A 57,671-nucleotide genomic window follows, 5' to 3' on the forward strand; every position below is an offset into this window, starting at 1 on the left:
TATACCAAAACCAGACGGTTTCATGCTATTTTTATGCCAGTTATTATTGAATTTTCAAGGTGCATAGGCACTTATTCAAGTGCGAAGTTTGAGTATATAATTTAAATAACTTAGTGATTTTGGCATTTTTTATTAAGATGAAAAATATGTAACAATAGGTTTCATCTACTGAAAAACTCACACATAGTGTGAGTTTTTTGGTGTGTACTCTTTCCATTTGCGAAGCACGGTAAGGTTTCTTATGCCCCCTTGCCGCTATAAAAACACTTGACATTAATTCCAACCTCGCATATGATTATACTAGTGTTTTATTACATTAATCATACGATAAAATGTGAGGATGGAGAGGATTAGATAAGAAATCCTATCAGAGAGAACCGCTCATTGGCTGAAATGCGGTTCAAGGAGAACTTATTGAAGGTAGCTCCGGAGCAGCAGCTTTGAAACCTTTTGTATGCGGGTCATATGGGAAGGGTGCGTAGGAGATGCCGGGAAGTCCCGTTACAGACACATGAGTTGATATTGCCGGCAGATGGGAGCTAAAGCTGGCGTTATCATGAATAAAGGTGGTACCACGGTTCTTCGTCCTTTTTGGCGGGGAACCTTTTTGTTTTGCGGACAGGGCAGACCTGGCGGATAACGCCGGCTGTTACTGGTGCGAGAGATACGAATATAATGAAAAACAGAGAGGACGATTAGAGAAATGGAACAAGAAACAGCAAAGAGCGTTACATTGTCAACAACCTATGATCCAAAGGCCATTGAGGAAAGGCTCTATCATAATTGGGAGGAGAAGAAATACTTCCATGCCGAAGTTGATAGAAGCAGGAAGCCTTTTACCATTGTAATTCCGCCGCCGAATATCACGGGACAGCTTCATATGGGTCATGCATTGGATAATACGATGCAGGATATTTTGATTCGTTTTAAGAGAATGCAGGGATATAATGCCCTCTGGCAGCCGGGAACCGATCACGCCAGCATTGCCACCGAGGTTAAGATTATTGAGCAGATGCGCAAGGAGGGCATTGCCAACAAGGAAGACATCGGAAGAGAAGCCTTCCTGGACAGGGCCTGGGACTGGAAGAAGGAATATGGCGGCAGAATCATCTCCCAGCTCAAGAAGCTGGGCTCCTCCTGCGATTGGGACAGGGAGCGCTTTACCATGGACGAGGGCTGTTCCAATGCTGTAAATGAAGTATTTGTGAAGCTTTATAACGAGGGAAAGATATATAAAGGCTCCAGAATCATTAACTGGTGTCCGGTGTGCCAGACCTCCATCTCCGATGCGGAAGTGGAGCATGAGGAACAGGCGGGACATTTTTGGCACATCAAATATCCCATCGTCGGTGAGGAGGGCTTTGTGGAGGTGGCCACCACCCGTCCGGAGACCATGCTGGGAGATACCGCGGTTGCTGTTCATCCGGAGGATGAGAGATACCGGCATCTCATCGGGAAGATGGTTCTGCTCCCTCTGATGAACCGTGAGATCCCGGTAGTGGCGGATACTTATGTGGATAGAGAGTTCGGAACCGGAGTGGTTAAGATTACCCCGGCTCATGACCCCAATGATTTTGAGGTGGGGAAGCGGCATAATCTCCCGGAGATCAATGTCATGAATGATGATGCCACCATCAATGCCAGCGGCGGCAAGTATGCAGGAATGGATCGCTATGAGGCCCGGAAAGCAATTGTAAGCGAGCTGAAGGAATTGGGGCTGTTGGTTAAGATTGCGGATCATTCCCACAATGTAGGAACCCATGACCGGTGCGGAACAACCGTAGAGCCTCTGATCAAGCAGCAGTGGTTCGTTAAGATGGATGAGCTGATAAAGCCCGCCATCGAAGCGGTTAAGTCCGGAGAGGTTGAATTTGTTCCGGAGCGTTTTGATAAGATCTATTTTAACTGGGCGGAAAATATCAGGGATTGGTGTATTTCCAGACAGCTCTGGTGGGGACACCGCATTCCGGCCTATTACTGTGCCGGCTGCGGCGAGGTGATAGTTGCCGGAGAGGAGCCCTCCAGATGTCCCAAATGCGGATCCACCCATCTGAGGCAGGATGAAGATACCCTGGATACCTGGTTCAGCTCCGCCCTATGGCCCTTCTCGACCCTCGGATGGCCGGAAAAGACAGAGGAGCTGGATTATTTCTATCCCACGGATGTGCTGGTAACGGGATACGATATCATTTTCTTCTGGGTGCTGCGAATGGTATTCTCCGGCTATGCCCATATGGGAGAGAAGCCCTTCAGCAAGGTGCTGATCCACGGCCTGGTCCGGGATTCCCAGGGACGCAAGATGAGCAAATCCCTGGGCAACGGAATCGACCCGCTGGAGGTAATTGATAAATACGGCGCGGATGCCCTTCGCTTCTCTCTGATCACCGGCAATGCCCCCGGCAATGACATGCGTTTCTACTGGGAGAAGGTAGAGGCAAGCCGCAACTTTGCCAACAAGGTATGGAATGCTTCCCGTTTCATCATGATGAATCTGGAAAAGGCCAATGTGGGAGAGAGCATCGACGAGAAGCAGCTAACCCTTGCAGACCGCTGGATTCTCTCCAAGATGAATACTCTGGTTGCCGAAGCGACGGAAGGTCTGGAGAATTATGACCTGGGTATTTCGGCTCAGAAAATCAATGATTTTATCTGGGAAGAGTTCTGCGACTGGTATGTCGAGATGGTGAAGCCAAGGCTGTACAGCGAAACCGACGAGACCAAGGCAGCGGCGCTCTGGACGCTGAAGCATGTGCTGATTACCTCCCTTAAGCTGCTGCACCCCTATATGCCTTTTGTAACGGAGGAGATTTTCTGCACCCTCCAGGAAATGTCCGGTCAGTGTGAAGCGGCTTCCATCATGATCTCCAAATGGCCGGTATATCAGGAGAGCTTTGACTATGACAAAGAAGCGGAAGCGGTGGAGTTGATTAAGGAAGCGGTTAAGGGAATTCGCAACCTGCGTTCGGAGATGAATGTTCCCCCCAGCAGAAAGGCTACGGTGATTGTGGTTTCCGACAGCACAAGGATTCGGGATATCTTCAGTGACAGTAAGGTCTTCTTCGCGACCCTCGGCTATGCCAGTGAGGTTCCTGTCCAGGCGGATAAAGCAGGAATCCCGGAGGACGCGGTATCCATTGTGATTCCGGGTGCGCTGATTTACATTCCCTTTGCAGACCTGGTGGATATCGATAAGGAAATAGAACGTCTGAACAAGGAAAAGGAGCGGCTGGAAGGAGAGCTGAAGCGCGTCAACGGTATGCTGGCCAATCCCAACTTTGTAAACAAGGCGCCGGAAAGCAAGCTGGCAGAGGAACGGGCAAAGCTGGATAAATATACGGACATGATGAAGCAGGTAAAGGAACGCCTGGAACAGTTAACGAAATAACCAAAAAACAAATGGGAGAATGTATGGGGCAAAGACGAAGAGAGCATTTTGTCAAAGAAAAACAAGTATCGCCTGTCTCGAACAGAATAAAATATGGTATTTTCACAACGTACTCACTGTTGTTTGTATTATTTGGACTGGCGGTGGATCCTCCGCGGAGAATTGTGCAGGGAATTTACCGGATTATTGTAGAGCCGGATGTACTGATTACGGATTATATTGAGATTGGCGGAATGGGAGCCGCCTTTGTCAATGCCGGGGTCATTATGCTTCTTACTATTCTTATTTTATATTTTTTGAAGGTTGAGATCAGCGGGATTTCGATCATTGCAATTTATCTGATGGGCGGCTTTGCGTTATTTGGAAAAGACCTGTTGAATATATGGCTTATTATCCTTGGTGTGGTGTGTTATGCGGCATTTAAAAGGGAGAAGCTTGCCAGGCATATCCATACGGCTTTTTTTGGAACAAGTCTGGCGCCGATTCTGTCAGAGATATTCTTCCGGCTGAATCTTCCCCTGCCGTTGAAGCTGTTGCTGGGAGTTGGTGTGGGCTTAAGCATCGGCTTCATATTACCTCCCCTGGCCGCTTCGCTGTTTAAGGTGCATAAAGGGTTTGATTTGTATAATGTAGGCTTCACGGCGGGACTGATCGGCACCGTCTATATATCCATCTTCCGATCCTACGGCTTTGCTTCGTACAGCCGTCTGGTGTGGAGTGAGGGAAACAACCGGATATTCGGGCTTCTGTTGTCTTGCTGGTTTCTATCCATGATCATTCTTGGTTTTCTCCTGAACGGCAGGCATCTTAAGTCCTTAAGAAGACTGTTCACCTACTCGGGAGTGGCGCCCAGTGATTTTGTTGCTATGACGGATTTTGGAACGGCCCTGATCAATATGGGATTGAATGGTTTTCTTGCCCTGGGTTATGTGCTGGTGGTGGGAGGAGCTTTGAACGGCCCTACCATCGGAGGCATTATGACGGTGATGTGTTTTGGCGCTTACGGCAAGCATGTAAGGAATATTACTCCGATCTTAATCGGTGTAATCATCGGCAGTCTCACTAAGACTTGGAATATCAATGATCCGCCCATTCTTCTTGCCGCCTTATTCGGCACCGGGCTGGCGCCCATTAGCGGGCATTATGGATGGCTTTACGGAGTGATCGCCGGGTTTATCAACTCTTCCGTGGTTCTTAATTCGGGAATTCTGCATGCGGGAATGAATCTATATAACACCGGATTTTCGGCGGGGATTGTGGCAGCAGTTATGCATCCGGTAATAGAGATGCTTGGTGTCGGTAAGAGTAAAGTAGAGACAGAATAGGAAAAGAAGGAAAGAGAGGGAATACTATGCTTCAAGATGAATATATCAGCTTTACCATTGAGAAACAAAAGCACATAGCGCTTATTGCCCATGACAGCAAAAAGAAGGAATTGGTGGAATGGGTGGAGGCAAATAAGCATATTTTAAAGAATCATTTTCTATGCGGAACCGGCACGACGGCACGCATGATTGCAGATAAGACAGAGCTGCCGGTCAAAGCGTACAACAGCGGTCCTCTTGGCGGAGATCAGCAGATCGGTTCCAGAATTGTGGAAGGGAATATCGATTTTGTAATCTTCTTCTGGGATCCTCTTGAATCCCAGCCTCATGACCCGGATGTAAAGGCACTGCTGCGTATCTGTGCGGTATATGACATTCCTGTTGCCAATAATAAGGCGACAGCGGACTTTATGATTACCTCCAAGTTTATGAATGAGGAGTACGAGAGAAAGGTGCTTAATTATAACGCAGTAATTCAGCGCCGTATTAAGGAATTGAATCAATAGAGAAAGCTTCCTGGCAAAGGAAGAGAAGTAAATCCAAGGCCGAGCGGATGTCTCCTGAAAAGGGGATGCCTGCCCGGCTTTTTTTGTAATATGAGCCTTTTGGTTTCCTGTAAAGTATTATGGAATATCATGAAGTATTGGGCTTTTAGCAGGCTTTTTCCTGCATATTTTCCAAAGGTATCAATTGTGTGATTCCAACTATAATTACAAATTCCGACTCCTCCTAATTTATACAATTTGTATTAAAAAAAGCGAATAGGTCTGTTTAAAACAGATATATTCAACTAATAATTGGGGTGAAAACACTATAAAGATTAAAAAATTGATTAGAATAAAGCCGAAATCGAATAGTTTTAATGTGAATTTGAATGGAAATGATTAAGAATACTGTATAAAATTTCATTATGATTTTAAAGTAATTTTGCTCTTTTCATAATATTCCGGTTCCGGTTGATCTTTGCCAATGGAGGGGAGCTTGTGAAGCGGAGCAAGAGGTAACCAATCAAATAAATGGGAGAGAAAAGGAGAGATAATCTATGAAGAGAAGACTTCATAAGAGAGTGCTTGCTTTTGTGTTGACATGTGTTATGATTGCAGGCAATCTGGCAGGGGTTGCCAGTGCGGCGTCTCCAATGGAAGGGCAGGAGCAAACCGGACAAGTAGCTTTGGCGGGAATGGGGACTTCCTCTGCCTTCGACTTTGCTTTTGGAAATGAGATAACAGAGGGGACTGTTTATTCGGAAGGGACAGGATATGGATTTTCGGATGAAGAGTATAACACTCCTGCACCTGGATGGGTCAGTGGGGTGTATTATCCCCGTACTTCCAGTTCTTTAGGAACCGTGAATTATGTAAAGGCGGTATCCGGCAGTGCGATGATCGCAGATTCCCTTGAAATTGGAAGCAAAGTGTGGACGGAAACCGAAAGCTCAGGGTATGGGGTTTATACCTATGAGAACACATCCGTTTTTCATATGGATTTGGAAAATGCAGATTATGATGTTACCGTAACCTTTGTGAACCCTGGGGATACATCCTATACAGCCTATGTAAAAGCGGAAAATATCACAAAGGCCAGCGGTATTCAGGTGGAGCCGGGACAAACCGTTTCGAAGAGCTTTACGGCAGTGCTGGTGGACGGCAAATTAGATCTGAAGTTTTTAAAGACAAGCGATGCAAAAGAAGAAACAGCAGCACCTCTTGGAAAGGTATATGTCAGCAGGCTGCAGATTAACCGTAAGGAAGCAAAAGAGCCGGGAGTAAAGCCTACGATTTACCTGGCATCCGACTCAACCGTTCAGACCTATGATAAATACTACTATCCTCAGGCAGGCTGGGGAGAAACCTTACATAACTTTTTTGGCGATTTCATAGAGGAAAGAGAAGCGGTGAATGCTACTTACAGCCAGTCACAGGTCTATGAAGCAGCCAATGTGATTGTAGAGAACCGGGCAATTGGAGGAAGAAGCTCCCAGTCCTTCATTGATGAAGGAAAGCTGGATGATTTATTAGAGGATATCCGGCCGGGAGATTATCTGTTCCTTCAATGGGGACATAATGATGCGACGACTTCCAGGCCGAACCGCTATGTATCCGTCGGAGATTTCCCGAAGGCGATCCAATATTACATTGATGGAGCAAGGCAAAGAGGCGCAACTCCGGTATTGGTAACTCCGGTGGCAAGATACAGCCCCAATGCGGATGGCACCTTTAGCAGTAATTTTGACGGATATCGTCAGGTAATGATTAGCATGGGCAACGATCAGGGCGTTCCTGTTCTTGATTTGACCGGAGCCTCCATCAGCTTGTGTGAAGATTTTGGCATCGATGGAGCAAAGTCCTTATTTCTTCATCTGGCAGCAGGCGATTATGACGGCGCGTATGCCGGCGGCGTGGCAGACTCCACCCATTTGCAATATTACGGAGCCTATAAGTTTGCCCAGTGTGTCGCAAGATTAATTACCGAGTATGGGAAAGATGCTCAACTGGATGATTTGAAATCCCGTGTGGTCATTAATATTCCTACTCAGACTCCGGAAGCGGCAGCCAATGTCGTTACGACCATGGTTGGTGCTACCAGTGTGAGCCTTGGATGGGATAAAGCGGAAGGCGCAGAATTATATTATATTTACCGTCAGGAATTAACAGAGGGTCAGACCGTTGACAGTGTGGATTTTACCCATGCCGATAAATATTCTGTAAGCTCCGTAACGAAATATACAGACAAGAATTGTGTCGGAGGAAGAACCTACGCATATGCGGTAAGGGGCTTTAATGAGAAAGGGCTTGGTGAGCTGTCCTCTGTAATTGCAGTAGAAACCAAATCCGCCCTTTATAAAATTGATTTTAATTATAAGCCGGACAATGAGGTAATGCCCGGTTATACACCGGTACATAGTTCCCAATTATATGATAAAGCATTGGGATACGGCTGGACAAAGGCGCCTAACAATGGACGTGACCGCGGTATGGCGATCCCGGGCGTCAGCAATGCTTTGACCCGTGAATTCTGTATGGCGGGAGAATTCGCATACGATCTGCCCAACGGCGATTATGAGATTAAGATTTATTCCGGCGATGTTATGGCAGGCGGTTCTACCGTTAAGTCCGATTTCTTTGCGGAAGGCGTCAGCCTTGGCACGATATCGGCGAAGCAGAATGTCGGAACCTTAAATGCGGTGATCCGCATTACGGATGGTCAGCTGAACCTTACCATTGGCGGACAGAACGGCTATATTAACGGTCTTGAGCTTACACCGATCTTAGGGGCTCCGAGTATGCTGTCCTACTCTGAATTGCAGTTCGGTGAAGGGAATGTCACTTTCCTGATCAGTTTTGAAGGAATTGCCGAAGCAGTATCCTACAGAGTGTATCAAAAGTCTACCACGGACCCGGCCTTCAGCGTGGTTAAGTCCTTCCCGGCAGAGGAATTGGGAGGATTGGACGCAAGTGCCATGGCGGCTAATTTCGGTGAGGTCAGACAGTATTATGTAACCGCGGTGCTTGCCGATGGAACGGAATCAGCGCCAAGTAATACCATTGAGGTGGCAATGATTGACCCTGATGCGGCACCTCCCCTGGCGCCTGTTAATGTGAGGGTGGAGTCTGCAGGCAGAGCGAATATCTATCTCACCTGGGATACGGTTACAGGAGCTACCTCCTATAATGTATACCGCTCCACAAGATTGGAAGGAATGAAGGGATATAAGGGCTTTACCAAAGTGGGAGAAATTAAGACTTCTTATTTCTCTGATACAGACCCTGACATTCGTACCAATATCCCCTATTACTATATGGTAGAAGCGGTTGGCAGAGGAGGAATTGGACCGAAGTCGGCTCCGGTGCACAGCCCGGTTAATGATGTCCTGGTAAGACAAAAAGCGGAAAACTTATCAGACAGAGCCCTGGTTGCGGTGGATCTGGCCGGTAATAAGGGTGCGGATATAAACGTTACAACAAAGGATGCGGACGGCAATGAGCTGATGAAGGGTGTATATTTAAGCTGGAGATTATTTGAGAGTGATCCGGAGAATGTCACCTTTGATATTTATAGAAATGATGTCCCCATTCAATCCGGTCTTACTGTGACAAACTGCGTAGATCCGGACGGCAGGGCAGGAGATGTCTATAAAGTAGTCGGAAGCTCTGACGGCGCTTCCGGTCTGACTGCAAAGGCAGTTAACAGCTGGGCAGATTACTTCCTTGAATTGCAGTTAAATAAACCGGCCGATCAGCTTCTGCCTGACGGAGCCCTTGTCGGTTTTACAGCCAATGATATGTCCGTTGGTGATTTGGACGGAGACGGCGATTACGAATTAATTGTAAAATGGGCTTCTAATTCAAAAGATAATTCCGGTGCCGGTTATACCGGAACTACCATATTGGATGCCTATAATGTGGATACTTCCACAGGGACAGCCGATCTTATGTGGAGAATTGACCTGGGTGTCAATATCCGTACCGGTGCTCACTATACTCAATTCCAGGTATGGGATTTTGATGGTGACGGCAAGGCGGAGCTGATTTGTAAAACGGCGGACGGAAGTACTACTTATCAGAATATAGGCGGTAACCTGGTTGAAACCGGTTATGTAGGAGCGGTAAGCGCAAGCGAACTTCCGGTATCCGTTATAAGCCCTGCTCATGATTATAGAAACAGCAGCGGATATGTACTGAATGGTCCGGAATACCTGACTGCTTTTGACGGTGAAACAGGCGGAATTCTTGCAACAGCGGATTATTTGCCGGAGCGCGGCTCGGTGGATGCCTGGGGTGACGGATATGGTAACCGTGTGGACCGTTTCTTATCGGCGGTTGCATATCTTGACGGAGAAAATCCGAGTGCGGTATTTGCAAGAGGCTATTATACCAGGACCTGCCTTACTGCTTATGATTTAGTGGATACGGACGGGAATGGAAAAGGGGATACCCTTCAGGTAAGATGGAGGTTTGACAGTAATAATTATCCGAAGAGCCAGTATGGCGAAGTAGAAGCACAGGGTAACCATGGTTTATCCGTGAATGATGTGGACGGGGACGGTAAGGATGAAATTATATATGGCGCCCTTGCCATTGAACATGACGGTACATTGAAGTATACAACCGGTCTGGGACACGGAGATGCCATGCATGTATCGGATTGGATCCCTTCCCGTCCGGGACTGGAGGTCTTCTCCGTACATGAACACACAAACTCTGAATATCAGGTGGAAATACGTGATGCGGAGAGCGGTGAGATTTTATGGGGATACTTTACCGGCAAAGATACCGGGCGCGGTGTTGCGGCTGATGTAGACCCGAACTATATTGGTGCGGAGATGTGGGCCAATGCAGCCTGGGACGGTGTGGACGGCGGACTTTATTCGTCAACATCGACCTTCGAGAATTTTGTTAAGATTTCTGAGAGAACACCGGATGTAAACTTTAGTTTATTCTGGGACGGCGATTTATTAAGCGAATTACAAAACCATACTTTCAATAATGCTGCCTATGTTCCTCTTCGTACCAATATCACAAAATGGAATTATGCGAAGCAGGAGTCGGAGAAATTATTTGACAGCGCGGAAGTATATACCAGTAATGGTACAAAGGGTAATTTGGGATTAGTGGCAGATATTTTGGGTGACTGGAGAGAAGAAATTATTGCAAGAAGCTCTTCGGATGACAGCAAGGTCCGCATCTATACCTCTACCATTATGACGGATTATGTGATACCTGCACTGATGGAAAACAGTGCTTATCGTATTGGTGTTGCATGGCAGAATGTAGGATACAACCAGCCGGCCAACTTGGACTATCTATTATCGGAAGGAGTAGTGACATCGAAGTTAAAGCCGGGAACAGTAACAGCGGATTCTGCGTCCTTTATCTTCTCGGAAGCTTCTGACGGTGTGCACGGACATGCTATTACCGGATATGAAGTATACAGAGCGGGGCAGGATGGGGAATACCAGTTACTGGATACCCTGCAATTGGATGAGTTGGTAGAAGTGACGGAAGACGGTACTTCAGTAAGAGAGCCAATTGATTATAAGTTTGATTTTGGTGACGGAGCCGTTCAAGAGGGATGGATTAATATCAGGACTGCCAGTGCTTCCTATGAAGCAACCGGAACCTATGGATTTACAGACGCTGCGAAGGAATTAGGGTTTTCCCATAAAGGGTATGCTTATACAGGCGATTTACAATATGTCTATGATGATTGTCTGTTGGGCTGGAATGATAGTGGTGTTTTTGAATTTGTGGTAAAGGTTCCAAACGGCAAGTATGAGGTTGCATATCATACATACAATGGTTCCGGGACACAATACAATCAGGTGACAGTGGAAGGTACTAAGCTGACGGATATCAGAAGAGGAAGCAGTGTCAAGTCCGTGATTGTAGAAACAGTAACAGTGGACGTAAATGACGGTACCATCAATGTTACGAATCAATCCAGTAAAAGCGGTAATCCGGCTATCTACTTTAACGGTCTTACGATTAAAGAAATCGTAGAGCCGCCGGTAGTTACAGATCCCGCCGATATCACCTACTACGGTTATAAAGATACGAATGTGGCTGCCGATACAGAATACTCTTATAAAATTGCAGCTATCGCAGACGGAAGAACGTCTTATCTGTCTGCACCGGTAAAGGTAAAAACCTTAGTGGATATTCAATCCATAGTAGACTTTACCTTGCCTGACCTGGTAGAGGATGCCATTGTACCGGAAGGCGGTTCCGCAGCGGATTTGTTACCGGCACAGGTGAATGTAATAGATACCAAAGGCAACGAAACAACGGCCGCTATCCTTTGGGATGTTACCGGCCTGGATATCACGAATCCGAACACCTATACCATAACAGGTACAGTGGCAGGGTATGAGGGCGTGATCAGCAAAACGGTAAAAGTAGTTCCGAATAAGATTGATTCTTATAGCTTTGAAGGCTATACAAAAGTGAGCGATACAGAGCCTTATTATGTGGTTTACACAGTGAAAAACGGCTCCCTGGAACTTCCCGGGACAGCAGTCTTTGCTTTCTTAAACAAGAGAACAGAAGCAGCTGCTGTTGTATGGGATGCTTCAGCGGTGGATCTCACGCAGAAAGGAACGTATACTGCCGTAGGTACAACTGCAGCTCTTGCTAAGTTTGGTTCTCAGACGGTAAAAATGAGTGTGGAAGTAAAAGATGATTATATTACGGGATTTGAAAGTCTTGCGCCGGTAGAGGCGGCAATTGGAAGCAGGAAAGAAGATCTGAGTTCCCTTCTTCCAAAACAAGTAAAAGCCATTTATAAATCAGGTAAAACAAGCACGGTAGAGGTAACCTGGGATATGGATATAAACGAAGAACTTCTTCTGTCAGAGGGAAGCTTTGACGTAAAAGGAGCGGCAGAGGATTATTCCGGTCAGGTGCTTCTCAAGGTGTTTGTGGATTACAAGGCAGTATGGAAATTTGATTTTGGTATTAATGCGGCAGATGCAGCTCCCGGATGGACCGGTGTTACGGTAAATCCCAAGGGCGGCAAACGTACCGCGGAGCAATTAGGCATCTCTTATACCAAAGCAAGAGGCTATGGCTTTGAAGATGGAGCGGCAGCCGTGGAAGGACGCGCGGAAAGCTATAAACAGGAGGGTATTTTACCTTCACTGGTATACACGGACTTTGTTATTCCGGATGGTCAGACCTTTATTGCTGATGTGCCGAATGGTACTTATAACATTGAATTTACATCCGGTTCTTTCTATAAGAGTACTGTTAAAGTGACAGTAGAAAATTCCGGCTCTGTATTTTCGGTAGGCAACAATGCCGAGTCTTATACAATCGGAAAGGTAGCGGATGTAGTAGTAACAGATGGAAATATATCCATGTACTTTGCGGCAGGAAATACTTCGCGTCTGAACTCCATTGTGATCAGACAGGTTTCAGATGGGGGAGCACCGGGAACAACGGTGGATAAAACAGCATTGTCACAGGCTGTTAATACGGCAAGGGCCCTGGATAGCAGTAAGTATACAGCAGAAAGTTATGCGGCGGTAGTTCAGGCCATTAATCATGCATCTGCAGTACTTGCAAATAGTGATGTGACACAGGAAGCAGTGGATGCTGCGGTACAGGCATTGGATAAAGCGGTGAGAGATTTGGTGGAAAACACGAATCCGGTAACGCCAACACCAACACCGAATCCGGTAACGCCAACACCGACGCCGAATCCGGTAACACCGACACCGACGCCGAATCCGGTAACACCGACACCGACACCAAGGCCGGTAACGCCGACACCGACGCCGAATCCGGTAACGCCAACACCGACACCAAGGCCGGTAACGCCGACACCGGCACCGACATCGGCACCGAATCCGGCAACACCGACTTCGGCACCGACCGTAACTCCTGCGCCGGCAAATGAACCAAAGCTGGACGGCAAGGATAAGGTTGAGGGATGGACGGATATTGTTAAGCATCTGGAGGAAATAAAAGAAGAACCGAAGGAGGAAGGAAAAGAGGAGAGCCAGGAAGAGAATACCGTTGTTATTCAGGTGGGCGACGCCTCAATTCTTCCCAAGGAAGTGTTGGAAGTAATACAGAATACAGACAAAACCATTGAACTGCAGTTCGAAGATTACAGCTGGATTATTAATGGTAAGGAAATCTACGGTGAAGAGCTTAAGGATATTGATTTGTCCGTCCTCAGACAGGCAGAGCAAATTCCTCCGGCGGTGATTGAAGAAGTGGCTCAAGAGGCTCCTCATGTACCTTTACAGTTGGCAGATCACGGTGACTTTGGTTTACGGGCAATTCTTTCGATTAATCTGAACACAGAGAACAAGGGTAAGATTGCCAGCCTTTTCTACTACAACCCGGAGACCGGAGCCTTGGAGCTGCAGTCCGTAGGAAAGATTGATGATAAAGGTAAGGTGAATTTAAGCTTCACCCATGCTTCCGAGTACATTATTGTAATCGATGATAAAGCATTATTAACCGAAGCCGCAGTGGAGGAAATTAAGGCAGCACCCTCGAAAGAAACCTTATATGTGGGGGGAACAACAGGGAATACCGCGACGGTCAAGATAGAGCTTCCCGGCCCGGTTAAGGAGGCAGTGGATGCCAAGCTGGCAGATATGAAGATCACTTATAAATCAAGTAACAATAAAGTGGTTGCCGTGTCAGCGAAGGGTAAATTAACTGCAAAGGCAAAGGGTACCGCTGTGATTACCGTCACTGTTACCACCGGTGATATAACCAGAACCTATACCGATAAAATCACGGTAAAAGATGCTTCTATAAAACTTATAAAAGAAACCGGTTCTATGAAGCTTGGAAGTAAGTTTACCTTTGAAGTAAAGGCATATGGTTATAAGAAAACAGATATTATCTTTACGACAACTAAAAAATCCATTGTTGTAATTGATAAGAAAACAGGATTGGCAGCAGCTAAATCAAAAGGCACGGATTACATTGTAATTAAGTGCGGAAAGCTTACGAAAAAAATCAAAGTAGTAGTGAAATAATGATGAAAAGCTGTAATACAGGATACCATTTCCTGTATTACAGCTTTTTATTCTTAGAAAGAATGCTCTGACAGACTGTCAATAAAATACCGGGCGGCATCCGACAGCGGAATATCCGCATTATATGCAGCCACCAGCCTGCGGGAGGGGATCGCCTGATCCGTATGAATCACAGCCAATCCTTCCAGCTCCTTGACGCAAAAATCCGGAATAAATGCAATTCCCAAGCCGATTTTCGCCAGATCAATGAGCAGATCATTGCTGCTTAGTTCAATAGCGGGAACCAGATCCAGAGAATGCTCGAGGAAGAGATTATGCAGAAACATGCTGGTGGTAGCGCGCTTTTCCAGCATCAGAATCGGATATTGGAGCAGCTCTGCAAATCCGATGGGGCGGTTACCCAGGGGAAAGGCATCCGGGCTCGCAATGAAGATATCGTGAAACTCTTTCACCGGAAGAACCTGCATCATATTATTCAAGGCGGGGTTGGGAGAGTTGGTGACAATAACATCCACATCGTTGCGCTCCAGCAGCTTGGCACATTGCAGGGAAGTAGCATTGGTGACCTTGATATGAATATTAGGATATTTTCTATGGAATTTATTCAGGTAGGGCACCAGATAGTAACGGCAGATGGTGTCACTGGCTCCGATTCTTAACTGGACACCGCTCTTCGGATCGGCACAGAGCTGATTCTCCCCGCGGCTGATCAGGTTAATGGCGGGCTCGATATGCTTAATTAACAGCTCCCCCTCCTTGGTCAGCGCCACCCGCTTGGTGCTGCGGATAAACAGGGGCTGATTGAGCCGCTTCTCCAGGGTCTTAATAGACTGGCTTACCGCGGACTGAGAGATATACAGGGCGTCCGCCGCCTCTGAAAAGCTCAGGCTTTTCGCTACATGATAAAAGACTTTATACAATTCGTAATTAATATCCATAAATCCCTTTCTATGCAGTGTTTGCTGTTTATTAGTCAACCTAATAAAAAGATTAACATATATTAATTTTGATTATAAGACATGCTATGCTATAATGCAAGTAAATGATGAAATTCGGTAACGGTTCAGATGGGGGAAGGGAACTGTTGCCAAATTTGAGAGAGGGAGCTGGGAATGGATAAAGTAAAAAGGATTTATGTGGAGAAAAAGCCGCCGTATGCGGTAAGGGCGATGGAACTAAGAACAGAGCTGCACAGCTATCTGGGGATCGAAAGCCTTGGGGCCGTTCGGGTGCTGATCCGTTACGATATAGAAAATATCAGTGAAGAGACGTATCAGAGTTCTTTGGGAACGGTTTTCTCAGAGCCGCCGTTGGATATCCTTTATGAGGAGAATTTTCCGTTTGCTGACGGAGACAGAATCTTTACCGTGGAATATCTTCCCGGTCAGTTTGACCAGAGGGCGGATTCCGCACAGCAGTGCGTGAAGCTGCTGAATGAGAAGGAAGAACCGGTTATCCGTTCCGCAGCCACCTATGTTCTGTCCGGCCGGCTGTCCGAAGAGGAATTTGAACGCATTAAGAGCTATTGCATCAATCCGGTGGATTCCAGAGAGGCGGAGGAAAGTAAGCCGGAGACTCTGGTTACCTGGTTTGATGAGCCGGAAGACGTGGCTATTTTGGAGGGCTTTGCGAGACAGGAGGAAGAGGAATTAAAGAACCTGTATGCATCCTTGAACCTGGCCATGACCTTTCAGGATTTTAAGCATATACAGAATTATTTCAGCAAGGATGAGCGGCGGGATCCCTCTATGACAGAGATACGTGTGCTGGACACCTATTGGTCGGATCATTGCCGTCATACCACCTTTTTAACGGAGCTGAAGGAGGTTACCATAGAGGAAGGCTATTATACGGAACCGATCCGGGGAGCTTATCTCAGTTACCTTGGGGAGAGGGAGAAGCTGTATGCCGGTAGGGATGATAAATACATCTCCCTGATGGATCTGGCTTTGCTGGCGATGAAGAAGCTGAGGGCAGACGGTAAATTGGAGGATATGGAAGTATCCGACGAGATCAATGCCTGCTCCATCATTGTTCCGGTGGAAATCGACGGTAAGACGGAGGAGTGGCTGGTATTCTTTAAGAATGAGACCCACAATCATCCGACGGAAATCGAGCCCTTCGGCGGCGCGGCAACCTGTCTGGGCGGTGCCATCCGCGATCCCCTGTCTGGCAGGGGCTATGTATATCAGGCAATGCGTGTGACCGGAGCGGCGGATCCTACGGTTCCGGTGAAGGATACCCTGAAGGGTAAGCTGGCACAGAGAAAGATCTGTACCGGAGCGGCTTCCGGGTATAGCTCCTATGGCAATCAGATCGGCCTTGCCACCGGATTGGTGGATGAGATCTACCATCCCAACTATGTGGCCAAAAGAATGGAAATCGGTGCCGTTATGGGCGCGGCGCCGCGTAAAAATGTAATCCGTGAGAATTCCGATCCGGGGGATGTGATTATATTAATGGGAGGAAGAACCGGGCGGGACGGCTGCGGCGGAGCTACCGGCTCCTCCAAGAGCCATACCACGGAGTCCATTGAGACCTGCGGCGCGGAGGTTCAGAAGGGAAACCCTCCCACTGAGCGAAAGCTTCAGAGGCTGTTCCGCAGGGAAGAGGTGAGCCGCCTTATCAAAAAATGCAATGATTTCGGAGCGGGCGGTGTGTCGGTTGCCATCGGTGAGCTGGCTCCGGGGCTTGAGATTGAACTGGACCGGGTGCCGAAGAAATATGCGGGGCTGGACGGAACGGAATTAGCCATTTCTGAGTCCCAGGAAAGAATGGCGGTTGTAGTTGACCCTGAGAATGTGGACCGGATGCTTGATTTTGCCGGGGAGGAGAACCTGGAAGCGGTAGTGGTTGCAAAAGTAACCGAAACTCCCCGTCTGGTGATGAACTGGAGAGGCCGGGAGATCGTGAATATTTCCAGAGCATTTCTGGATACCAACGGAGCACACCAGGAGGCAAGAGCTAAGGTGACAATTCCTTCCCGGGAGGGCAGCTATTTCCGGAAAGCTGCAATGGATTTGGACGGGGATGTCAGAGAGAATTGGCTGAAGGCCTTATCTGACTTGAATGTCTGCTCCAGGAAGGGGCTGGTGGAGATGTTCGACAGCTCCATCGGGGCGGGGACTGTAACCATGCCCTATGGAGGAAAATATCAGCTGTCCCCGATTCAGACCATGACGGCGAAGCTCCCGGTTCTTCGGGGGAATTGCGATACCGTATCCATGATGAGCTACGGCTTTGATCCCTATCTGTCCAGCTGGTCGCCTTTCCACGGTTCCGCGTACGCCGTGCTGTCCTCGGTTGCTAAAATTGTAGCGGCGGGAGGCGATCACAGGGGAATCCGATTTACCTTCCAGGAGTTCTTCCGGAAGCTGGGCAATGATCCGAAACGCTGGGGAGAGCCGCTGGCGGCGCTGCTGGGGGCCTATGATGCCCAGCTGAAGCTGGGGCTTCCCTCCATTGGAGGAAAGGACAGCATGTCCGGCAGCTTTAATGAGATTGATGTGCCTCCGACGCTGGTTTCCTTTGCGGTGGATATCGCAAAGGGCGGGGATGTGGTTACCACAGAGCTGAAGGAAGCGGGAAATATATTGGTTCAGTTTGAGATCAGAAAAGATGCCTATGATCTTCCGGATTATGCCCAGGCTACCGGGCTCTATGACAGGATTACGAAGCTGATGCGGAAAGGAAAGGTACGGGCTGCTTATGCGCCGGGCTTTGGAGGAATCGCAGAGGCTCTGAGCAAGATGGCCTTCGGTAATATGCTGGGAGTGCGGCTTCCGAAGCAGCTTACCGAAGAGGAACTGTTCCTTCCGGGCTATGGGCATATTATTGCCGAGGTTTCCGAAGAGACGGCTATGGCTCTGGAACAGGAAGGGTTTGCTCCGGAGGAATTCAGAAGGATCGGAACCGTAACACAGGAGCAGGAATTCCGTTACGGCGGTGTGACAATTCACTTGACCGAGGCTCTGAAGGCATGGACGGATACCTTGGAGACGGTGTATCCTACCAGGGTTCAGACGGACGGTTCCGGAGCAGAGCAGCGGGAACAGGATAGTGAGCAAGGCTTGGGGAACGAGCAGGATTTGAGGATAATACAAAATCTGCCGGACGGACAGAACTTCGCACAGGGAGAATTGGGCAATAAGAAGATATATCTGTCCCAGAACAAAGCGGCGAAGCCGGTAGTATTCATCCCCGTATTTCCGGGAACTAACTGTGAGTACGATTCCCTGAGAGCCTTTGAAGCGGCAGGAGCAGAGGTGAGGACAGTAGTCTTTAAGAACCTGTCGGAAGACAATATCCGTGAGTCGGTGGATGCCTTTGCAAAAGGAATCCGGGAGGCGCAGATTCTCATGTTCCCCGGCGGTTTCTCCGCCGGAGATGAGCCGGATGGTTCCGGGAAATTTATCGCCACAGCCTTTCGCAATGAGAAATTGAAGGAAGCCGTAAGTGATCTGCTGAATGTCCGGGATGGACTGGCTCTCGGTATCTGCAACGGTTTTCAGGCATTGATTAAGCTGGGACTGGTGCCTTATGGGGAGATTACGCCGCAGAAGGAGGATTCTCCCACTCTGGCGACAAACCATATCGGGCGGCATATCTCAAAATCAGTCTATACCAAGGTGGTGTCCAACAAATCCCCCTGGCTGATGAAGGCAGAGCTTGGAGGGGTATACTCCATACCGGCTTCTCATGGGGAAGGGCGTTTTGTAGCCGGTGAGGAATGGATTAAGAAATTGTTTGAAAGCGGCCAGGTGGCTACCCAGTATGTGGACTTGAATGGGAAGCCCACCATGGAGGAGGATTATAACCCCAACGGCTCCTATTATGCTATTGAGGGAATCACCAGTCCGGACGGAAGGGTGCTGGGTAAGATGGCGCATTCCGAACGTATCGGCTCCTCTGTGGCGGTGAATATTACCGGCAATCAGAATCAGTATATCTTTGAATCCGGTGTGGCATATTTCAGGGGATAATTAATGATAGAAGAAAAGAGTGTCAAAGGGAATTGTGAAAAAAACCTTTTGACACTCTTTTTGTATTAATGAAGCTGGATGTAATTGTAGGCCTCGTTGATGCAAAAATCTGCAATTGCCATTCCCATGGCGAAGAAGGTCAGCAGAACAATCAACACTATGGCGGTCTTGTCATAAATTAATTTGTCCGCCGACTTAGCATTGGCAAACAGAATCTCTCCGCCCAGAAAGAGGAAGAGGATGGGCCAGAGCCGGAAGATCAGATCATAGGTTACACCCGGCAGGATGATCCGAAGCAGGAAGAGGATTCCGAATATAATCAGCAGGCCGCCCAGAGTAATGGTGCCCACGCGGTGAGTTTTCGTCATTCCGCATTCCCTCCTTTCTGATTAGTAGATTGATCCTGATCCGGCTGGCCTTGGTTGGATGCGGCGTGCTCAAAGGGGTCATGCTCAAAGGGGCTGCGGTTAGACGGGCCATAATCAGATGGAATAGGATCAGCATGGTCATAGTCAGACGGCCCATAGCCGGCAGCATCCAGATCCTGTTTCTTGCCGCGAATCAGATACAATCCAAGAGCGATGATGATAAAGGCCACAAGCAGCTGGGGCAGGGTACGGCCAATCTGGCGCAGATGGGAGTAAAGGAAGGACGGAAGAATGGCATGAAGGAGATCGAGGAAATTGTTCCACAAAATGCTCACTCCTATAATGATCAGCAGGAGCGCAAGGGTGTAGCGGTACTTTTCCCGGAGTACTCTGACGGTATTCGAGGTAAGATCCGTCAGGAGGATAAACTCATCCTCCAGGGAATAGAACTCGTCGTCCGGCATTGCGCGCAGGTTATGGGTATCAAAAAATGCGTAAAACCAGATGATGGGCATTAAAAACATCAAGGGGCCAAGCTCTAACCAGGTAGATAAAAAGATGGTCAGGAAGAATAAGGCCATTAAGCTGCTTCCGCGCCTCATAAAGCCCATGTACATCTGCCCGGCGCCCGGCAGCAAGGAAAAACAAAAGGTTAAAAAACTACTTTTCTTTCGGGTCATAATCACTTACCTCCACATTAATAATTTGATTGGAAAAGTCCAATATATTCCGGCTGATACGATCCATCGTATCCCGTATGGTATTTGTAATAGGAATGCGTTCTTCTTCGGAAGTCTTTCCGGACTCGTGGTTCTCCGGCTGGAGAATTGCGCCGGGAAAATCGGTGCTGTCATAGGGCTTGCCGTAGGATAGCGTAAGCAGCAGGGCAATGGCGGCGATTGCCGCGGTTCCCACCTTGAGGCTGTAAAGGAACAGCTGCAGCTGCTTGGAGGCATTTCTGGATCTTACGGCAATCTGTACCTCAGGTCTTGAGACGGCTTTCATAATATTTTCTTTCATATCCCGCGGGGCAGGGATGATTTCTTCCGACATAAAGGCTGCCAGCCGGTCAGAACAGTAATTACAGGAGGATAGATGCATTAGAAATGCTTCCTGCTCTTTGCCGGACAGAGATCCGCTGGAGAATGCAGCGAATTCCTCCTGCGAGACATGTCTCATACCGGATCTGTGCGCTGTGTCAGATCTATATGCTGTTTTGGATACCTGTGTTAAGCCGGTTCTATGTGGCTTGTTATCCATTGTTCAATGCCCCCTTTCGATATGTTTTTTGCAGCATTGCCCTGGCCCGGTAGATCTGGGTCTGGACGGTCTTCAAATTCTTCCCGGTGTTGGCGGCTATCTCCGCAGCCGTCAGCTCCCGGTAAAAATAGTCAAATGCTATTTCGCGATATGGTGATTTTAAGCTGTTGCATCGTTGGAATAATTGCCGTTTGACCTCCAGCTCCAGGACATTTTCCTCGGGAGAGGGATCCTTGGCCTTCTGTATGAGGAAATAGTCATCCTCCGTAGGGATACTGCGGTGCTCCGCGCGTTTTATGAAATCCAGGCATTTGTTGGTTGCAATCCGGCAAAGCCAGGCTTTTTCATATTGTCGGTCAAAGCTGGGCAGGTGCTTGTAGGCGGAAAGGAAGGTTTCCTGTGCCAGGTCCTCGGCGTCAAAATAATTCTTTACGATCTTATAGCAAATAGAAAATATTAAATTTTGATAGGTATCGATCAGATACTCATAATATTGCTCGGTATTAATTTGCTCCGCCTCCTCTCTCCCTACAACCATAATAACGGGTATATCTTCAAAACATCTTCAACTATTTTTGTTTTTTCAGAGCTTTTTGAAAATCAAGTAAATTGTGATATTGGTATCATAGTATATTTCATAAGAATGGACAATAGCCCTTGCGGATAAACCAATCAATGACAGATAAATTATTTACAAAGTCATGGAAAGTGTGCTTGACATTTGAGCGGATGCATGGTATTCTGTTTATGGAAAGTAAGCTTTCCATAAAGATAAGAAAGGGTGATATTTTGAAAAACCGGCTGGAAGAAATACGAAAGCAGAGAGGGATTAAGCAGGAAGAGCTTGCCGCTGCCCTGGAAGTATCCCGGCAGACCATCGGTTCGTTGGAAAATGGGCGATATAATCCCTCCATTATTTTAGCGATCAAAATTGCCCGATATTTCGGGCTGAGCGTTGAAGAAATCTTTATTTATGAGGAGGAGTGAGGAAATGAAGCAGTATAAAATTGGTGGGCATATTCTTTTTACAGTAATCGGGTTTCTCATCTTTAGTGCGGGATTGATCCTGGTAAAGCTGTTGCCGGAAGCGGATGGCATACTTAAGACGCTGCCATATATTTGTGTCGGTGTGGGAGCGGGCATTTTTGGAGGCAATCTGGGAGCGGCTATCAGCAACAGAGCACTAAGCAAAAATCCGGAAGCCGCAAAGCAGGCAGAAATTGATCAGAAAGACGAGCGCAATCAGGCCATCCGCGATAAAGCAAAAGCAAGGGTTTATGAAATGATGATATTCGTGTATGCCGCAATATTACTTGCCTTTGCACTGATGCAGGTTAATATGTATGTTATCCTTACACTTACTGCGGTCTACCTGTTTTTTATCTTTGCTAATGTCTATTATCTGGCAAAATATAATAAAGAGATGTAAAATACGGATCAGCCCGCGGCATGTGGTTCTCTCTGCCACGGGCTGATCTCTAATCGTTCTCTTGCGCTCCCTTGAAAGTTGTGCTAAATTCAAAAGAGGAGGCGATAAGATGCTGGAAGTTAGATTCTATGAAGAAGTGGAAGACGAGCTGCTGAAATTTGCGGTAATCGCAGCCAGAATGAACGGACAGTGGGTGTTTTGCAAGCACAAGGAGCGAGATACCTACGAGCTTCCGGGGGGACACCGGGAACCGGGAGAGAATATTCTGGATACAGCACACAGGGAATTGAAGGAAGAGACCGGAGCCCGGGAGTATGAGATCACTCCGGTATCGGTTTACAGTGTGGTCAGGACAACAGAGGAGGGAATATCCCAGGAAACCTTCGGACTCCTCTGCTTTGCCCGGATTCATAGCCTGGGTTCCCTGCCGGACTATGAGATGGAGCGTGTGGAGCTGATGGCGGAGATGCCGGAGGCGTGCACCTATCCGTTGATACAGCCTAAGCTGTTGGAGAAGGTAAGAAGCTTTCTGGCGGAAAGGGAATCCGGCAAAATATGAGGAAAAGGAGAAAAGGATTAATAATGAATACCATGGATTATATCATTCAAACGCTGGAGAGACTGGTCAATATCCCCAGCCCCTCGGGTTACACCCGGGAAGTAATGGAATTTGTAGAAAAGGAGGCACGGGGTTTTGGCTATTCCTGTGAATACAACCGGAGGGGAGGTCTGCTGATCTCGGTTCCGGGAAAGCAGGCTAAGACCCTGGGACTGTCCGCTCATGTGGATACTCTGGGAGCCATGGTCCGCTCCATCGATTCAGAAGGAATACTTCGTTTTACCTTAGTGGGGTCCTATACCATGCATAGTGTGGAAGGATCTTACTGTAAGATCCATACCAGGGACGGAAGAACCTATACCGGTACGATTTTAGCTAAAAGCTCTTCCGTACATAGCTATGACGATGCCAGAACCCAGGAGCGCACGGACCGGAATATGGTGGTTCGCATCGATGAACCCGTAAAGTCCAAGGAGGAGGTTCTTGCTCTGGGAATTAACAGCGGGGATTATATCAGCTTTGACGCCCAGTTCCGGTATACGGAGAGCGGTTTTATCAAATCCAGGCATCTGGACGACAAGGCATCCGTAGCCGTGCTGCTGGGCCTGCTCCAGGAGCTGAGCCGGGAGGGCACGGTGCCGGAGAATTCCCTGAAGCTGCTGATCAGCAACTATGAAGAGGTGGGTTATGGTGCCAGTTGTCTCCCCGGTGAGATCAGTGAATTCCTCGCGGTGGATATGGGAGCCGTAGGCGATGATCTGAACGGGAGCGAATACTGCGTCTCCATCTGTGCGAAGGATTCTGCCGGTCCTTATGACTATGAGCTGACCAGCCGTCTGATTTCCCTGGCTAAAGAGCATGAGGTTGACTATGTGGTGGATATCTTCCCTCATTATGCTTCCGATGTCTCCTGTGCCCTGCGTTCCTCCAATGATATCAGGGGCGCGCTGATTGGACAGGGGGTCAATGCCTCCCATGGAATGGAGCGCACCCACCGGTCGGGATTGCAGAATACCCTGAAGCTGCTGGAGGCGTATATTGGAATTTTATAAAGGTACGCCGGGGTATATGAAGCAGGCTTAATCAAAAATTTCCAAAAACAAAACCTAAACAAATAAATACAAACAAAAACAACAAAAAAGTTGTATTTTAATATTGACTTACCCGTGATTTAATGTTACAATTCAGGTAAATAATACAAATACAAACAAAAACAACATTAACGGGAGGCTATATATGATTAAATCGGAATATGAAATCAAAAAAGAAATTTGTGAAATTGGAAAGAGAATTTATAACAGAGGGATGGTTGCGTCCAATGACGGGAATATCTCTGTTAAGATCGGCGAGAATGAGTTCCTTTGCACACCTACCGGCGTCAGCAAGGGATTTATGACACCGGAATACATCTGCAAGGTTGATCGTGACGGCAGGGTAATCCAGGCAAATCCGGGATTCAAGCCTTCTTCCGAGATTAAGATGCATATGAGAGTATATAAGGAGAGGCCTGATGTAGTATCGGTGGTACACGCTCATCCCATGTATGCTACCGGCTTTGCTATTGCAGGCATACCCCTGACCCAGCCCATTATGCCGGAGGCGGTTATCACCCTTGGCTGTGTCCCCATTGCGGAGTACGGCACCCCCTCCACCGATGAGATCCCGGATGCGGTATCCAAGTACCTTCCCTATTATGATGCGGTGCTGTTGGAGAATCATGGTGCCTTAACTTACGGCGACTCTCTTCTCAATGCATATCATAAGATGGAGTCCGTTGAGTTCTATGCACAGCTTCTATACATTGCCAAGCAGCTGGGCGGACCTAAGGAATTATCCGAGGAGCAGGTTCAGAGATTGTATGAGATCCGCAGACAGTTCGGTATGACCGGCAAGCATCCGGCCAATATCTGCAAGGAAGTGAACCATGGAGCCAACAGCTGTCATGGCTGCAGCGGCAAGGCGAAGGAAGCCGGCACGGAGAACACCGACGAGCTGGTGTCTCAGATTGCAAGCAAGGTGATCGAACAGCTTGGATTAAAATAGTCCCCTTTTCAGCAGGTGCGGACAAGCTATAACATGAGAAGTTTGAAAGAAAACCACTTTCAAACTCTTTATTGAGGCAGTATCACAAGCAAAGCTTGTGATATGCACGGGCGTAAAAATGAGAGAAGGGCAGGTCTGTCTTAGGAAGGCGGCTTACCCTTCTATCTTCGTTTTAAGCAAGAAGCGGCAGTTTATAGTTTATTAAAATAAGAATCAATGAGGTGCAGCATGAACAGATATTATCTGGCAGTAGATATCGGTGCCTCCAGCGGCCGTCACATCCTGGGATGGATGGAGGACGGAAAGCTGAAGACGGAAGAGGTGTACCGTTTTAATAATGGATTGACCCGGAGAAACGGGCATTTATGCTGGGATTTTGACCAATTGTTCCGGGAGATTGTAGCCGGTATGAAGTATTGCAGGGAAATTGGCAAGCATCCCGTCAGCATTGGAATTGATACCTGGGGCGTGGATTTTGTACTATTGGATCAGGAGGATCGGCTTCTGGGGGATTATGTTGGTTACCGGGATCATAGAACGGAAGGAATGGACGAGAAGGTCTATCAGATCATTCCCGAGAAGGAGCTGTACGGCAGGAGCGGAATTCAGAAAGCGATTTTTAACAGCATCTATCAGCTGTATGCCATCAAGGAAGAGAACCCGGAGCATCTGGAGAAGGCAAAGAGCTACCTCATGGTTCCGGAGTATTTTAATTTTCTTTTGACCGGAGTGAAGATGGCGGAGTATACCATAGCAACAACCTCCCAATTGATCGATGCCAGAACCGGGAATTGGGATTATGAGCTGATGGATCTTCTGGGCTTTCCGGGAGATATCTTTCAGCCTATTCATATGCCGGGAACAGAGGTCGGTAGTCTGAGGCCGGAATTGGCGGAGGAAATCGGATATGATCTTAATGTTCTCCTGGTAGGCAGCCACGACACGGCATCTGCGGTAGTGTCTGTTCCGGCGGAGGGAGAGGATGTGCTCTACATCAGCTCCGGCACCTGGTCCCTTATGGGAGTGGAGCGTACGGAACCGGATCTCAGCAGCCAGAGCCAGGAACATAATTTTACCAACGAAGGCGGATATGATCACCGTTTCCGCTATCTGAAGAATATCATGGGCCTGTGGATGATACAATCTGTCCGCAATGAGCTGAAGGAAGGGCAGCCCGGCAGTAAGTATGACCGGGGAGAATATTCCTTCGCGCGGCTCTGTACCATGGCGGAAGCAAACAGCGATTTTAAGAGCCGTGTGGATGTGAATGATGCATCCTTCCTGGCACCGGATAACATGATAGAAGCCATCCGAAGCTATCTGACCGCAACGGGGCAGCGTCTGCCGGAGGATGTGGGGCAGTTGTCTGCCTGTGTCTATCAGAGCCTGGCGGATTGCTATGCCGAAACGGTGAAGGAGCTGGAAAGGATCACAGGAAAAGTCTACCCCGCAATTCATATTGTGGGCGGCGGCTCTAATGCGGATTATCTGAACCGCCTGACGGCAGAGAAGACGGGCAAGACCGTATATGCCGGTCCCGGAGAAGCTACGGCAATCGGCAATATAGCCGTGCAGATGCTTAGCCAGGGGGTATTTGAAAATCTGTCCAAAGCCCGTGCCTGTATCTACGAGTCCTTTGATATCAAGGAATATAAGAAAAGCATATAAATGGGGAACATTCCAAAATACAGAGTGGTAAAGAAAACAACGCAATCCAAATAAAAACAACAGATATATACCGGATTTATATTGACTCCACAGGGATGAAGTGATACAATACAGATAAAAGATATAAATCCAAATAAAAACAACATTGCATATTGCCGAGAAGATCAGCAATAAGCGAAGGGGGTAACAACTTGACAGAAAAGGATGCGCTGCTTGAACAGGTCGTCAGGCAGGTATTAACCCGTTTACAGGAAACTTCGGAGCATACATTACATAATAATGCGGAGTCTAAGGCTGCGTCACCGGCGGCAGGAGCCTTAGGCATCTTCGAGGATATGAATGATGCCATTGAAGCGGCGATCAAAGCACAGAAGGTAATGCAAAGACTGTCCATGGATGCCAGGGAAAAGATTATCAGCAATATCCGCAGGAAGACCAGAGAGCACGCTGCGGTCATGGCGAAGATGGCGGTGGAAGAGACCGGAATGGGCAATGTGGGTGACAAGATTTTAAAGCACCAGCTTCTGGCTGAGAAAACACCCGGCACGGAGGACATTACGACCGTGGCCTGGTCGGGAGACCGGGGACTGACCCTGGTGGAGATGGGCCCCTTTGGTGTGATCGGAGCCATCACTCCCTGCACCAACCCCAGCGAGACCGTACTCTGCAACAGCATAGGAATGATTGCGGGCGGCAACACAGTAGTCTTCAATCCCCACCCTGCGGCAGTTAAGGTATCTAATTATGCGGTAACTCTGATAAATGAAGCTTCTATTGAAGCGGGAGGCCCGGAGAATATTGCGGTATCGGTGGTTAAGCCCACCATGACTACCAGCGATATTATGCTGAAGCATAAGAGCATTCCTCTGATTGCGGCAACCGGCGGACCGGGCGTGGTGACCACAGTGCTTTCCTCCGGCAAGAGAGGAATCGGAGCCGGTGCGGGTAATCCGCCGGTACTGGTGGATGAGACGGCGGATATCAGGAAAGCGGCGGCGGATATCGTGAACGGAGCCACCTTTGACAATAATCTTCCCTGCATCGCGGAGAAGGAAATTGTGGCTGTAAGTGAGATTGTAGATGAATTAATCCACTATTTAAGAGAAAACGGCTGCTGCATGATCAACAAGGAGGAACAGGACCGGCTGACGGAAACCGTACTAAAGGACCATAAGCTGAACCGGAAATGTGTCGGCAAGGATGCCCGGACCCTGCTTTCCATGATTGGGATTGATGCTCCCGAAGGAACCCGCTGCATTATTTTTGAAGGCGAGAAGGAGCATCCATTGATTGCGGAGGAACTGATGATGCCGATACTGGGAATTGTCAGAGCCAGGGATATTGATGACGCAATTGAAAAAGCGGTATGGCTGGAGCATGGCAACCGTCATTCCGCCCATATGCATTCCAAGAATGTGGATCATCTCACCCGTTTTGGCAAGGCAATTGACACGGCTATCTTTGTAAAGAATGCTCCCTCCTATGCGGCTCTTGGCTTCGGCGGGGAAGGCTTCTGCACCTTTACCATAGCGAGCCGTACCGGAGAAGGCTTAACCTCCGCCCGTACCTTTACCAAGCAGAGACGCTGCGTTATGTCCGACAGCTTGTGTATCCGATAATTGAGATGAAGAAGGAGTAATTGCAATGGATATCAGTTCAGAGAAGATTGAAGATATAGTAAAACAAGTGCTTCGGGAGTTGAAGCAGGTTCCCGCAGGCGCACAGGCCTCTTCCAAAAGCCATGGGGTTCCTGCAACCAGCAGAGTGGCAATGCTTACCGGGCTGGAGAAGATCGAGCTGAAGGAATACCCCATCCCGGAGCTGGGAGACGACGATATTCTGGTCAAGGTGGAAGGCTGCGGCATCTGCGGCACCGATGCCCATGAGTACAAGAGAGATCCCTTTGGATTAATCCCGGTAGTGCTGGGACACGAGGGAACCGGCGAGATCGTTAAAATGGGAAAGAATGTGACCAGGGACAGTGCCGGAAAGCCTCTCCAGATAGGGGATAAGGTAGTGACCTGTATGATTTTCAAGGATAATCCCGACATTACCATGTTCGATCTGAATAAGCAGAATGTGGGCGGTGCCGATGTATATGGCCTGTTACCGGATGACGACACCCATTTGAACGGCTGGTTTGCAGATTACATTGTAATTCGGGGCGGATCCACGGTGTTCAATGTCAGCGATCTGGATCTGGATTCCAGAATTCTGATTGAGCCCTGTGCCGTGCTGATCCATGCGGTGGAACGGGCGAAGACTACGGGAATTCTGCGTTTTAACAGCAGAGTTGTAGTTCAGGGCTGCGGCCCCATCGGTTTAATCTGCATCGCGGTACTTCGCACCATGGGAATTGAGCATATTGTTGCGGTGGACGGCGAACAGAAGAGATTGGATTTTGCCAGGGAGATGGGCGCGACAGGAACAGCGAACTTCAAGGAACACAAGGGAATTGAAGCACTGACGGATGCGGTAAGCCAGGCCTTCGGCGGACATCTGGCAGACTTCGCTTTCCAGTGCACCGGTTCACCTGCGGGACATTCCAATATCTATAAGTTTATCCGCAACGGCGGCGGACTGTGCGAGCTTGGTTTCTTCATAAACGGCGGAGATGCAACCATCAACCCGCATTTTGATATCTGCGCCAAGGAGATTACAACCGTGGGCTCCTGGGTATATACCTTAAGGGATTATGCCACCACCTTTGATTTCTTAAAGAGAGCCAAAGGTATCGGGCTACCGATGAATAAGTTAATCACCCACAAATATCCTCTGGACAAAATCAATGATGGATATATTACGAACCTTAAGATGGAAGGCTTAAAGATTGCCGTTGTTAATGAATAAGTTTTAAGGCTTCGAATGTGACGGTTTGCAGTATTTTGTCAGAATGGAGGAGTAAGGGATGGATCATGCGGTTGGTATGATTGAGGTATACGGTCTGGTTGCGGCTTTTGTAGCGGGCGATGCGGGATGTAAGGCAGCGGATGTTGCAATGGAGCCTTTTGACCGCAACAAGCCGGCTAACGCGGATGCCCTTCCGGTTCCGCTCATTGTTACCATTAAGTTCCGCGGTACGGTGGATAATGTAAGAGCGGCGGTGGAGGCGGCAGAAGCTGCGGCAAATCAGATTTCCGGGGTAATTACAAAGCATGTGATTGCCAAGCCGGAGCAGGATGTTCAAAAGCTGCTGAAAATCAGCGGTCTTGATAAAAACTAACATAAAAACAAGAATTGATTAGGAGGATAAAAATTATGGCACAGGAAGCATTAGGAATGGTAGAGACCAGAGGTCTGACCGCAGCGGTTGAGGCTGCTGATGCAATGGTAAAGGCAGCAGAGGTTGTATTGGTAGGAACCGAGAAGATCGGCTCCGGTCTGGTGACTGTAATGGTCAGAGGCGACGTAGGCGCGGTTAAGGCAGCCGCCGAGGTAGGTGCAGCCGCAGCTTCCAGGCTGGGCGAGCTGGTAGCGGTTCATGTTATTCCCAGGCCCCACGCAGATGTCGAGAAGATCTTACCCAGAATTTAATTTCATAGCTGCTATGCAGCTATGAAATTATGAGCAAGTAGCGAAGCGGATTGCGAATATCCGAACTGCTACACGGCTATAAGTTATGAGCAAACAGCGAAGCGGATTGCGAATATCCGACTAACCGGAAAGGCATGATTATCGGATGAAATCTTTAGGATTTATCGAAGTTCAAAGTGTCACCGCCGCCATTGAAGCCCTGGACACCATGTGCAAGACGGCTGAGGTGGAATTCGTTACCTGGGAGCGGAAGCTGGGGGGCCGGCTGGTTACGGTCATTATCCAGGGGGACGTGGCTGCGGTAACGGAAGCAGTGGAGGCAGCGGCAGCAAGCTCCCTCAAGCCCTGTGTTCATGCGGTTATCCCCAATCCCCATGAGGAAACCGTGAAAATGGTTCAGCTCAGTGCGAGCCGGCTGAAGGTAGGAGGCTGATTATGGCTGACAGTAGGAAGCAGGTTGATCTAAACGAGCTAATGAAAAATAAAAGCATAGATTCACCTAAGAAGGCACCAAAGAAAGAGACAGCAGAGCTGACAGCAAGAGGAACGGCCCGAAGAAGCAGGAAGGACGCCCCGTCCGGCGCAGCGGCTGTGTCCGGGGAGAACTCCCAGACCACAGAAATAAATATTGAAAAAGGAATCATCAAGGAGGAAAAGAGAATGGCTCAGGAAGCATTAGGAATGGTGGAAACAAGAGGACTGGTAGCAGCAATTGAAGCAGCGGATGCCATGTTAAAGGCAGCTAATGTAGTATTGGTAGGAACAGAGAAGATCGGTTCCGGTCTCGTCAGTGTTATGGTACGCGGCGATGTAGGCGCGGTTAAGGCAGCGGTAGAATCCGGCGCCAGCAGCGCCTCCAAGCTGGGTGAATTAGTAGCTACCCACGTAATTCCCAGGCCCCACAGCGATGTTGAAAAGATCCTTCCCGCATTAAAATAAGAGGGGTACGACAACAGGAAATGAAGGGAGCAATCCCGACGGATAAGTTTTGGAATAGACCCATGTAAAAAGGAGAGAACCTTGAAATAGGTACGGACAGTGCCTGTTTCAAGCCTCTTTCTTCTTTCATCAAAACACAAGCTATATTTTTTGTTAATAGAAATGAAAAAGGTGCAGGTGAATATCTTGGATGAGTTGACAATGGAAAGAATTACAAAATTGGTGATTGAGGCGGTAAAGCAGACAGAGGGGAACGCCCTCCAAAATGCCGGCTTTCTTGTGCCCGTGGGCGTATCTGCCAGGCATATCCATCTGACACAGGAGGATGTGGAAACTCTTTTTGGAAAGGGCTATGAGCTGACCAGGAAGAAGGAATTAATGGGCGGACAGTTTGCCGCCAATGAGACGGTTACCATTGTAGGCTTGAAACTCAGAGCCATGGAGAACGTAAGAATTCTCGGGCCGGTCAGAAGCAGCTCCCAGGTGGAAATCTCTTCTACCGACGCCATCAAGCTGGGCATGAAAGCGCCCATTAGAGAGTCCGGTGACATCAAGGGCTCCGCACCCATTGCCGTAGTAGGGCCCAAGGGTGTGGTTTATCTCAAGGAAGGCTGCATCATTGCGAAGCGGCATATTCATATGTCTCCCGCAGATGCGAAGGCGGCCGGAGTACAGGACAGACAGATCGTGTCCGTGAAGGCGGACAATGAACGCGGAACGGTATTTAATCATGTATTAATCCGGGTAGATAAAAGCTTTACCCTGGAAATGCATCTTGATACGGATGAAGCGAATGCAGCGAATATTATTACAGGAGATACTGTAACTATCATAAAATAATATTACAGTTCAGTCGGTGGTGCCACAGCACCCTTTTACGCAGACCGTCTGAGCGTATCTTGTGAAGCGGAGCGTCCTGAACGCGCGAAGGTAAGGCAAGAAAAAGGGTGCTGTGGCACCACCGACTGAACTGTAATAAAATAAATCCCATAGGCATAAACCCTAGGAAGAGTGAGCAGGTGAGCGCATGATTGTAGGCAAGGTTGTAGGAACTGTTGTAGCAACAAGAAAAAATGAAAATCTGGTGGGCTGTAAGTTTTTAATAGTAGAACCCTTCCCTTCCATGGGAGCCTCCCAGGAGCCCGGCAAAAGCAGGTTTGTAGCAGTTGACCATGTGGGCGCGGGAGTGGGGGAGGTTGTCATCGTGGCCAAAGGAAGTGCCGCCAGAATTGGCACCAACCGGGTTGATTCACCCATTGATGCAGCCATTGTCGGAATTGTTGATAATGTAACGGAACTGGAGTAAGAAGTCATGGATAGTATAGAACTGACGGGGATAGTGAAAGACAGCGCGGTAGTTGGTGCAGGCGGGGCTGGCTTTCCGACATATGCCAAGATGGATAAGAAGGCGGAGACCATTATCCTGAACTGTGCGGAATGCGAGCCCTTATTAAAGGTTCACAGACAGCTGCTGCAAAAATATGCTTATGAGATTATGGAGACACTGTCCGTAATCGCCGAAGCGCTGAAAGTGAAGCAGACGATAATTGCTATCAAGAGAAATTATACAAGGACAGAGGAAGCCGTGAGAGCGAACCTTTCCTCCTTTCCCGGGCTGGAATGCCGGCTGTTGCCGGAAGTGTATCCCATGGGCGACGAGGTGGTGCTGATTTATGAGCTCCTCGGCAAGGTGGTGCCTCCGGGAAGCATTCCGCTGGAATTGGGCGTGGTAGTCTTCAATGTGGAGACCGTATGGAATATACATCAGGCAATCCGGCATAAAACACCGGTTACTGCCAAATACCTGACCATTACCGGTGCAGTGAAACGGCCCGTTACAGTTAAGGTTCCGGTGGGAATATCGGTGGATGAGGCGGTGCAGCTGGCAGGCGGCCCAGCCATTGCGGAACCCGCCTATCTCATGGGCGGCCCCATGACAGGAACCATCGTGGGAGCCTACACCCCTGTGACCAAGACCACCAATGCCATCGTTGTACTTCCGGCAGATCACCAGATCATACAGAAGAGGCTCAGCAATTCCTCCATTGATATGAAGCGTGCCATGGCGTCCTGCTGCCAGTGTGAGATGTGTTCCGACCTCTGCCCCAGATATCTGCTGGGCCAGCCCATCACCCCCCATTTGTTCATGCGGGCGGCAACCAGCTGCAGCACGGTGGATGTGGGTCCCTATCTGGATACCATGTTCTGCTGCTCCTGCGGTGTTTGTGAGCTTTTTGCCTGTCCCCAGGGCCTGGCTCCCAGAACACTGATTACGGAATATAAGAACGGCCTGCGAAGCAAGGGAATTGCCATACCGAAGGGAATACCGCTAAAGGGCGTGAATACCGCCCGGCCCCACAGGCTGGTGCCCATGGGACGGCTGGTGGCAAGACTTGGCCTGTCTGAATATAATCACGATGCCCCCCTGGAGGAAGGGAAGGCGGAGCCGAAGCGGGTGAAGGTGATGTTAAACCAGCACATCGGAGCTCCAGCGATTCCCGTGGTACATAAGAATGACCGGGTGGAGCAGGGAGCGGTGATTGCCGCCGCGGCGGAGGGCAAGCTGTCCCTTCCGGTGCATGCCCCGATATCCGGTGAGATATTAGAGGTCAAAGATCAATTTATCATTATTTCGAGAGGACGTTAGTGCATTATGGGTAAAGCAATCGGAATGGTAGAATATAAAACAGTATCCTCGGGTATCTTTGCGGCTGATTTAATCTGCAAGACGGCGGAGGTGGAGTTGATCGAGGCGCAGACCGTGTGCCCGGGCAAATACATCGTATTATTCACCGGGGAGCTCAGCGCCGTAAGCGCCTGTATTGATGCGTCGAAGCATACTTTCCCGGAGCAGCTCATTGACCGCTTCATGCTGGGCAATCCTCACGAAGGGATATTTCCGGCAATCTATGGGACTTCCCGGATTGATAAAATCCGCGCCCTTGGAATTTTGGAAACATTTTCGGCAGCCTCCATCATTGTTGCCGCCGACGAAGCGGCGAAGACCTCTGAAGTGGAGCTGATCGAGCTCCGTATCGCCAGAGGAATGTGCGGTAAATCCTATATGCTTCTTACCGGGGAGATTGCCGCGGTGGAAGCTGCGATTGCAAAAGCAAAAGCGGCAGTCGGAGAGAATGCAATGTTCCTTGACTCTTCCGTCATTGCCAACCCGGACAGCAAGCTGTGCCGGAGCATCATGTAAAGCATAGAATAGCTGCTCTGTATAAAAAATGCCATGGTACGAACACTTAACACACTGTAATTAATGTAAAATCCCTCATAGATGGTATATGGGAAATATTCCGTAGGAGATATGCGGGTAATAAGTATCCAGCAGGAAACATGCGGGTAATAAATATCCCGTAAGAGCATATGGGTATTAAATATCCCGCAAGAACATGCGGATATTACTATAAAAGAAGGTAGGTGGAAGGATGCTTGCGATTGAGAGAAGAAATCAGATTCTAGCTATGCTCCAGAAGGAGAGCAGGGTGGTGGTGGGAGATTTGGCCCGGATATTCCAGGTAACAGAGGAGACCATCCGCCGGGATCTGGAGAAGCTTGAGAAAGAGGGCTATGCAAAAAAAGCCTACGGAGGAGCAATCATTAATGAAAGCTTTAATGTGGACCTCCCCTACACGGTGAGAAAAAAAGCCAATGTCCAAAGCAAACAGGATATTGCCGAGCTGGTGGAAACTCTGATCCAGGACGGCGACCATATTATGATGGATTCCAGCTCTACGGCGGTTTATATCGCAAAGCACCTGAAGCATAAGAAAAATCTGACGGTGATCACCAATTCGGTCGAGATACTTCTGGAGCTGTCCGATGTGGTGGGATGGAAGGTTCTCTCCACCGGCGGAATGGTGAAGGAAGGCTCCCTTTCCCTGGTTGGCTATCAGGCGGAGAAGATGATCCGCTCCTTCCATGTGGATAAGACCATCATTTCCTGCAAGGGAATTGAGATCGATAAAGGAATGACGGATTCCAACGAGATGGAGGCTCAGGTCAAGAAGCTGATGATGGACTCTGCCAATGTGAAAATCCTGGCGGTGGACAGCTCTAAATTTGACCGGATCTCCTTTACCAGAATTGAGGATCTGTCGGAGCTGGATGTGATCGCGACGGATATTGAGCCGGATCAGAAATGGAAGCAGGCGCTCAGCACGATGAACATTGAATGCTGCTACAAGAAGAGCAGGGAACAGGCAGAAAAAGAATAGGAATCAATTGATGCAGGAGGAGAAGGCCGGTCATGGAGAAGTATAATGATATGGAAATTGTGAAGAGTCCCAGAATTGACAGATTAATAGAGGCATTGTATGCAAAGATGCCGGAGGTGGAAGCGGACCGTGCGATATTGATTACCGAGAGCTATAAAAGCACGGAGAGCGAACCGGTTATTATCCGCCGTGCTAAGGCCTTTGAGCATATTTTGAAAAATATTCCGATTACGATCCGCGAGGATGAGCTGATTGTCGGAAGCGCTACCAAAGCGCCCAGAGGCTGCCAGACCTTCCCCGAATTTTCCTTTGCATGGCTGGAAGCGGAATTTGATACTCTTGCAACCCGAAGCGCCGATCCGTTTTATATATCGGAGGAGACAAAGGCGGCTCTGAAGGAAGTGCACCGGTATTGGGAGGGCAAGACCACCAGCGAGCTGGCTACCTTCTATATGACGCCGGAGACAAAGCTGGCCATGGAGCATAATGTGTTCACACCCGGAAATTATTTCTATAACGGGGTGGGGCATGTTTGTGTTTCTTATGACAAGGTTCTGGCTGTCGGCTACGAGGGAATCCAAAAGGAAGCCGAAGAGGCCATGGCCCGTCTGAAGGGATCGGACATGGACTATGCAAAGCGCAGCTCCTTCCTGGAGGCGGTGATTATCAGCTGCCGTGCGGTAATGGATTACGCCCTGCGGTATGCGAAGCTCGCCCGGATAGAGGCAGCCGTCTGCAAGGATGCGGTCCGCAGACAGGAGCTGGAGAAGATCGCCCAGAATTGTACCAGAGTGCCGGCCAAGGGAGCAAGGAATTTCTATGAGGCCTGCCAGTCCTTCTGGTTTATACAGATGCTGCTTCAGATAGAGAGCAGCGGCCATTCCATTTCTCCGGGACGTTTTGACCAATACATGTATCCCTATTACAAGAAGGACAGGGACAGCGGCGTTCTGACCAGGGAATTTGCCCAGGAGCTGATGGACTGTATCTGGGTAAAGTTAAATGATCTGAATAAGGTTCGGGATGCAGTGTCTGCAGAGGGCTTCGCGGGCTACAGCCTGTTTCAGAATCTCATTGCCGGAGGACAGGATGTCCAGGGCATCGATGCAACCAATGATCTTTCCATGATGTGTCTGGAGGCCTCCATGCATGTGAGACTTCCTCAGCCCTCCCTGTCAGTCAGGATCTGGAATAAGACACCTCATGAGTTTTTTATAAAAGCTGCAAAGCTGACCCGGCTTGGCCTGGGTATGCCCGCCTATTACAATGACGAGGTGATTATCCCCTCTCTTATGAACCGGGGGCTGTCCCTTGCGGATGCCAGGGATTACTGTATTATCGGCTGTGTGGAGCCCCAGAAGGCGGGGAAGACCGACGGCTGGCATGACGCGGCATTTTTCAATATGTGCAGGCCCCTGGAGCTGGTCTTTAGCGACGGTATGGATCAGGGAGTACGCCTTGGCGTATCTACCGGGGATGTGGAGAAGATGAGCTCTTATGAGGAATTCTTTGCCGCCTATCAGAAACAGATGGATTACATGATCGAGCTTCTGGTCAATGCGGATAATTCCATTGATGCCGCTCACGCCCAGCGCTGTCCGCTGCCCTATCTCTCCTGTATGATAGAGGATTGCATCGGACGGGGCACCAGTGTTCAAGAGGGCGGCGCGGTCTATAACTTTACCGGACCCCAGGGCTTTGGCATCGCCAATATGGCTGATTCCCTCTATGTAATCAAGAAGCTGGTATTTGAAGAGAAGAAGATTTCCATGAAGGAATTGAAAAAAGCTCTTGAGATGAACTTCGGCAAGGGCATTGATCCGGCGGTTGCGGAGGATGTAACGAAGGTTATCGTAAAAGAGCTGAGCAAGACGGGACACAAGGTTACGGAAGCAGATGTTGCCCGGATTTATACCCAGGCATTGCTGGGCGGTATGAGTGAGAAGGAACGGCAGCGCTATGAAGAGATTCTGGAGCTGATCAATGAGCAACCAAAGTTTGGAAATGATGTTGCCGAGGTGGATGAGCTGGCAAGAGAGGCGGCCTACACTTATACGAAGCCCATGGAAACCTATCGGAATCCCAGGGGCGGACAGTACCAGGCCGGGTTATATCCCGTATCTGCCAATGTGCCCCTGGGAGCCCAGACCGGAGCGACCCCTGACGGAAGACTGGCGCGCAAACCCATTGCGGACGGTGTATCTCCGGCATCGGGAAGAGATAAGCTGGGACCGACAGCGGCATGTAACTCCGTATCGAAGCTGGATCATGGGATTGCCTCCAATGGTACGCTGTTTAACATGAAGTTCCATCCTTCCGCGTTGAGCGGGGTCAAGGGACTGGAGAATTTTGTTGCCCTGCTGCGGACTTATTTTGACCAGAAGGGAAGCCACATGCAATTTAATGTAGTCAGCCGCGACACGCTGCTGGATGCTCAGAAAAATCCTCAGAATTATAAGAACCTGGTGGTTCGCGTGGCGGGCTACAGCGCCATATTCACCTCGCTGTCCAGGTCCTTGCAGGATGATATTATTGAAAGAACGGAGCAGCATTAAGAGGCAGGGAGAGGAAAACGATGAAGGAAAACAATGGTAAGCTGCAAACTGCTTATCCTGTACCTGATGAAATAACAGGAAGAATATTTGACATACAGAGGTACTCCATCCATGACGGACCGGGAATACGGACTATCATTTTCCTGAAGGGCTGCAGGCTGAGGTGCCGGTGGTGCTGCAACCCGGAGTCACAGGAATATGAGATACAGACGATGCAGCTCCAGGATACGCCGGGCAGATCCAAGGTGGTTGGAAGGGATGTGACCGTCGGGGAGATCCTGGGAGAGATCCGCAAGGATTACTCCTACTACCGCAGATCGGGAGGAGGAGTAACCCTGTCCGGGGGAGAGGCGTTATGCCAGCCTGAATTTGCCATGGCATTGCTTCGTGCCTGCCAGGAAGAAGGCATCAGCACCGCGATAGAAAGCTCCGGCTATGCGAACTGGGATGTCCTTAAGGAATATCTTCCGTATCTGGATTATTTCCTGCTGGACATCAAGCATATGGACAGCCGGAAGCATGAGGAATTCACCGGCAGGCCCAACGGCTTAATTCTTGAAAATGCAAGGAAAATAGCGGAATCAGGTGCCAATCTGACCATCCGGATACCGGTGGTGCCCGGATTTAATCATACGAAACAGGAGATTAAGGCGATTGCAGAGTATGCCGCCTCCCTTCCGGGAGGATGGCTTCCCATGGAGAGTAAGTCTGGGGCCAGAGAGCTGCATCTGCTGCCTTATCACCGTCTGGGGCAGGATAAATACCAGGGGCTGGGAAGGGAATATACTATGGCCCACATTGAACCTCCCGCTAATGAATACATGGAGGAGCTGCTGCAGGTTGTCCTGGAAACCGGTTTGAAGGGTCAGATCGGAGGCTAGTGCAGAAAGTCAGAAAACCATCGGTGAGAGGCCTGACGGGACCGCCGCCTGTATATAAACTATGAGTCCGTATATCTGGAGGGAATATCCATGGAAGAAAGAATGTCCAAAGAAGAAAAACTGAGAATTATACAGGAGATCGTTCCGGGAAAACAGATCACTCTGGCTCATGTCATAGCCAATCCTGACAACAGCTTGTATGGAAAGGTAGGGATGGAGCGGAGGGAAGCCGGAGGACGCTCGGCAATCGGAATTGTAACCATGAGTCCCGGAGAGACAGCAATTATTGCAGGGGACATTGCGTTGAAGACCTCCGGGGTATCCCTGGGGGATGTGGACCGGGTGAGCGGAACCCTCCTGGTGAACGGAAGCGTGGCCGATGTGGAGGCTTCCCTGACGGCTATCGTTGAATATGCGGAGCAAAAACTGGGATTTACAGTATGTCAGATCACGAAAACCTGATTTTCGTACGGCATGGACATCAAAGGAAAGATTTGAGAATGGCACAGAAGAATGCCCCGAGGACACTTCTGTGCCATTTTAAAATACATTCCAGGGTAAAAGTGTGAAAAGGTGCTGCCCGTATTTATTTCGGTTTTTATCAAATTATTGTACCGGAAACGAGAATTGTGATACAGGAATTCAGATTATATGAATTTAGCCTCAGAAAGTTCCTTAACTTGTATTATTATCTAGTAAATTGTGGATTAAAATGATATAATAACCATATAGAAACTGCAGCTTAGGTTTATAAAAACAATATAAGAACTCTGGAGGAAAATATGAAAAGGACGGATGATAACCACTTTAGCAAATTGCTAACGAAAGGAGCGGATTTAGTAAAGGGGAAGAAGAAAAAGGCGGAGGAGACAAAGATAAGGATAGAGAAGGACAAGAAGGAGCTGATGGAACATGCAGCCAAGCTTAATTTTTTCTCTACGATTCGTTTTAAACTGGTAGGTTCCTTCCTGGTGCCCATTGCATTTATTATCATTCTGGGAATTGTATCCTTTTCCAAGGCGTCTCAGGGAATGCAGAACAGCTATGAGAAGGCAACGGCGGATGCTATTAACATGACCGGCAAGTTCCTGCGCTTTGGTTTTGCGTCGGTGGAGGCAACCTCGATACAGTATGTCAACGATAGCGTGATTACGAAATATTTTATGAATCTGAGCGATATCGTGGAGGCGAATACTACCCGGAGAACCATAACCAGTTCTCTTACCGCCAAGCAGATAACAGATGAGTTTATCCAGAATGTGTACATGCTGTCAGATGTGGTAACTCCCATTACCAGCGCAGGGAGTTACTATAAGGAAGGGATTCTTGCCAGTATTAAGGAAACCGAGGCAGGAGAATTTCTAAAGAATAACCGGAACAAGCTTTTGTGGGACGGACAGGACGCTGAGCTGGATGCACTGCTGAATTCCAAGTCCGATGACTATTCCATGCGTCTGGTTCGTAATTTTGTAGGTGTGGATGCGGTACTGATTATCGAAATTAAAGCCAAGGCAGTTATGGATATTATGGCGGGCCTGGAATTTGATAAGAGCGGATACCTGGGCTTCGTTACGCCGGATGGCAGGGAGCTCATTGATGTTTCCCTGAAGAAGCAGGATCCCGGAATAGATTTGGAGGCGCTGTTGTCAGAGCCGGTATTCTACAATGAGTCCTTTTATCAGGATGCCCGGAAGGGAGAAGCGGTTCAGGGCTCGAAATACGTGGAATACAGAGGGGCGGAGTACTTATTCCTCTATACCAAGATCGGTGATACCGGAGCCATGCTCTGCGCCCTGATGCCCAAGGCTGTCATTACAAGCCAGGCAGACAGCATTAAGGATCTTACGGTTATCATTGTTATTGTCGCGCTGGTGCTGGCTACGCTGATCGTTGTGTGGCTGACCGCCGGAATAGACCTGACGATCAAGAGAATCATTGATAAGCTTAAACTTGCGGCGAAGGGGGATCTTACGGTTCAATTCAATTCTAAGCGCAAGGATGAGTTTAACATTCTGATTGACGAGATTCAACTGACCTTTGCGAATATGAAGGATCTGATACAGCAGGTGAAGGAGCTGAGCGGCGAGGTGTCGGAGTCCTCGGCCAATGTATCCAGAACATCGGAGGCATTCCTGAAGTCCTCGGAGGATATTGCTTCCGCAATGAACGAGATTGAACAGGGAATTAACCAGCAAGCAAGGGATGCGGAAGAATGTCTGGTTCAGATGGACAGCTTGTCCCAGAAGATTGAAGTGGTGGGTGAGAATACTAAGGAAATCGGCCAGATTGCCGATATCACCAGAAAGAGTGTTGAGGCTGGTACCGTTGTTTCTAAGGAGCTGAACGATCAGACGAAATCCACCACCCTGATTACCACCGGGATTATTAAGGATGTTGAGCGGCTGGCAGAGAAATCCTCCACCATTCATAAGATCATCAATGTGATCAGTGACATTGCGAATCAGACCAATCTGCTATCCTTGAATGCTTCCATCGAAGCGGCCAGGGCAGGGGAGCATGGTATGGGCTTTGCCGTGGTTGCCAGTGAGATCAGAACCCTTGCGGAACAGTCCAAGAATTCTGTGAATGATATTAAGAAGATCATCGGCAGCATCCAGGAGGATACCAAATCCGTAGCGGAGACGGCTCGTAAGTCGGAACGGGTATTGCAGCTCCAGGAGAATGCGGTTAAGAATACCACAGCTTCCTATCAGAATATCAGTGAAAGTGTGGAAAGCCTGGTTGTATTTCTTAAGCATATCACGGATAATGTTGCCAATATTGAGGAGGCCAGAGTCAGCACTCTGGCAGCGATTGAAAATATATCGGCGGTACTGGAGGAGATTGCAGCATCCTCGAATAATGTAAACCAGACCTCTGCCGATCAGTTAGGTTCTGTGGAATCACTGAGCAAATCGGCAGCGAAGCTGAAGGATAATGCAGATAACCTGGTAGATGAGGTTCAGAAATTCAAAGTATGATGATTTGATAATATAGTATAATGGATAATAAATGAGGCGCTTTTCGATGATAATTGAAAGGCGCTTTATTTATTATAGAACCATTATTTTTTGAATATTTTATAAAAAAGCTTGACATTACTGTGTATATGAGTTTATAGTGTGTATATATAAGATATACACCATAACATTATAGAAAATGCAAGGAAACAGGATGGATGCAGGAAACACAGCAGATTCTTATTTGGGCCAACGTAAAAATAGAAGAAGATAAGATACCATAAGGGAGGGTTGGAATGAATATACTGATCAGTAATTCCAGTGACAGGCCGATCTATGAGCAGATCACCTCACAGATAAAGCAGATGGTCATTAATGGTGAACTGGAGGCAGGAAGCATACTGCCCTCCATGCGGATGCTGGCGAAGGAGCTTCGCATCAGCGTGATCACCACGAAGCGGGCCTACGAGGATCTGGAGCGGGATGGTTTCATTTATACAGTAGTAGGGAAGGGCAGCTTCGTAGCGGAGAAGAATGTAGAATTTGTCCGGGAAGAACAGCTTCGGATTGTGGAAGAGCATATTACCAAAGCGGTGGCAGGAGCAAAGGCCGGAGGAATTGCTTTAAGTGAGCTTCAGGAGATAACCAGAATGATATATGAGGAGGAATAGATATGACAGGAACAGACAGACAAGGAAGAAACGGAGCAGGAACGGGTATGGAAGGCGGAAGCGGATCGGACGCAATCGCAGTTAGAGGGCTGACCAAACGATACCGGGATTTCACTCTGGACAGCATCAGCTTTCGTGTGCCGAAGGGAGTTATTATGGGCTTTGTGGGAGAGAACGGAGCCGGTAAGACGACGACCATTAAAGCAATCCTGGATTTGATTCATATCGACGAAGGAGAGATTACAGTTCTCGGCCATCCGGCGGCAGGACTTCCGAAAGAGGTGAAGGCATCCATGGGGGTGGTATTTGACGGAAGCAGCCTCCATGATAATCTGAATGTTGCCGGCACGGGTTTAATTATGAAGAATATTTATCCCAACTGGGATTCTAAGGTATTCGAACAGTACGTCAAGAGGTTTGAACTGCCTGAAAAGAAGTCAGTCAAGGATTTCTCCAGAGGAATGAAGATGAAGCTGTCCATTGCTATCGCATTATCCCATCATGCCAGACTGTTGATTCTGGATGAAGCCACCAGCGGGCTTGACCCCATGGTTCGGGACGAGATTCTTGATCTCTTTCTGGAATTCATACAGGAGGAGGATCACACCATATTATTGTCCTCCCATATTATAAGTGATATCGAGAAGATTGCGGACTATGTAACCTTTATCCATAAAGGAAGAATTGTATTCAGCGAGAGTAAGGATGAGCTGATTTATCAATATGGGGTTATTCACTGCCGCAGGGAGGATGTCCCCGGAATTGACCGGAATTATGTGGTGGGCATTCGCGAGAATAATTTTGGGGCGGAGGTTATGATAAAAAAGAAGGGTGAATTTGTGAAGCACTACCGCCAGTACCAGGTGGAAAGAACCTCTATTGAGGAGATCATGCTGTTCATCAGCAAAGGAAAGGAGCTGTAGAAATGATAGGGTTAGTAATCAAGGATTTTGTAAATTTAAAGAAGAATATTAAAATTTTTTCGACGGCGGCATTATTATATGTGATTATGGCTTTTACCTCCAAGGATCCCAGCTTTTTCTCCAGTTTATTTACGGTGCTGATCGCAATGCTGACTCTGAATGCCTATTCTTCCGATGAAGCGGCAAAATGGGATATCTATGCGCTCACCATGCCGGTTTCGAGAGAGGATATTATCCGCGGTAAATATGCAATTATGATTTTTTTGACCTTGATTGGTTCTGCAGTAGGAACCGTGCTTACGATAGTATTGAATGCTATCATCGGGAATGAGCAGATTGCATCGGGAGTAATGGGGTGTTGGATCGGTGCGGCTATTGTCATCCTGTTTTATAGTATTACCATTCCGTTTATTACTAAGCTGGGAGTGGAAAAGGCAAGATTAATCTTTTTTATGATTTATATCATTCCCTTTGCGATCTTCTTCTTGATGAGCAACGCAGTAAAGGATGGTAGAATCACCATATCGGGGGAACTGATTAATATAGGGTACAGACTCATGGACAATGCATATGTACTGCTGCCCCTTCTTCTGCTCTTTGCCCTGGCAGTGTCCTATACCATATCCGTCCGCCTGTATCTGAAAAAAGAATTCTAATACCGGGAGAAACTCCTTTTTCGCATAACTTTTTACATGTGAGCTTCATAGAATAATGTATAAGTTATTGCGCAGAAAGGAGCAGGCGGCTTGTATAATCAGTTTAATCATGATAGAGGCAATAATGGGAAGTACGAATATATACCAAGGCAATCGATGGAACAGGGAGGATTGATATCTCCGCCTACGAATGAAACACGGCAGGTAAACGGACAGCCGCAGATGCAGCAGATGAATGGGCAGCCAAGATCCGCGCCGCCGAATTTTATTCCGGAGGCTCCGAACCGCAGCCAGACTGGAATGCCGGAGGAGGCGGGGAGAAGCAATTTTGGCGGGCCGGGGAGACCAGGGCCGGGAGGTCAGGGACCGGGGAGACCAGGACCATGGGGACCGGGTCCGGTAAGGCCGGGGCCCGGCGGGGATGAGCTCCAGAGATTACAGAGGGGTATGAGGGGGTGTTTGTTCCGCTTCACTTATATCTGGCTCGTGAATGGTGATGAATTTTGGTTTTATCCCGCCTCTGTGGGCAGGGATTTCGTACAGGGCTTCCGTTGGAGAAGAAACCGGTGGGAATTTGACCGGATCAGCCTGCGAAGAATCTTTTTCTTCCGTTGTTTTTAGTCTTAGAACTATTTTGCTGAAAGAAAGGATGCCAAATAGCTTACAGTTTCGGCTATTTGGCATCCTGTTTTATGTTCGTTGGGAGAAAAGGCGTTCCGCAAGGACGCGGTGCTTTATTCCTCCGATTCGGTTTCTTCGTCTGAAGATATATCGGCATTGGTTCCCGTTTCGCTGGAAAGAGCAGTTCTGCGGGAGAGCAGACCGAAGACAATCACCATAGCCAGACCGATCAGGAAAAGGAAGATGGCAATGAACTGTGAGGTTGACACATTCCCTACTGTTCCGCGTTCCAGATCTCCCCGGAAGAATTCCATAACAAAGCGTCCGGCGCTGTAGAACATGAGATAAAAGCCCGCAACCTGGCCGTGCGCCTTGGTTCTCTTCGATATCAGCACAAGGATGGCAAAGTGCAGGAAATTCAACGCGCTTGAAAGGGGCTGGGTAGGGATGAGAGACACATTATTGGGCGCGAAATCCGATTCACGAAAAATGATATGGAAATGGCTTGAAGTCTCCAGCCCATAGCAGCAGCCGGCCAGGACACAGCCCAGTCTTCCAAAGCCCTGTGCCAGAGCGATAGAGGGCATAACCACATCAAAGAACTGGAGAAAATTCTGCTTGTGTTTCCGGGTAAATAAGAAGCCGGAGAAGATGCCTCCGATAATACCGCCATACACGACAAAACCGTGGGTGATATCCAGCAGTAAAGCAGGATTGGCAATGATATCTTTCATCTGGGTGATCCAATAAAGCACCTTTGCGCCGATTACGCCGCCCACCAGACACCATATAAAAAGATTGAAGACCAGCTCATATTGCATCCCCTTCTTTTTGGCCCGGTATTCTGTCACAAGATAGGCGGCAAGGGCGCCGATGGCGATCATCAGGCCATAACCATGAACCGTCAGCGGCCCTATTGTAAATAGATTGTTTTTCATGTTCCTTCATCCTCTTTTCCTAATTATGAAATCTTCCTGTAATATGAGTTGTGAGAACCACCATAACTGCATCGTACACCGCGAAGTGCTTATTTGCGCTACCGGATTATTGTAACATATTTAACCTGAAAAGAAAATATTAATTAAACATTAGATAGCAGCAGTCATGTAATATTGGATAATGCAGGATGGTGAACAGGGAATAGCGATGTATACCAAGGAAAGGGCATACATCGCTGTTGGTTGAAGTATTTATAAGCCCTTGCTGTTACCTCACCTGATGATTTTTAAAGATTTTATAAGCAAATGGCAGCAGTGCTATGGTCATTACGACAGCGAAGATGGGTCTGAACAGGTATGGTTCCAGGGACAGCCCCAGTATCTCGTAGAGGTTGGTGGAGGTGATGCCCCAGATCGTCACCATATTCATGGGCAGCAGATTGAAGAGCTGATCCAGGAGGTCATAGGCCGGAGGAATGCTGATGAACATGGGGGCAATGATAAATATGCTCATGATAATGATGACTCCGAAGGGGGATTTGAGCCGGGCGGAGAGAAGCATGGTAATTGCCGCCAGCAGCAGGCTGCCCGCTAATGTGCTGCCAAAGAGGAGCAGAGTCAGTCCCCCTATGGTGAGGGGATAGGGGGACATGGGCAGCAGAAGCTGGATCTGTGCGGTAAAACCGTCAAAGCCGTAAATTATCATACAGCCCAGATACAGGGTTAAGGAAAAAAGGGCGCACAGAAGTATGGCGGCGGAAAGTCCGGTCAGGATTTTTGCAGCGATCAGAGAGCGCTTTCCGTTTTTGGAGGGAAGAATCAGCTGGTCGGTTCCGCTGGCATATTCCCCTGCAAAGAGGGGCGAAAGGCAGACTGCAATAACAAAGGCGATCAGAAAACCGGCGGTATACATGAGAGCCAGAAATTTCTCATATCCGGTCACAGCCTCGAGAACGAAGGGCTTTTGAACCTTCTGCTCCAGCCGCAGCAGCTTCTGCAAGGAGTTATGGTTCATGACCGAACCCTCCAGAGTTTTCTTCAGCTTCGCCTCCCGGATATCATAGTAGGAGAGAGCCTGTTCCGGGGTCATATTCTGCATGTCGGATAATCCAAAGCCTGAATTGTTGTAAATCCCCATTAAACCGAAGACACTGCTATAGGGTCTGGCATATGACTGGTAGTCCTCCGTATCGCTATACCGCTTGGAGGAACCCGGAACCCGGGCATAAGCCCCGGCAGCTTCCAGGATCAGATCCGCATCCAGCTTTCTTCCCGACAGGGCTCTCGCATAAGCACGGTCTTTCTTCATTCCTTCGTAATTGCTCTCATTGTTGATGCCGTAATTCCCAAGGACAGAGGTGGAACAGCTTAACAGAATGACAAGCAGAACCAGGATAAGAGAGAGGACAAAGCCCTTCCTCATTAAGATTTTCTTATATTCAAAGCGGACTAAGCTCCGGAATTCACTCATTTTTCACTCACCTCACTAAAATAGTATAAATACAGATCCTCCAGTGTAGCTTGTGCATCCAAGGCCGAAGCATAAGGTTTTTCCTCGGAAACCAGGCGCAGGAATATCTCCGCGGCACCTTCCTGGCGGAGATTAATAACCGGATATTTTTCGCACAGACGATCCGCTTCGGATTGGGGCAGGGTACACTCCCATACCTTGCCGTCAATGGTCTGTATGATTTCATCCCGGGTTCCCTGATGAATCAACTGCCCGTTTTTCATAATCAGGATGGTATTTGCAATATGCTCTATATCGGAAACAATATGAGTCGAGAGCAATACGATTCGCTCCGTTCCAAGGCGTGAGATCAGGTTGCGGAAGCGCACCCGCTCCTTGGGGTCAAGCCCGGCGGTGGGCTCATCTAAAATCAGTATTCTGGGATCATTCAGCATGGACTGTGCGATTCCCAGCCGCTGTTTCATTCCCCCGGAGAAGGTCTTGATTTTCTTCTTCGCCATATTCTCAAGGGAGACCTGTTCCAGCAGCTCCCACGCTCTTTCCCTTGCCCTTGGTTTTGGCAAGCCTTTGAGTGCCGCAAGGTAAAGCATGAAATCCAGTGCGGTGAATTCGGGATAGTATCCGAAATCCTGGGGCAGGTATCCCAGCGCATCGCGGTAATCTTCATGACTGACATCAATATCATTGAACCGGACGGTTCCCGAGGTCGGCGTCAGCACGCCGCACATCATGCGCATCAGTGTGGTCTTCCCCGCGCCGTTTGCCCCAAGAAGCCCATGGACCCCTTTTTCAAAAGAGATTGTAATTCGGTCGCAGGCTATTTTACTTCCGTATTGTTTGGTTATTCTGTCAAGCTTAAGTTCCATTGCCTATCCTCCATTTGTTTGACTAATTTGCGCATCTGAGAGCCGATCACTCCCAGGCAGCAGACGGAAAGTGCCAGCCAGCCCTTCAGCCAGGCGTCGGAATAAAGAAGCCCTGTCATGCTTTCCGAGAAGATGCTGAGTATACTGACGAGTCCTGTGGCGGCAGCGCAGGCGTAGACACCGTCCTGGCCGTGCATCCGGTTCAGCGTCCACAGGCAGACGGCGCAGACTATGAGATAGGGCACCGTTAAATAGCAAATGGTCTGCAACAGACCGTATACCGATATTTGATTTGCAAAGATAAGCAGCAGGATCAAAACAACAGAGTTTGCCGCTCCGAGAATGCTCATCCGTGCCATAACAATCTGCGGCAGACTGAACCGGCAGCTTCCTTCCAGCTCGGCCATGCGGTAAGCGGCGGAACGATAGACCTCTGTAACGGTGATCATCGCCAGAAACGGAAGGGCGGCGGAAAGGCTCCAGATCTTTATTTCATCCGGATTCCAATGCCGGAACATCGGAAAACGGAAGGCAATGGCCCAGCCAAGCAGGATAATCAAAGCGGAAGCCGCCCATACTCGCCTGCGAATATAGGGAAGCTGGCGAAATAAGAATTCTCCGTAAGTGATCTTAGGAAAGGGCAGCTGTTTCAGGAAGCGTTCCTTATGGGCCGGAGGCGGCGCTTCAAAAGCTGTTTGCAGGGCTTTTTCAAGTTTTTTATTCATAGAAAGTCCTCCTCTCTGAGTAATTCTTTTAATTGTTTTAAGGCGGCCTTCAGCCTTCGGCGGACACTGAAGCGGGAAATGCCCAGAACAGCGGCAATTTCGCCGACACCCAGCTCGTTGGAATAGTGAAGCAACAGCAGCTCCTGAGCTTCCTTTGGCAAAGAAGCCACCGCCTCCCTGACGACCAGACTTGTCTCCCGACGGGTAAATTCATCGGCCGCAGGAAGCGAGGTAGAAGGGATGGGGGTATGGGATGAGCTCACCTCCCCGGAAGAAGGGAACTCTCCCAAAGGGATAAACTCCTCATTCAGCGGGAGAACCGGAAGCTTGCGGAAATGATCGGTGCACAGGTGCCTGGCGATCACATAGAGGTAAGCAAGGGCTTTTCCTTTGTTTACATAGGAGGTCTGAGTGAAATAGCGCAGGAAGGTTTCCTGGGTCAAATCCTCTGCAGTTGCCTGATTCCTCACTTTAAAGTAGCAGTACCGGTATATTTTGTCGTATTGGTCTTCCAACTCCAGGGACATATGAGACCTCCTTTCACTATGTATAACGATTGTATAACATCCCATGTGCGGATGAAATGAATATTTATTTAAATTTTCTTGTTTGCCCAAAAAATCAGAGCAAGACATAGTCCTGCCCTGATACATGATCAGTAAACCCGGTTGCCAATATAAATATTCATTCTTTCACGATATATCCTTCAGTTCAAAACTGATCTCAGCAGTGAACTTCTTCTTAAGCTGCTCTGCTTTTAAATCCACGAAGTATACATCCTGAGCGATTAATCCGTGATTCAGGAAAACATCCTTTTCTATGCTGAAGTCCAGCTTATTGGGGTCGTAGGTTAAAATAATACTTCCGCCGGCAGCGCTGATTTGTACTTTGCCCGGCTGCAGCAGCTTTGGTTCCTGTAATGTGACAAAACGTTCTATCACAGCCGCAGGTTCATTTCCAAAAACATAGGTATCTTTTAAAACCATGACTGGCTGTATCCCTTTCCGGAACGCAAAATTACGGGTAAGGGATATCAGATTGTTATCCGGGTATGCTTTTGCGATATCTAAAGTAAAAACATCTCCGTCTTCTGAAGAAGCTTGCTCAAGAATACGGGCCGCATATTCTGTTCCTGCGCCCTGGTACGTTCCATCAATGATGGGCACGGAATGGCCCCGGGAACTATTGCACAGATAATCATAGCGTTCCGGTCCGAAATACTGTTTTGTGTATTCTCCTGCTCCGAGATCGGTTAGGATGGAATCTCCGTTAATATTAAGAATAAAACTGCCGATATCGTTATGGTTATGAGACTCACCGTTATGCCCTCCTTTCGCGGCGAAAACAAACAGGCTGTTATCTGTTTTTTTACGGGAAATCAGCCATCCTGCGTCCTTAAGATAGTAGGAGGCATCCGTTAATTGGCTGCCCTTCATAGCAGCGTGACTCCATATCAAATTACGGCTGTCAGCAGCCCAACGATAGCAGGGGTCATCGGAAAATCCGCTGCGATAGCTGATGTCCGGGATCTCCACTTCCTCAAAGCGGTTTTTCAGATAATTTGTAAGCCCGGGGTTGAAATTGGAATAAATGGCGCCGTCGGAAAAACTGACAACACTGTTTCCGCCCAGTAAGCATTTTTGCTGGAAGAGGGCAATCGCTTTCACCTTTTCTCCCTGCATCAGATCAATTCTTCCCGCTGTCCGCTGTCTTAACAGCTCTGCAAAATAGACATAGAAGCCGAAGCCATAATTCCAGTAGCCAAGTCCTTCGGTGCAGGCTCCATCCTCCTCATATCCGCTGAGGAAAGACTTCAGGGCATTGAGAAGCTTAAGCAGGACTGGTGTTAAGACCATACTATCCTTAATTAGGTATAGGGCAGCGGCGCCTACGGAACCGGCGCAGACGGCGGCCCAGTTGTTGGTACAGGTCTCCCACCAAAACATGGAATTGATCTCACAGTATGGCTCAAGAACTCTTTCCAGAATCAGCTTCCTTGCTCTGTGGACGACCAGAGGAGCCAGCCTGTGCTCAAGCAGGGAGCATATTTCCGACAATGTATAGGAGGTTTCAGCAGCAAACAGATCTACAATTTTATCGTGTTCCCTAATATTTTTATTAATTTTATCGTTCCAAGGCTCAGGTGCATTGCTCTTTTGTATAACAGCAATGCTTTGTCCGTCCATACACGCGGGCAGGCACCAGGAATATTCGTCGCAAATTGCCCAAATAGCATCCTCCAGGGCGGATAGGTACTTATCTTCGCCGTATGCCAGGGCTAAGATGGCAAAAGCATTGAGCCTTCCGCGGTGGCTGAAATATTCCTTCTGGTATTCTTTCCGCGATCCCGTGGTGTCAAATATCTTATAGTCTGAAAAGCGAAGAGAATGAATTGGTTCCCGGAGATATCTCTCTCCGGCATTCCTAATTGCCTGCAGCTCCTCTTTGTAATAGGAGCTCTCCCGGATTTCCCTCCATTTCCCGGGATCTCTGCCTTCAGCAAACAAGGCGGAACTATGTTGAATGTTCTGGTCACCATATAGTAATGCTTCTTTAATTTCCTGCAGATTCATTGCTCATCCTCCTGACAATATAGTTCACTCTCTATGACTTCTTGCGGGAGCTATCTTTTCAGATGCTCCGCCCAGACCGTTTCAAACCACTGATTGCTGTCGGGGATCGGCTTCACATCCGCAAGCTCACTGACAAAGGCGCCGTTCTTCAGGTAAGTAACGAGCTTTGCATTCTTTGTTTGTTTTGATTTGCCCTGACCTGATTCGAAGTGCCCGTTATCCTGCTCAGTATTGCAGCTATGATGGCACACATCGCCGCCGCAGCTTACATAACCGGATCCCCTGCTGCCGAGTTTTTCTCCGCTTTCTATCATGGCGGACAATACCGCCCGCTGCATAATTAACATGTCATAGTCCTTGAAAACCGTAATCAAGCTGCTGCCGGCAGAAAAATCATACCTGTCAAAATAACCGGATATCGCTTCGTCAATCTCTGCCGCCATTCTGATGCTGAGCGCAAACCTTGACCTCCAGAGGTTCTTTATAGAGGTCAATATTGTGACTGCGATAGAGTTCGATAGCCTTTGGATTCATTTTTTCAAGCCGTTCGATGGGTGTTCCAAAAAGAGCTCCCGAGTTTTTGAGATAGGTAAAGGCTTCATCCGGCAACGCCTGGAAGGCTTCATCCAGGTGCATGGGATTCTTCCGAAAGTCCATATACACCTTTCTTCCCAAAAATTCGGTCTCATGGTAGACCAGCATGTCTATATCCGAAGAACCGCCGAGCTTATTGACATCAAAGGGCCATTGACACCCTTTCAGAAATACCCGCTCCATAACATCTTTTTCTGAGAGATGGGAATCAAAAAGGAATTCCCGTTCCACTCCTTCCGCATCAACAGAGTAGTATCTGGGAAGAACCTGTTGATAGGTTCCGGACACGTTCCAGCGGAATTTGACCGAAGCCAGTCCATACTGCCACTCCTGAAGGTTGGCGCTGCCGCTTGACGAGAGGGATAATTTATAATAAGTCTGTTTGTCACTGCCGGTGTTGCGGGAAGTCCCTTTTTTGATTCCTTCCGTTATAAGGCAGATGTTTACCACCCCCATGTCATAAAGACTGTCCGCGGCGTTAAAGCCTGCACATCCGCTTCCGACCACGACCGCATCATATACATAGGTATTGACTGCTAAGGTCATAATGAACCACTCCCCATTGTATTGGAACGCTGCGCTATGTCTGAGTTCTGCAAGATCCGAAGGGACTCAACATCCTCGGCAAGCTGTTGGATGCGGTCATCCTTGACAAATTCAATGATCAGATTACAGCCGAGGGGCTTTATCAGCTTCCAGTATTCGCTCCAATAAGGCATGCCTTTTTTTAAGGAGCATCTGACATCCTTTGCCGGTTTTTCTCCGGATTTCTCAAGGTAGAAGGCATGGATATTACAGATCTTATCCTTCAGCAGCTCAATTTCTTCAAGTCTTTCTTCGTGAGAGATGTCCGGATTCATCTGCCAATAGGTATAGAGATTATCCGCACCGGTTTCATCCAGGAGTCTTCTGGTCACTTCCTTCGTTTCGGTGAGGGTATTCCTATGGTACTCCAGCCCGATTTTTATCTGATATCCGGCGGCAATCGGACAGATCCTTCGAAGCTCCTCCATATTGTCCGAGATGGTTTCTTCCAGGTTGCAATCCCCGTCCGTGCTGCCTGCCCATATTCGGACAAGGGAGCACCCAAGGGAGGCTGCTGTTTTTACGACCGCTTCAAAGTCGTTTTCCGGCTGCCGGCTTTCCCCGAGGCGATAATAGCTGCCGTAGGAATAAGTGCTGATGCCGTTTCTTCTAGTCAAAGCCCCTACTTCAGCGGCGAGTTCGAACTCGCCTACAGGAACATGAATGTCGCCGCCCCATTCTATGGCCTTGATTCCATTGTCTGCACACAGTTGGATGATTTCCTTATAATTCAGGTTTCTAAAAGTAACTGATGTCAATCCGATCATTTCCAAATCCATTCCTTTCGTTTGTTTAAGATACAGAGCCTCCTGAAATAGTGCCCTAGCCCCTTAAGCCAGTTTTCTGAGGAGATCAAGGGTTATCTCATACAGCGGTTCTTCCCCTTGAATCAAGCGTTTATACTCGTCCAGCATGTAAGCGCCCATTCTTCTTATTTCTTCCGTCATGGATCCTGCTCTGTGCGGTGTGATGATGATGTTGGGAACCTCCCAGATGGGATCATCAGGATCTAAGGGTTCTTTCGGATCTGTCACGTCTAGGAGGGCGGTTCTTCGAGGTTCTTCCTTCATAGCCCTGATCAGTGCGGCTTCTTCTACCTGGGCTCCTCTGCCTGTATTGATGAAGGTGGCGTTGGCTTTCATTTTTGAAAAATAGGCTTCGTTGAGCAAACCAACGGTTTCGGGTTTATTTGCCAGATGGTTCGAAATGGTCTGGCAGTTCTCAAAAATATAATCAAGGTCAGACAGTGTGACGCCCAGTTTCCTGGCGTCTTCTTCGGTAAGATAATCGCTTGTCACATAGATATCCAGCTTATATGGTTGAAGGAGCTTGATGATATGCCGGCTGATCTGCCCTGTGCCAATCAGTCCTACTTTTGTCCCGTAATTGCCGGGAAAGGTATCTCCATATTGTCTTGCCGCCATAAGGCCGGATTCTTTATAACGTTGGTGAAGCTGGTAAAAACCCTTGTTGGCCAATATTATTTGCGCGGCAGTATACTCAGCCACCGGTATGGCATTGGCGCTCCACGCACTGAAAACACGGACTCCGTTCTCTATAAATGGCTGGGCAAAGCCGCTCACAGTGCCTGCGGCATAAAAAACCGCTTTCAGATTGGGAAAATACGTTGCAACCTCATCCCGGTTCAGTCGGATCATTCCCCATGTTGAAAAAATAAACTCTGTATCAACATACTTTTCAGGATTCGTATAAAGTTCAGTATGGTTAATAACCGGGCAGCCTCCCACCTGTTCCTGTGAATAACAATCCCAGATTCTTTGTACATCCTCTGCAATAAATAGACGCATTGCTGCCGCCTCCTTAAAGTTTTTGTACGTGGAAGGCGCCGTCCTCAATGAGCTTGTCATACTTTTCCTTCACTCCGCTGGTCATATCGGTAGCAATAACCCCGGGACGAACCTCATGAACCAGGATCCCTTCCTTTGCCAGGCGGTCGGCTTCAGGCATTCGGGCTGCATCTTCCCTGGTTGTAATCAGCACGTTTTCTGAGGAAATGTCCCTCATCTGCGCTGCTAAAGCTACGCGGGCAGCCTTCCACTCCGTTTCATCATTCCAATAGCGGCTTGAAGCATATAATGCGATTAATTTCTTCATGTTCTTCCCCTCTTTATTCTATTGCAGTACCTGCTTTTTATCAATGGTGTTATACCAGTATAATATCATTGATAAAAAGTAAATACTTATGATATAATCGTTAAAAGTATACTTTTTGTCGGGAGTGGGGGATGAAAGATATGGATGCCTTATTTGAAAGCATACCGGAAGGGCCGAAGATCAGATTTGGCCATAGCACGACGAAGAACTGGTCAATGTCCTCCGCTCACTTTCACAACTATTATGAATTGAATCTATCCGTATCGGGAGGCAACCGTTTTTTTGTCAATGATGCTATACATGAGGCCAGGAGCGGTGATCTGTTCTTCTTTAATGATACGGACCTGCATAAAAATTTTGTTCCGAAGGATCTGGAATACGAGCGCTACATCATTTTATTTGATCCCCACCAAGTTACCGGCCTGTTCCCGGAAGGGGATTTGATGTATCTCTACAGCGATGCGATGAAGCATTTGAAAAACAGGCTGTCCCTTACCTGCGATGAGATTATCGAAGTGACCGCATTGCTGGAAGACGTTCTTTGTCATGTCAATGGTGACTATGAGGGAAATACGGTCTATATCAAGCTGAAGCTGTGTGAACTGCTGCTTTTTCTCACAACCGCTTGCAAGTCAAGAAGCAAGTCGGAGACCGTTGTCAAAAGGACAAGCGCCAGAATTCATTCCATTCTCCAATATATAAACCGCAATATTGGCAGCGAATTATCCATAGAACGCTTGTCAGAGCACTTTTATATCAATAAATCATATCTTTGCGAGCTCTTTAAAAAAGAAACCGGCTTGACACTAAACCAATATATCACTTCAAAAAGATTGCTTTTTTCAAAAGAACTGCTGAAACAAGGGAAAACTGTTATAGAGGTCACAGGTCTTGCGGGATACAAGAACGATGCTTATTTTATTCGTCTGTTTAAGAAGTATTTTGGAATTACACCCAAACAGTTTGCAATGCGCCAATAGAACCGGTGCCTGACACCACAAAGCGAGGTGGGCCCTAAAGATCTGATCTTTAGGGCCCACCTCGCTTTGTGGTGTCAGGCACCGGGGGCAGGATTTTTTTCTCTTATGGGAATCAGCAAATCTAATTGCATTCCCTCTGGTTCACTATTCTCCTGCAGGGCATGATTCACATAATTCAAATGCTCCTCCAGCCATCCGAACATATTTTCATGGTTCCAGTCTCCTCGGTATTCATATGCTTTGCTGTTCTGCACCCATTCGGCAAGGCGTCCCCACTCCTCAAAGGCTCCGAAGGGAATCATATACGCGGCATATAAGCCTCCCTCAAACTGCTTTCTGATCAGCGGTTCGGGGATGGGCATGTCTTCTGGAACCGTTACCCACATTTCATAGCCGTGATAATTCGTTTCATCGACAGGATTAGGAGCGTTAAATCCATAGTGCCTGACGTCGGGCTTCACATGAATCAGATCACTTTCCCGCACAAATCGGCCAAGTACCTGGCCCACATGCATCTCTGGGTCATCTCCGACATACTGGTATGCTGCTACGGCTGCCGGGGGCAGATATACGATGCGCACATCCCGGTCAGACAATCTGTTTAATTGTTCATTTGCCTGGTTTAACTCGTTCATGGCAGTGTCCTCCTTAAAATTAATCTTTGTTAAAGAAAGGGGAGCGATCATGGAGAGTATGGCAGTATCATTCAATAGATCGGAGTTTAAGCTGACGCCTGACCTGGTGCGCAGCTCCTCCACAAACCGATTGAGAATGTCCCGGATGGTTGACAGCGAGCCGATTTCAGCATCCAGCTCACTGATGTTTTCCATAAACACCTCGATGGCCTGCAAGGTACTGTGATTGCCCAGAAGAATGGCAATCTGCTTCAGGGAAATGCGCAGCTTGCGTAAAACAAGGATTTGTTTCAAACGCAGGCAGGCGTTTTCGTCATATACCCGATAGGAATAGTCCTCCATCCGCTGGCTTTGCAATAATCCAATCTGTTCATAGTAACGGAGTGTTCTTGTGGATACTCCGAATAGCTTGGTCACCTGAGTGATAGTCTTTAGTTCTTTCATAGCACCCTCCTTCTTTATAGTAAGGATTATAAAGTGCGACACGACGTCAGAGTCAATAGCAATAATTCATTTTAATTCATTTTAATGCATTATGGTACGTTAGGCAAGGGATTATAGCCCTAAGGAAACAAACTGGTTGCAGCAGACAGAGCAAGAATGCTATAATGGTATAAACGAAACAAGGGTTTATACCTGGTTGACCGGGAGGTGAGTATTACGAAGCACATCATGTCAAGAAAACATCACAACAACAAAGCCTTATCCCATGCAGAATAACGATAATGTAAGCCATTTCTGCATGGGATGGGAGGGATACATTATCTGCTTATTCTGCCTTTATTTGATTATGATAAATAAGGAGCGGATATCAATGAAATATATAAATGCAGCAGATGTATTACCGGAAGAATTATTAAAGGAAATTCAAGGATATGTAAAAGGGGATTTGCTTTATGTCCCCCATGGCAACAGACAGAAGAGATGGGGTGAAAAAAGCGGCTCCCGTACCTATTATTTGCAGAGAAATAATGATATGAAAAGGAAGTATAAGGCCGGGAAATCCATTTCCCAGATATCTGAGGCATATGGATTGGCGTTTGATACGGTTAGAAGAATCATTTACAGTTAAGGATAAGAGAATAGTTTGGAATTGCATGATAAGGGCCGTTGCAGAATGAATTTTTGCCGTGATATATTGTGATACTTCTCCAGGATATGTTTTGATACAGGGGAAAGGGATCATAGATATACGAGGTTAAATCCATTTTGCAGCGGCCCTGCGTGGTTTAATTATATTGGAATCTTTGCCGGTAAGCCTCGTAAAACATGACGGTTGCCGCACAGCCTACATTAAAGGAAGAAGCATAGGAGGATTCCGCCATCGGAATAGTGCCCAGGATATCGCAGGCTTCCTGGAAGGCATGGCATAAGCCGTCCGTTTCGTTGCCGATCATAAACAGGGTGGGCTTAGTCAGATCCAGATGATACAAGGGATGCTCCTTGTGGGCGGTGGTTCCGATGGATTGGAAGGTGGGATATCTCTTCTTCATTTCACCCAGGAAATCAAAAATCTTCTGATTTTCCGGAACACGAATCACCCTCATATTGAAAAAGGAACCCATGGAGGAGGTTATCACATCAGGATCATACAGGTCTACCGAATGTCCTGTGACGAAAAGCGCTTCCACGCCCAGGGAATCGCAGGAGCGGATTATGGTTCCCAGGTTGCCCTTATTGGAAGGCCGGTCAAACAATGCCAGAATGG

Annotated in this window: 50 protein-coding genes and 1 other annotated feature (1 of these 51 running past the window's edge); of the genes, 32 read left to right on the forward strand and 18 right to left on the reverse strand. The window is 48.2% G+C overall.

All coding sequences use genetic code 11. The features are described from left to right. Positions 1-328: 328 nt before the first annotated feature. Positions 329-593: a binding site (T-box leader), on the forward strand. Between the two features lie 110 nt (positions 594-703). From HNQ56_RS23015 to HNQ56_RS23030, 4 genes are all read left to right on the forward strand, one after another. Then, positions 704-3,385 carry a valine--tRNA ligase gene (locus tag HNQ56_RS23015; protein ID WP_429150770.1) on the forward strand — a complete coding sequence of 894 codons (2,682 nt, stop codon included), beginning with the start codon at positions 704-706 and terminating at the stop codon, positions 3,383-3,385. A gap of 11 nt (positions 3,386-3,396) precedes the next feature. Then, positions 3,397-4,710, forward strand: coding sequence for a DUF1576 domain-containing protein (locus HNQ56_RS23020; RefSeq protein ID WP_429150772.1), 1,314 nt, complete (start codon positions 3,397-3,399; stop codon positions 4,708-4,710). A gap of 26 nt (positions 4,711-4,736) precedes the next feature. After that, positions 4,737-5,216, forward strand: a complete 480-nt coding sequence (locus HNQ56_RS23025) for a methylglyoxal synthase (RefSeq protein ID WP_429150774.1) — start codon at positions 4,737-4,739, stop codon at positions 5,214-5,216. 536 nt (positions 5,217-5,752) lie between these two features. Further along, a complete protein-coding gene (locus tag HNQ56_RS23030; RefSeq protein WP_429150775.1) occupies positions 5,753-14,209 on the forward strand; it encodes a rhamnogalacturonan lyase family protein in 8,457 nt (2,818 codons plus the stop codon). Between the two features lie 53 nt (positions 14,210-14,262). Here the strand turns inward: HNQ56_RS23030 and HNQ56_RS23035 are convergent, their stop codons facing one another. Next, positions 14,263-15,147, reverse strand: coding sequence for a LysR family transcriptional regulator (locus HNQ56_RS23035; RefSeq protein WP_429150776.1), 885 nt, complete (start codon positions 15,145-15,147; stop codon positions 14,263-14,265). A gap of 174 nt (positions 15,148-15,321) precedes the next feature. On the opposite strand from HNQ56_RS23035, the gene HNQ56_RS23040 reads away from it, so the two are divergent. Then, positions 15,322-19,191 (forward strand): phosphoribosylformylglycinamidine synthase, encoded by a 3,870-nt coding sequence (locus tag HNQ56_RS23040; RefSeq protein ID WP_429150778.1) that lies wholly within the window; start codon positions 15,322-15,324, stop codon positions 19,189-19,191. Between the two features lie 65 nt (positions 19,192-19,256). Here the strand turns inward: HNQ56_RS23040 and HNQ56_RS23045 are convergent, their stop codons facing one another. From HNQ56_RS23045 to HNQ56_RS23060, 4 genes are all read right to left on the reverse strand, one after another. Further along, complete coding sequence (locus HNQ56_RS23045) at positions 19,257-19,559, reverse strand: hypothetical protein (RefSeq protein ID WP_429150780.1); 303 nt, start codon at positions 19,557-19,559, stop codon at positions 19,257-19,259. Continuing rightward, positions 19,556-20,239 (reverse strand): hypothetical protein, encoded by a 684-nt coding sequence (locus HNQ56_RS23050; protein WP_429150781.1) that lies wholly within the window; start codon positions 20,237-20,239, stop codon positions 19,556-19,558. The genes HNQ56_RS23045 and HNQ56_RS23050 overlap by 4 nt, the downstream gene beginning before the upstream one ends. Further along, positions 20,220-20,738 carry a hypothetical protein gene (locus tag HNQ56_RS23055; protein ID WP_429150782.1) on the reverse strand — a complete coding sequence of 173 codons (519 nt, stop codon included), beginning with the start codon at positions 20,736-20,738 and terminating at the stop codon, positions 20,220-20,222. The genes HNQ56_RS23050 and HNQ56_RS23055 overlap by 20 nt, the downstream gene beginning before the upstream one ends. A 73-nt stretch (positions 20,739-20,811) precedes the next feature. Then, positions 20,812-21,357, reverse strand: coding sequence for an RNA polymerase sigma factor (locus HNQ56_RS23060; RefSeq protein WP_429150783.1), 546 nt, complete (start codon positions 21,355-21,357; stop codon positions 20,812-20,814). A gap of 251 nt (positions 21,358-21,608) precedes the next feature. Here HNQ56_RS23060 and HNQ56_RS23065 point away from each other — a divergent pair, with 251 nt between their 5' ends. From HNQ56_RS23065 to HNQ56_RS23185, 25 genes are all read left to right on the forward strand, one after another. After that, positions 21,609-21,806: a helix-turn-helix transcriptional regulator gene (locus HNQ56_RS23065; RefSeq protein WP_429150846.1), complete on the forward strand. Its 198-nt coding sequence runs from the start codon at positions 21,609-21,611 to the stop codon at positions 21,804-21,806. A 4-nt stretch (positions 21,807-21,810) separates the two neighbouring features. Beyond that, the gene (locus HNQ56_RS23070; protein ID WP_429150784.1) at positions 21,811-22,248 is read left to right on the forward strand and encodes a hypothetical protein; all 438 of its coding nucleotides are present in this window, start codon (positions 21,811-21,813) and stop codon (positions 22,246-22,248) included. A 109-nt stretch (positions 22,249-22,357) separates the two neighbouring features. Then, the gene (locus HNQ56_RS23075; RefSeq protein WP_429150786.1) at positions 22,358-22,807 is read left to right on the forward strand and encodes an NUDIX hydrolase; all 450 of its coding nucleotides are present in this window, start codon (positions 22,358-22,360) and stop codon (positions 22,805-22,807) included. Between the two features lie 23 nt (positions 22,808-22,830). Further along, positions 22,831-23,859: a M42 family metallopeptidase gene (locus HNQ56_RS23080; protein WP_429150847.1), complete on the forward strand. Its 1,029-nt coding sequence runs from the start codon at positions 22,831-22,833 to the stop codon at positions 23,857-23,859. A gap of 187 nt (positions 23,860-24,046) precedes the next feature. Next, complete coding sequence (locus tag HNQ56_RS23085) at positions 24,047-24,850, forward strand: class II aldolase/adducin family protein (protein ID WP_429150849.1); 804 nt, start codon at positions 24,047-24,049, stop codon at positions 24,848-24,850. 228 nt (positions 24,851-25,078) lie between these two features. Beyond that, on the forward strand, positions 25,079-26,518 hold the full coding sequence (gene rhaB / locus HNQ56_RS23090; RefSeq protein ID WP_429150788.1) for a rhamnulokinase: 1,440 nt from the start codon (positions 25,079-25,081) through the stop codon (positions 26,516-26,518). 191 nt (positions 26,519-26,709) lie between these two features. Then, positions 26,710-28,137, forward strand: coding sequence for an aldehyde dehydrogenase family protein (locus HNQ56_RS23095; RefSeq protein ID WP_429150790.1), 1,428 nt, complete (start codon positions 26,710-26,712; stop codon positions 28,135-28,137). A 25-nt stretch (positions 28,138-28,162) separates the two neighbouring features. Further along, on the forward strand, positions 28,163-29,368 hold the full coding sequence (locus tag HNQ56_RS23100; RefSeq protein ID WP_429150792.1) for a zinc-dependent alcohol dehydrogenase: 1,206 nt from the start codon (positions 28,163-28,165) through the stop codon (positions 29,366-29,368). A gap of 58 nt (positions 29,369-29,426) precedes the next feature. After that, positions 29,427-29,741, forward strand: coding sequence for a BMC domain-containing protein (locus tag HNQ56_RS23105; RefSeq protein ID WP_429150793.1), 315 nt, complete (start codon positions 29,427-29,429; stop codon positions 29,739-29,741). Between the two features lie 35 nt (positions 29,742-29,776). After that, entirely contained in the window at positions 29,777-30,052 is a 276-nt protein-coding gene (pduA, locus tag HNQ56_RS23110) for a propanediol utilization microcompartment protein PduA (protein ID WP_429150795.1), read from the forward strand. 145 nt (positions 30,053-30,197) lie between these two features. Then, on the forward strand, positions 30,198-30,485 hold the full coding sequence (locus HNQ56_RS23115; RefSeq protein WP_429150796.1) for a BMC domain-containing protein: 288 nt from the start codon (positions 30,198-30,200) through the stop codon (positions 30,483-30,485). Between the two features lie 227 nt (positions 30,486-30,712). Beyond that, on the forward strand, positions 30,713-30,991 hold the full coding sequence (locus tag HNQ56_RS23120) for a BMC domain-containing protein (RefSeq protein WP_429150850.1): 279 nt from the start codon (positions 30,713-30,715) through the stop codon (positions 30,989-30,991). 162 nt (positions 30,992-31,153) lie between these two features. After that, positions 31,154-31,831, forward strand: coding sequence for a phosphate propanoyltransferase (locus HNQ56_RS23125; RefSeq protein ID WP_429150797.1), 678 nt, complete (start codon positions 31,154-31,156; stop codon positions 31,829-31,831). 187 nt (positions 31,832-32,018) lie between these two features. After that, positions 32,019-32,297, forward strand: a complete 279-nt coding sequence (locus HNQ56_RS23130) for a EutN/CcmL family microcompartment protein (protein ID WP_429150798.1) — start codon at positions 32,019-32,021, stop codon at positions 32,295-32,297. 6 nt (positions 32,298-32,303) lie between these two features. Beyond that, positions 32,304-33,638, forward strand: coding sequence for a 4Fe-4S dicluster domain-containing protein (locus HNQ56_RS23135; RefSeq protein ID WP_429150799.1), 1,335 nt, complete (start codon positions 32,304-32,306; stop codon positions 33,636-33,638). 6 nt (positions 33,639-33,644) lie between these two features. Then, positions 33,645-34,193 (forward strand): BMC domain-containing protein, encoded by a 549-nt coding sequence (locus HNQ56_RS23140; protein WP_429150800.1) that lies wholly within the window; start codon positions 33,645-33,647, stop codon positions 34,191-34,193. A gap of 232 nt (positions 34,194-34,425) precedes the next feature. Further along, on the forward strand, positions 34,426-35,214 hold the full coding sequence (locus tag HNQ56_RS23145) for a DeoR/GlpR family DNA-binding transcription regulator (RefSeq protein ID WP_429150801.1): 789 nt from the start codon (positions 34,426-34,428) through the stop codon (positions 35,212-35,214). A gap of 32 nt (positions 35,215-35,246) precedes the next feature. Continuing rightward, the gene (locus tag HNQ56_RS23150) at positions 35,247-37,769 is read left to right on the forward strand and encodes a glycyl radical protein (RefSeq protein WP_429150802.1); all 2,523 of its coding nucleotides are present in this window, start codon (positions 35,247-35,249) and stop codon (positions 37,767-37,769) included. Positions 37,770-37,789: 20 nt separating this feature from the next. Continuing rightward, positions 37,790-38,650, forward strand: coding sequence for a glycyl-radical enzyme activating protein (locus HNQ56_RS23155; protein ID WP_429150804.1), 861 nt, complete (start codon positions 37,790-37,792; stop codon positions 38,648-38,650). Positions 38,651-38,740: 90 nt separating this feature from the next. Further along, positions 38,741-39,112: a BMC domain-containing protein gene (locus HNQ56_RS23160; protein WP_429150805.1), complete on the forward strand. Its 372-nt coding sequence runs from the start codon at positions 38,741-38,743 to the stop codon at positions 39,110-39,112. A 320-nt stretch (positions 39,113-39,432) separates the two neighbouring features. Next, complete coding sequence (locus HNQ56_RS23165; RefSeq protein WP_429150807.1) at positions 39,433-41,631, forward strand: methyl-accepting chemotaxis protein; 2,199 nt, start codon at positions 39,433-39,435, stop codon at positions 41,629-41,631. Between the two features lie 275 nt (positions 41,632-41,906). Beyond that, a complete protein-coding gene (locus HNQ56_RS23170) occupies positions 41,907-42,281 on the forward strand; it encodes a GntR family transcriptional regulator (RefSeq protein WP_429150808.1) in 375 nt (124 codons plus the stop codon). Positions 42,282-42,283: 2 nt separating this feature from the next. Then, positions 42,284-43,204, forward strand: coding sequence for an ABC transporter ATP-binding protein (locus HNQ56_RS23175; RefSeq protein ID WP_429150810.1), 921 nt, complete (start codon positions 42,284-42,286; stop codon positions 43,202-43,204). 2 nt (positions 43,205-43,206) lie between these two features. Then, the gene (locus HNQ56_RS23180; protein ID WP_429150812.1) at positions 43,207-43,860 is read left to right on the forward strand and encodes an ABC-2 transporter permease; all 654 of its coding nucleotides are present in this window, start codon (positions 43,207-43,209) and stop codon (positions 43,858-43,860) included. Positions 43,861-43,950: 90 nt separating this feature from the next. Beyond that, a complete protein-coding gene (locus HNQ56_RS23185) occupies positions 43,951-44,481 on the forward strand; it encodes a hypothetical protein (RefSeq protein ID WP_429150814.1) in 531 nt (176 codons plus the stop codon). A gap of 113 nt (positions 44,482-44,594) precedes the next feature. Here HNQ56_RS23185 and HNQ56_RS23190 read toward each other — a convergent pair whose 3' ends face one another. From HNQ56_RS23190 to HNQ56_RS23240, 11 genes are all read right to left on the reverse strand, one after another. After that, positions 44,595-45,419 (reverse strand): prolipoprotein diacylglyceryl transferase, encoded by an 825-nt coding sequence (locus HNQ56_RS23190; RefSeq protein ID WP_429150816.1) that lies wholly within the window; start codon positions 45,417-45,419, stop codon positions 44,595-44,597. Positions 45,420-45,687: 268 nt separating this feature from the next. Then, the gene (locus HNQ56_RS23195; RefSeq protein ID WP_429150817.1) at positions 45,688-46,890 is read right to left on the reverse strand and encodes an ABC transporter permease subunit; all 1,203 of its coding nucleotides are present in this window, start codon (positions 46,888-46,890) and stop codon (positions 45,688-45,690) included. Further along, complete coding sequence (locus tag HNQ56_RS23200; protein WP_429150819.1) at positions 46,887-47,756, reverse strand: ABC transporter ATP-binding protein; 870 nt, start codon at positions 47,754-47,756, stop codon at positions 46,887-46,889. Before HNQ56_RS23200 ends, HNQ56_RS23195 begins: the two co-directional genes overlap by 4 nt. Next, positions 47,732-48,481, reverse strand: coding sequence for a hypothetical protein (locus HNQ56_RS23205; RefSeq protein ID WP_429150820.1), 750 nt, complete (start codon positions 48,479-48,481; stop codon positions 47,732-47,734). The genes HNQ56_RS23200 and HNQ56_RS23205 overlap by 25 nt, the downstream gene beginning before the upstream one ends. Continuing rightward, the gene (locus HNQ56_RS23210; protein WP_429150821.1) at positions 48,478-49,008 is read right to left on the reverse strand and encodes an RNA polymerase sigma factor; all 531 of its coding nucleotides are present in this window, start codon (positions 49,006-49,008) and stop codon (positions 48,478-48,480) included. Before HNQ56_RS23210 ends, HNQ56_RS23205 begins: the two co-directional genes overlap by 4 nt. Positions 49,009-49,173: 165 nt before the next feature. Further along, positions 49,174-51,054 carry a heparinase II/III domain-containing protein gene (locus tag HNQ56_RS23215; protein WP_429150823.1) on the reverse strand — a complete coding sequence of 627 codons (1,881 nt, stop codon included), beginning with the start codon at positions 51,052-51,054 and terminating at the stop codon, positions 49,174-49,176. Between the two features lie 50 nt (positions 51,055-51,104). Further along, positions 51,105-51,497, reverse strand: coding sequence for a hypothetical protein (locus HNQ56_RS23220; protein ID WP_429150824.1), 393 nt, complete (start codon positions 51,495-51,497; stop codon positions 51,105-51,107). After that, positions 51,481-52,194, reverse strand: a complete 714-nt coding sequence (locus tag HNQ56_RS23225) for a hypothetical protein (RefSeq protein ID WP_429150826.1) — start codon at positions 52,192-52,194, stop codon at positions 51,481-51,483. Before HNQ56_RS23225 ends, HNQ56_RS23220 begins: the two co-directional genes overlap by 17 nt. After that, entirely contained in the window at positions 52,191-53,012 is an 822-nt protein-coding gene (locus tag HNQ56_RS23230; protein ID WP_429150828.1) for a sugar phosphate isomerase/epimerase family protein, read from the reverse strand. The genes HNQ56_RS23225 and HNQ56_RS23230 overlap by 4 nt, the downstream gene beginning before the upstream one ends. A 51-nt stretch (positions 53,013-53,063) precedes the next feature. Further along, the gene (locus HNQ56_RS23235) at positions 53,064-54,041 is read right to left on the reverse strand and encodes a hydroxyacid dehydrogenase (protein ID WP_429150830.1); all 978 of its coding nucleotides are present in this window, start codon (positions 54,039-54,041) and stop codon (positions 53,064-53,066) included. A 13-nt stretch (positions 54,042-54,054) separates the two neighbouring features. Then, complete coding sequence (locus HNQ56_RS23240; protein WP_429150831.1) at positions 54,055-54,348, reverse strand: hypothetical protein; 294 nt, start codon at positions 54,346-54,348, stop codon at positions 54,055-54,057. A gap of 131 nt (positions 54,349-54,479) precedes the next feature. On the opposite strand from HNQ56_RS23240, the gene HNQ56_RS23245 reads away from it, so the two are divergent. Further along, complete coding sequence (locus tag HNQ56_RS23245; RefSeq protein WP_429150833.1) at positions 54,480-55,328, forward strand: helix-turn-helix domain-containing protein; 849 nt, start codon at positions 54,480-54,482, stop codon at positions 55,326-55,328. Between the two features lie 74 nt (positions 55,329-55,402). Here the strand turns inward: HNQ56_RS23245 and HNQ56_RS23250 are convergent, their stop codons facing one another. Further along, positions 55,403-56,407, reverse strand: a complete 1,005-nt coding sequence (locus tag HNQ56_RS23250) for a MerR family transcriptional regulator (RefSeq protein WP_429150834.1) — start codon at positions 56,405-56,407, stop codon at positions 55,403-55,405. A gap of 370 nt (positions 56,408-56,777) precedes the next feature. Between HNQ56_RS23250 and HNQ56_RS23255 the strand changes: the two genes are divergently transcribed. Next, a complete protein-coding gene (locus HNQ56_RS23255; RefSeq protein ID WP_429150836.1) occupies positions 56,778-57,035 on the forward strand; it encodes a CD3324 family protein in 258 nt (85 codons plus the stop codon). A 157-nt stretch (positions 57,036-57,192) separates the two neighbouring features. Here the strand turns inward: HNQ56_RS23255 and HNQ56_RS23260 are convergent, their stop codons facing one another. Beyond that, positions 57,193-57,671 carry the 3' portion of a TrmH family RNA methyltransferase gene (locus HNQ56_RS23260; protein WP_429150838.1) on the reverse strand. The gene runs 349 nt beyond the window's last position, so only the last 479 of its 828 coding nucleotides appear in the window; the start codon falls outside the window, past its right edge; the stop codon is at positions 57,193-57,195.

Origin of the sequence: Anaerotaenia torta, assembly GCF_050433395.1 — a bacterium.
Taxonomy (GTDB): Bacteria; Bacillota; Clostridia; order Lachnospirales; family Lachnospiraceae; genus Mobilitalea; species Mobilitalea torta.

Excerpts from the sequence above, each read along its gene's own strand:
- HNQ56_RS23015 (WP_429150770.1), top strand. The coding sequence starts at position 704 with ATGGAACAAGAAACAGCAAAGAGCGTTACATTGTCAACAACCTATGAT.
- HNQ56_RS23020 (WP_429150772.1), top strand. The coding sequence starts at position 3,397 with ATGGGAGAATGTATGGGGCAAAGACGAAGAGAGCATTTTGTCAAAGAA.
- HNQ56_RS23025 (WP_429150774.1), top strand. The coding sequence starts at position 4,737 with ATGCTTCAAGATGAATATATCAGCTTTACCATTGAGAAACAAAAGCAC.
- HNQ56_RS23030 (WP_429150775.1), top strand. The coding sequence starts at position 5,753 with ATGAAGAGAAGACTTCATAAGAGAGTGCTTGCTTTTGTGTTGACATGT.
- HNQ56_RS23035 (WP_429150776.1), bottom strand. The coding sequence starts at position 15,147 with ATGGATATTAATTACGAATTGTATAAAGTCTTTTATCATGTAGCGAAA.
- HNQ56_RS23040 (WP_429150778.1), top strand. The coding sequence starts at position 15,322 with ATGGATAAAGTAAAAAGGATTTATGTGGAGAAAAAGCCGCCGTATGCG.
- HNQ56_RS23045 (WP_429150780.1), bottom strand. The coding sequence starts at position 19,559 with ATGACGAAAACTCACCGCGTGGGCACCATTACTCTGGGCGGCCTGCTG.
- HNQ56_RS23050 (WP_429150781.1), bottom strand. The coding sequence starts at position 20,239 with ATGACCCGAAAGAAAAGTAGTTTTTTAACCTTTTGTTTTTCCTTGCTG.
- HNQ56_RS23055 (WP_429150782.1), bottom strand. The coding sequence starts at position 20,738 with ATGAGACATGTCTCGCAGGAGGAATTCGCTGCATTCTCCAGCGGATCT.
- HNQ56_RS23060 (WP_429150783.1), bottom strand. The coding sequence starts at position 21,357 with ATGGTTGTAGGGAGAGAGGAGGCGGAGCAAATTAATACCGAGCAATAT.
- HNQ56_RS23070 (WP_429150784.1), top strand. The coding sequence starts at position 21,811 with ATGAAGCAGTATAAAATTGGTGGGCATATTCTTTTTACAGTAATCGGG.
- HNQ56_RS23075 (WP_429150786.1), top strand. The coding sequence starts at position 22,358 with ATGCTGGAAGTTAGATTCTATGAAGAAGTGGAAGACGAGCTGCTGAAA.
- HNQ56_RS23080 (WP_429150847.1), top strand. The coding sequence starts at position 22,831 with ATGAATACCATGGATTATATCATTCAAACGCTGGAGAGACTGGTCAAT.
- rhaB (WP_429150788.1), top strand. The coding sequence starts at position 25,079 with ATGAACAGATATTATCTGGCAGTAGATATCGGTGCCTCCAGCGGCCGT.
- HNQ56_RS23100 (WP_429150792.1), top strand. The coding sequence starts at position 28,163 with ATGGATATCAGTTCAGAGAAGATTGAAGATATAGTAAAACAAGTGCTT.
- HNQ56_RS23105 (WP_429150793.1), top strand. The coding sequence starts at position 29,427 with ATGGATCATGCGGTTGGTATGATTGAGGTATACGGTCTGGTTGCGGCT.
- pduA (WP_429150795.1), top strand. The coding sequence starts at position 29,777 with ATGGCACAGGAAGCATTAGGAATGGTAGAGACCAGAGGTCTGACCGCA.
- HNQ56_RS23115 (WP_429150796.1), top strand. The coding sequence starts at position 30,198 with ATGAAATCTTTAGGATTTATCGAAGTTCAAAGTGTCACCGCCGCCATT.
- HNQ56_RS23120 (WP_429150850.1), top strand. The coding sequence starts at position 30,713 with ATGGCTCAGGAAGCATTAGGAATGGTGGAAACAAGAGGACTGGTAGCA.
- HNQ56_RS23125 (WP_429150797.1), top strand. The coding sequence starts at position 31,154 with ATGAAAAAGGTGCAGGTGAATATCTTGGATGAGTTGACAATGGAAAGA.
- HNQ56_RS23130 (WP_429150798.1), top strand. The coding sequence starts at position 32,019 with ATGATTGTAGGCAAGGTTGTAGGAACTGTTGTAGCAACAAGAAAAAAT.
- HNQ56_RS23135 (WP_429150799.1), top strand. The coding sequence starts at position 32,304 with ATGGATAGTATAGAACTGACGGGGATAGTGAAAGACAGCGCGGTAGTT.
- HNQ56_RS23140 (WP_429150800.1), top strand. The coding sequence starts at position 33,645 with ATGGGTAAAGCAATCGGAATGGTAGAATATAAAACAGTATCCTCGGGT.
- HNQ56_RS23145 (WP_429150801.1), top strand. The coding sequence starts at position 34,426 with ATGCTTGCGATTGAGAGAAGAAATCAGATTCTAGCTATGCTCCAGAAG.
- HNQ56_RS23150 (WP_429150802.1), top strand. The coding sequence starts at position 35,247 with ATGGAGAAGTATAATGATATGGAAATTGTGAAGAGTCCCAGAATTGAC.
- HNQ56_RS23155 (WP_429150804.1), top strand. The coding sequence starts at position 37,790 with ATGAAGGAAAACAATGGTAAGCTGCAAACTGCTTATCCTGTACCTGAT.
- HNQ56_RS23160 (WP_429150805.1), top strand. The coding sequence starts at position 38,741 with ATGGAAGAAAGAATGTCCAAAGAAGAAAAACTGAGAATTATACAGGAG.
- HNQ56_RS23165 (WP_429150807.1), top strand. The coding sequence starts at position 39,433 with ATGAAAAGGACGGATGATAACCACTTTAGCAAATTGCTAACGAAAGGA.
- HNQ56_RS23170 (WP_429150808.1), top strand. The coding sequence starts at position 41,907 with ATGAATATACTGATCAGTAATTCCAGTGACAGGCCGATCTATGAGCAG.
- HNQ56_RS23175 (WP_429150810.1), top strand. The coding sequence starts at position 42,284 with ATGACAGGAACAGACAGACAAGGAAGAAACGGAGCAGGAACGGGTATG.
- HNQ56_RS23180 (WP_429150812.1), top strand. The coding sequence starts at position 43,207 with ATGATAGGGTTAGTAATCAAGGATTTTGTAAATTTAAAGAAGAATATT.
- HNQ56_RS23190 (WP_429150816.1), bottom strand. The coding sequence starts at position 45,419 with ATGAAAAACAATCTATTTACAATAGGGCCGCTGACGGTTCATGGTTAT.
- HNQ56_RS23195 (WP_429150817.1), bottom strand. The coding sequence starts at position 46,890 with ATGAGTGAATTCCGGAGCTTAGTCCGCTTTGAATATAAGAAAATCTTA.
- HNQ56_RS23200 (WP_429150819.1), bottom strand. The coding sequence starts at position 47,756 with ATGGAACTTAAGCTTGACAGAATAACCAAACAATACGGAAGTAAAATA.
- HNQ56_RS23205 (WP_429150820.1), bottom strand. The coding sequence starts at position 48,481 with ATGAATAAAAAACTTGAAAAAGCCCTGCAAACAGCTTTTGAAGCGCCG.
- HNQ56_RS23210 (WP_429150821.1), bottom strand. The coding sequence starts at position 49,008 with ATGTCCCTGGAGTTGGAAGACCAATACGACAAAATATACCGGTACTGC.
- HNQ56_RS23215 (WP_429150823.1), bottom strand. The coding sequence starts at position 51,054 with ATGAATCTGCAGGAAATTAAAGAAGCATTACTATATGGTGACCAGAAC.
- HNQ56_RS23220 (WP_429150824.1), bottom strand. The coding sequence starts at position 51,497 with ATGGCGGCAGAGATTGACGAAGCGATATCCGGTTATTTTGACAGGTAT.
- HNQ56_RS23225 (WP_429150826.1), bottom strand. The coding sequence starts at position 52,194 with ATGACCTTAGCAGTCAATACCTATGTATATGATGCGGTCGTGGTCGGA.
- HNQ56_RS23230 (WP_429150828.1), bottom strand. The coding sequence starts at position 53,012 with ATGGATTTGGAAATGATCGGATTGACATCAGTTACTTTTAGAAACCTG.
- HNQ56_RS23235 (WP_429150830.1), bottom strand. The coding sequence starts at position 54,041 with ATGCGTCTATTTATTGCAGAGGATGTACAAAGAATCTGGGATTGTTAT.
- HNQ56_RS23240 (WP_429150831.1), bottom strand. The coding sequence starts at position 54,348 with ATGAAGAAATTAATCGCATTATATGCTTCAAGCCGCTATTGGAATGAT.
- HNQ56_RS23245 (WP_429150833.1), top strand. The coding sequence starts at position 54,480 with ATGAAAGATATGGATGCCTTATTTGAAAGCATACCGGAAGGGCCGAAG.
- HNQ56_RS23250 (WP_429150834.1), bottom strand. The coding sequence starts at position 56,407 with ATGAAAGAACTAAAGACTATCACTCAGGTGACCAAGCTATTCGGAGTA.
- HNQ56_RS23255 (WP_429150836.1), top strand. The coding sequence starts at position 56,778 with ATGAAATATATAAATGCAGCAGATGTATTACCGGAAGAATTATTAAAG.